Origin of the sequence: Streptomyces aurantiogriseus, assembly GCF_014649375.1 — a bacterium.
Lineage (GTDB): Bacteria > Actinomycetota > Actinomycetes > Streptomycetales > Streptomycetaceae > Streptomyces > Streptomyces aurantiogriseus.
Window position 1 is genome coordinate 1 of the sequence record NZ_BMSX01000021.1, and the last position, 55456, is coordinate 55456.

The 55456-nt window shown below is 70.5% G+C and carries 53 protein-coding genes and 3 pseudogenes (1 of these 56 cut by a window edge); 21 read left to right on the forward strand and 35 right to left on the reverse strand.

All coding sequences use genetic code 11. From position 1 onward, the window contains the following. Positions 1 to 98 precede the first annotated feature (98 nt). Together IE263_RS35135 and IE263_RS35140 are read right to left on the reverse strand one after the other, a co-directional pair. Entirely contained in the window at positions 99 to 767 is a 669-nt protein-coding gene (locus IE263_RS35135) for a response regulator (RefSeq protein ID WP_189942106.1), read from the reverse strand. Then, positions 764 to 2002, reverse strand: coding sequence for a sensor histidine kinase (locus IE263_RS35140; protein WP_189942107.1), 1239 nt, complete (start codon positions 2000 to 2002; stop codon positions 764 to 766). Before IE263_RS35140 ends, IE263_RS35135 begins: the two co-directional genes overlap by 4 nt. Positions 2003 to 2087: 85 nt before the next feature. Between IE263_RS35140 and IE263_RS35145 the strand changes: the two genes are divergently transcribed. Then, positions 2088 to 2645, forward strand: coding sequence for a GNAT family N-acetyltransferase (locus IE263_RS35145; RefSeq protein ID WP_189942108.1), 558 nt, complete (start codon positions 2088 to 2090; stop codon positions 2643 to 2645). Here the strand turns inward: IE263_RS35145 and IE263_RS35150 are convergent. From IE263_RS35150 to IE263_RS35175, 6 genes are all read right to left on the reverse strand, one after another. Further along, entirely contained in the window at positions 2642 to 4135 is a 1494-nt protein-coding gene (locus IE263_RS35150; protein ID WP_189942109.1) for a type IV secretory system conjugative DNA transfer family protein, read from the reverse strand. The two genes, IE263_RS35145 and IE263_RS35150, sit on opposite strands and share 4 nt — an antisense overlap. 13 nt (positions 4136 to 4148) lie before the next feature. After that, positions 4149 to 5573 carry an ATP-binding protein gene (locus IE263_RS35155; protein ID WP_189942110.1) on the reverse strand — a complete coding sequence of 475 codons (1425 nt, stop codon included), beginning with the start codon at positions 5571 to 5573 and terminating at the stop codon, positions 4149 to 4151. Between the two features lie 6 nt (positions 5574 to 5579). Beyond that, a complete protein-coding gene (locus IE263_RS35160) occupies positions 5580 to 7139 on the reverse strand; it encodes an SCO6880 family protein (RefSeq protein WP_189942111.1) in 1560 nt (519 codons plus the stop codon). Next, positions 7136 to 8485, reverse strand: a complete 1350-nt coding sequence (locus IE263_RS35165) for a hypothetical protein (RefSeq protein WP_189942112.1) — start codon at positions 8483 to 8485, stop codon at positions 7136 to 7138. Before IE263_RS35165 ends, IE263_RS35160 begins: the two co-directional genes overlap by 4 nt. After that, positions 8475 to 9293 (reverse strand): DUF8175 domain-containg protein, encoded by an 819-nt coding sequence (locus tag IE263_RS35170; protein ID WP_189942113.1) that lies wholly within the window; start codon positions 9291 to 9293, stop codon positions 8475 to 8477. The genes IE263_RS35165 and IE263_RS35170 overlap by 11 nt, the downstream gene beginning before the upstream one ends. A 186-nt stretch (positions 9294 to 9479) precedes the next feature. Beyond that, on the reverse strand, positions 9480 to 9788 hold the full coding sequence (locus IE263_RS35175) for a DUF8827 family protein (RefSeq protein WP_004000049.1): 309 nt from the start codon (positions 9786 to 9788) through the stop codon (positions 9480 to 9482). 395 nt (positions 9789 to 10183) lie between these two features. Here IE263_RS35175 and IE263_RS35180 point away from each other — a divergent pair, with 395 nt between their 5' ends. Next, positions 10184 to 10603 carry an SgcJ/EcaC family oxidoreductase gene (locus tag IE263_RS35180; RefSeq protein ID WP_189942114.1) on the forward strand — a complete coding sequence of 140 codons (420 nt, stop codon included), beginning with the start codon at positions 10184 to 10186 and terminating at the stop codon, positions 10601 to 10603. Positions 10604 to 10617: 14 nt separating this feature from the next. On the opposite strand, the gene IE263_RS35185 is transcribed toward IE263_RS35180, so the two are convergent. From IE263_RS35185 to IE263_RS35200, 4 genes are all read right to left on the reverse strand, one after another. Continuing rightward, positions 10618 to 11145 carry a hypothetical protein gene (locus tag IE263_RS35185; RefSeq protein ID WP_189942115.1) on the reverse strand — a complete coding sequence of 176 codons (528 nt, stop codon included), beginning with the start codon at positions 11143 to 11145 and terminating at the stop codon, positions 10618 to 10620. 455 nt (positions 11146 to 11600) lie between these two features. After that, positions 11601 to 11846, reverse strand: coding sequence for a DUF397 domain-containing protein (locus IE263_RS35190; protein WP_189942116.1), 246 nt, complete (start codon positions 11844 to 11846; stop codon positions 11601 to 11603). Beyond that, a complete protein-coding gene (locus tag IE263_RS35195) occupies positions 11839 to 12024 on the reverse strand; it encodes a DUF397 domain-containing protein (RefSeq protein WP_189942117.1) in 186 nt (61 codons plus the stop codon). The genes IE263_RS35190 and IE263_RS35195 overlap by 8 nt, the downstream gene beginning before the upstream one ends. Positions 12025 to 12035: 11 nt before the next feature. Beyond that, entirely contained in the window at positions 12036 to 12884 is an 849-nt protein-coding gene (locus IE263_RS35200; protein ID WP_189942118.1) for a helix-turn-helix domain-containing protein, read from the reverse strand. Between the two features lie 204 nt (positions 12885 to 13088). Here IE263_RS35200 and IE263_RS35205 point away from each other — a divergent pair, with 204 nt between their 5' ends. Continuing rightward, positions 13089 to 13505, forward strand: coding sequence for an ATP-binding protein (locus IE263_RS35205; RefSeq protein ID WP_189942119.1), 417 nt, complete (start codon positions 13089 to 13091; stop codon positions 13503 to 13505). A gap of 45 nt (positions 13506 to 13550) precedes the next feature. Further along, a complete protein-coding gene (locus tag IE263_RS35210) occupies positions 13551 to 14294 on the forward strand; it encodes a trypsin-like serine peptidase (RefSeq protein WP_189942120.1) in 744 nt (247 codons plus the stop codon). A 42-nt stretch (positions 14295 to 14336) separates the two neighbouring features. Here the strand turns inward: IE263_RS35210 and tnpA are convergent, their stop codons facing one another. Continuing rightward, positions 14337 to 14804, reverse strand: coding sequence for an IS200/IS605 family transposase (gene tnpA / locus IE263_RS35215; RefSeq protein WP_373312195.1), 468 nt, complete (start codon positions 14802 to 14804; stop codon positions 14337 to 14339). Between the two features lie 16 nt (positions 14805 to 14820). Here tnpA and IE263_RS35220 point away from each other — a divergent pair, with 16 nt between their 5' ends. Beyond that, positions 14821 to 16068, forward strand: a complete 1248-nt coding sequence (locus IE263_RS35220) for an RNA-guided endonuclease InsQ/TnpB family protein (protein ID WP_189942121.1) — start codon at positions 14821 to 14823, stop codon at positions 16066 to 16068. 13 nt (positions 16069 to 16081) lie between these two features. Here IE263_RS35220 and IE263_RS35225 read toward each other — a convergent pair whose 3' ends face one another. Next, the gene (locus tag IE263_RS35225; RefSeq protein ID WP_229911342.1) at positions 16082 to 16819 is read right to left on the reverse strand and encodes a carbonic anhydrase; all 738 of its coding nucleotides are present in this window, start codon (positions 16817 to 16819) and stop codon (positions 16082 to 16084) included. Between the two features lie 263 nt (positions 16820 to 17082). Here IE263_RS35225 and IE263_RS35230 point away from each other — a divergent pair, with 263 nt between their 5' ends. From IE263_RS35230 to IE263_RS35240, 3 genes are all read left to right on the forward strand, one after another. After that, positions 17083 to 19053, forward strand: a complete 1971-nt coding sequence (locus IE263_RS35230; protein WP_189942123.1) for a fibronectin type III domain-containing protein — start codon at positions 17083 to 17085, stop codon at positions 19051 to 19053. Positions 19054 to 19282: 229 nt separating this feature from the next. Beyond that, entirely contained in the window at positions 19283 to 20290 is a 1008-nt protein-coding gene (locus tag IE263_RS35235) for a C40 family peptidase (RefSeq protein WP_308430788.1), read from the forward strand. Positions 20291 to 20528: 238 nt separating this feature from the next. Continuing rightward, the gene (locus tag IE263_RS35240) at positions 20529 to 21239 is read left to right on the forward strand and encodes a phosphatase PAP2 family protein (protein WP_189942125.1); all 711 of its coding nucleotides are present in this window, start codon (positions 20529 to 20531) and stop codon (positions 21237 to 21239) included. A gap of 15 nt (positions 21240 to 21254) precedes the next feature. Here the strand turns inward: IE263_RS35240 and IE263_RS35245 are convergent, their stop codons facing one another. Both IE263_RS35245 and IE263_RS35250 read right to left on the reverse strand, forming a co-directional pair. Beyond that, positions 21255 to 22796, reverse strand: a complete 1542-nt coding sequence (locus IE263_RS35245; RefSeq protein ID WP_189942126.1) for an FAD-binding oxidoreductase — start codon at positions 22794 to 22796, stop codon at positions 21255 to 21257. 81 nt (positions 22797 to 22877) lie between these two features. Then, a complete protein-coding gene (locus IE263_RS35250; protein WP_189942127.1) occupies positions 22878 to 23051 on the reverse strand; it encodes a hypothetical protein in 174 nt (57 codons plus the stop codon). Between the two features lie 162 nt (positions 23052 to 23213). On the opposite strand from IE263_RS35250, the gene IE263_RS35255 reads away from it, so the two are divergent. Then, positions 23214 to 24047 (forward strand): SCO4651 family lipoprotein, encoded by an 834-nt coding sequence (locus IE263_RS35255; RefSeq protein ID WP_189942128.1) that lies wholly within the window; start codon positions 23214 to 23216, stop codon positions 24045 to 24047. 196 nt (positions 24048 to 24243) lie between these two features. After that, positions 24244 to 24414, forward strand: coding sequence for a hypothetical protein (locus IE263_RS35260; RefSeq protein ID WP_189942129.1), 171 nt, complete (start codon positions 24244 to 24246; stop codon positions 24412 to 24414). Between the two features lie 26 nt (positions 24415 to 24440). Here the strand turns inward: IE263_RS35260 and IE263_RS35265 are convergent, their stop codons facing one another. Further along, complete coding sequence (locus IE263_RS35265; RefSeq protein ID WP_308430789.1) at positions 24441 to 24860, reverse strand: metal-sensitive transcriptional regulator; 420 nt, start codon at positions 24858 to 24860, stop codon at positions 24441 to 24443. 225 nt (positions 24861 to 25085) lie between these two features. On the opposite strand from IE263_RS35265, the gene IE263_RS35270 reads away from it, so the two are divergent. Next, positions 25086 to 25706, forward strand: a complete 621-nt coding sequence (locus IE263_RS35270; RefSeq protein ID WP_189942130.1) for a DUF47 domain-containing protein — start codon at positions 25086 to 25088, stop codon at positions 25704 to 25706. 7 nt (positions 25707 to 25713) lie between these two features. Beyond that, positions 25714 to 26712 (forward strand): inorganic phosphate transporter, encoded by a 999-nt coding sequence (locus IE263_RS35275; RefSeq protein WP_189942131.1) that lies wholly within the window; start codon positions 25714 to 25716, stop codon positions 26710 to 26712. Positions 26713 to 27558: 846 nt separating this feature from the next. Here the strand turns inward: IE263_RS35275 and pstB are convergent. From pstB to IE263_RS35335, 12 genes and pseudogenes are all read right to left on the reverse strand, one after another. Then, positions 27559 to 28335, reverse strand: a complete 777-nt coding sequence (gene pstB, locus IE263_RS35280) for a phosphate ABC transporter ATP-binding protein PstB (protein WP_189942132.1) — start codon at positions 28333 to 28335, stop codon at positions 27559 to 27561. Between the two features lie 72 nt (positions 28336 to 28407). After that, complete coding sequence (gene pstA, locus IE263_RS35285) at positions 28408 to 29469, reverse strand: phosphate ABC transporter permease PstA (RefSeq protein ID WP_189942133.1); 1062 nt, start codon at positions 29467 to 29469, stop codon at positions 28408 to 28410. Beyond that, on the reverse strand, positions 29466 to 30485 hold the full coding sequence (gene pstC, locus IE263_RS35290; RefSeq protein ID WP_189942134.1) for a phosphate ABC transporter permease subunit PstC: 1020 nt from the start codon (positions 30483 to 30485) through the stop codon (positions 29466 to 29468). Before pstC ends, pstA begins: the two co-directional genes overlap by 4 nt. 134 nt (positions 30486 to 30619) lie before the next feature. Next, positions 30620 to 31750: a phosphate ABC transporter substrate-binding protein PstS gene (gene pstS, locus IE263_RS35295; RefSeq protein ID WP_189942135.1), complete on the reverse strand. Its 1131-nt coding sequence runs from the start codon at positions 31748 to 31750 to the stop codon at positions 30620 to 30622. Positions 31751 to 31993: 243 nt separating this feature from the next. Beyond that, entirely contained in the window at positions 31994 to 32416 is a 423-nt protein-coding gene (locus tag IE263_RS35300) for an NUDIX hydrolase (RefSeq protein ID WP_189942136.1), read from the reverse strand. 232 nt (positions 32417 to 32648) lie between these two features. Beyond that, positions 32649 to 33380: pseudogene (locus IE263_RS35305) on the reverse strand (CHAD domain-containing protein); the annotation flags it as partial. Positions 33381 to 33887: 507 nt separating this feature from the next. Beyond that, a pseudogene (locus IE263_RS50360) lies at positions 33888 to 34472 on the reverse strand (CHAD domain-containing protein); the annotation flags it as partial. Then, on the reverse strand, positions 34453 to 36810 hold the full coding sequence (locus tag IE263_RS35315; protein WP_189942137.1) for an RNA degradosome polyphosphate kinase: 2358 nt from the start codon (positions 36808 to 36810) through the stop codon (positions 34453 to 34455). The gene IE263_RS35315 and the pseudogene IE263_RS50360, both read right to left, overlap by 20 nt. A 197-nt stretch (positions 36811 to 37007) precedes the next feature. After that, positions 37008 to 38003, reverse strand: a complete 996-nt coding sequence (locus tag IE263_RS35320; RefSeq protein WP_189942138.1) for an ABC-2 membrane transporter-related protein — start codon at positions 38001 to 38003, stop codon at positions 37008 to 37010. Then, positions 38000 to 39031: an ABC-2 membrane transporter-related protein gene (locus IE263_RS35325; protein WP_189942139.1), complete on the reverse strand. Its 1032-nt coding sequence runs from the start codon at positions 39029 to 39031 to the stop codon at positions 38000 to 38002. The genes IE263_RS35320 and IE263_RS35325 overlap by 4 nt, the downstream gene beginning before the upstream one ends. Continuing rightward, positions 39028 to 39954 carry an ABC transporter ATP-binding protein gene (locus tag IE263_RS35330; protein WP_189942140.1) on the reverse strand — a complete coding sequence of 309 codons (927 nt, stop codon included), beginning with the start codon at positions 39952 to 39954 and terminating at the stop codon, positions 39028 to 39030. Before IE263_RS35330 ends, IE263_RS35325 begins: the two co-directional genes overlap by 4 nt. Further along, positions 39951 to 40358 (reverse strand): GntR family transcriptional regulator, encoded by a 408-nt coding sequence (locus IE263_RS35335; RefSeq protein WP_189942141.1) that lies wholly within the window; start codon positions 40356 to 40358, stop codon positions 39951 to 39953. Before IE263_RS35335 ends, IE263_RS35330 begins: the two co-directional genes overlap by 4 nt. Positions 40359 to 40709: 351 nt before the next feature. Here IE263_RS35335 and IE263_RS35340 point away from each other — a divergent pair, with 351 nt between their 5' ends. The 5 genes from IE263_RS35340 (at position 40710) to IE263_RS35360 (ending at position 45648) form a co-directional block, all read left to right on the forward strand. After that, positions 40710 to 41252, forward strand: a complete 543-nt coding sequence (locus IE263_RS35340) for an RNA polymerase sigma factor (RefSeq protein WP_189942142.1) — start codon at positions 40710 to 40712, stop codon at positions 41250 to 41252. A gap of 190 nt (positions 41253 to 41442) precedes the next feature. Then, positions 41443 to 42279 (forward strand): cupin domain-containing protein, encoded by an 837-nt coding sequence (locus IE263_RS35345; RefSeq protein WP_189942143.1) that lies wholly within the window; start codon positions 41443 to 41445, stop codon positions 42277 to 42279. 47 nt (positions 42280 to 42326) lie between these two features. Next, the gene (locus IE263_RS35350; RefSeq protein ID WP_189942144.1) at positions 42327 to 43196 is read left to right on the forward strand and encodes an ABC transporter ATP-binding protein; all 870 of its coding nucleotides are present in this window, start codon (positions 42327 to 42329) and stop codon (positions 43194 to 43196) included. Further along, positions 43193 to 44746 carry an ABC transporter permease gene (locus tag IE263_RS35355; protein ID WP_189942145.1) on the forward strand — a complete coding sequence of 518 codons (1554 nt, stop codon included), beginning with the start codon at positions 43193 to 43195 and terminating at the stop codon, positions 44744 to 44746. The genes IE263_RS35350 and IE263_RS35355 overlap by 4 nt, the downstream gene beginning before the upstream one ends. Positions 44747 to 44997: 251 nt before the next feature. Continuing rightward, positions 44998 to 45648 (forward strand): ABC transporter, encoded by a 651-nt coding sequence (locus IE263_RS35360; RefSeq protein WP_189942146.1) that lies wholly within the window; start codon positions 44998 to 45000, stop codon positions 45646 to 45648. Between the two features lie 279 nt (positions 45649 to 45927). Here the strand turns inward: IE263_RS35360 and mshD are convergent, their stop codons facing one another. Beyond that, the gene (gene mshD / locus IE263_RS35365) at positions 45928 to 46854 is read right to left on the reverse strand and encodes a mycothiol synthase (RefSeq protein ID WP_189942147.1); all 927 of its coding nucleotides are present in this window, start codon (positions 46852 to 46854) and stop codon (positions 45928 to 45930) included. A gap of 335 nt (positions 46855 to 47189) precedes the next feature. Here mshD and IE263_RS35370 point away from each other — a divergent pair, with 335 nt between their 5' ends. Together IE263_RS35370 and IE263_RS35375 are read left to right on the forward strand one after the other, a co-directional pair. Then, positions 47190 to 48992 carry a bifunctional metallophosphatase/5'-nucleotidase gene (locus IE263_RS35370; RefSeq protein WP_189942148.1) on the forward strand — a complete coding sequence of 601 codons (1803 nt, stop codon included), beginning with the start codon at positions 47190 to 47192 and terminating at the stop codon, positions 48990 to 48992. Between the two features lie 150 nt (positions 48993 to 49142). Next, positions 49143 to 49450: pseudogene (locus IE263_RS35375) on the forward strand (ATP-binding cassette domain-containing protein); the annotation flags it as partial. A gap of 168 nt (positions 49451 to 49618) precedes the next feature. Here the strand turns inward: IE263_RS35375 and IE263_RS35380 are convergent. The 3 genes from IE263_RS35380 to IE263_RS48990 form a co-directional block, all read right to left on the reverse strand. Continuing rightward, entirely contained in the window at positions 49619 to 51697 is a 2079-nt protein-coding gene (locus tag IE263_RS35380; protein WP_189942149.1) for a pectinesterase family protein, read from the reverse strand. 74 nt (positions 51698 to 51771) lie between these two features. After that, entirely contained in the window at positions 51772 to 52077 is a 306-nt protein-coding gene (locus IE263_RS35385; RefSeq protein ID WP_189942150.1) for a hypothetical protein, read from the reverse strand. Continuing rightward, a complete protein-coding gene (locus IE263_RS48990; RefSeq protein ID WP_229911343.1) occupies positions 52074 to 52394 on the reverse strand; it encodes a hypothetical protein in 321 nt (106 codons plus the stop codon). The genes IE263_RS35385 and IE263_RS48990 overlap by 4 nt, the downstream gene beginning before the upstream one ends. A 183-nt stretch (positions 52395 to 52577) precedes the next feature. Between IE263_RS48990 and IE263_RS35395 the strand changes: the two genes are divergently transcribed. Both IE263_RS35395 and IE263_RS35400 read left to right on the forward strand, forming a co-directional pair. Continuing rightward, the gene (locus IE263_RS35395; protein WP_189942151.1) at positions 52578 to 53411 is read left to right on the forward strand and encodes a helix-turn-helix domain-containing protein; all 834 of its coding nucleotides are present in this window, start codon (positions 52578 to 52580) and stop codon (positions 53409 to 53411) included. After that, entirely contained in the window at positions 53408 to 53629 is a 222-nt protein-coding gene (locus IE263_RS35400) for a DUF397 domain-containing protein (protein WP_189942152.1), read from the forward strand. Before IE263_RS35395 ends, IE263_RS35400 begins: the two co-directional genes overlap by 4 nt. A 19-nt stretch (positions 53630 to 53648) precedes the next feature. On the opposite strand, the gene IE263_RS35405 is transcribed toward IE263_RS35400, so the two are convergent. Beyond that, positions 53649 to 55148: a sensor histidine kinase gene (locus tag IE263_RS35405; RefSeq protein ID WP_189942153.1), complete on the reverse strand. Its 1500-nt coding sequence runs from the start codon at positions 55146 to 55148 to the stop codon at positions 53649 to 53651. After that, positions 55145 to 55456: the end of a response regulator transcription factor gene (locus IE263_RS35410; protein WP_189942154.1), read on the reverse strand. It continues 423 nt past the right edge of the window; the window shows 312 of its 735 coding nt (coding positions 424–735); the start codon falls outside the window, past its right edge — the gene reads right to left on this strand; the stop codon is at positions 55145 to 55147. The genes IE263_RS35405 and IE263_RS35410 overlap by 4 nt, the downstream gene beginning before the upstream one ends.

Consider the following 55456-nt stretch of genomic DNA (forward strand, 5'->3'; position numbering starts at 1 on the left):
GCAGGGGGGACCCTGTGGGAGAGTAGGACGCCGCCGAACAATCATTGAGAAAACCCCCGTGCCATTCGGCACGGGGGTTTTCTGCGTTTACGGCCGTTTCACGGCTGCACCAGCCTTGTCTCATACGCCAGGATCACCGCCTGGACCCGGTCCCGAGAGCCGGTCTTCGCCAGGATGCGGCCCACGTGGGTTTTCACCGTGGACTCTGCGAGGTGGAAGCGGGTGGCTATCTCCATGTTCGTCCAGCCCTTGCCGATGACCGTGAGGATTTCGCGTTCCCGGTCAGTGAGCGGGGCCAGGCGAGGGTCCGGGGCCGACGGATCGGGGGAGCGGGTGCCGGTCGGGAGGTGGTGGACGTAGGCGTCCAGGAGGCGGCGGGTCAGGCTGGGGGCGACCACCGCGTCGCCGGTGGCCACCGCGCGGATGCCGGACAGCAGGTCCTCGGGCTGAGCGTCCTTGACCAGGAAGCCGGAGGCTCCGGCGCGCAGACCGGCGTAGGCGTACTCGTCGAGGTCGAAGGTGGTGAGGATCAGGACGCGGGTGCGGTCACCGGTGGCGGTGATGCGGCGGGTGGCCTCGATGCCGTCCAGGCCGGGCATGCGGACGTCCATGAGGACGACGTCGGGGCGGAGTTCGGTCGTCAGGTGGACCGCCTCGCTGCCGTTGGTCGCCTCGGCCAGCACCGTGAGGTCGTCCTGGCTCTCCAGCAGCATGCGGAAGCCGAGGCGCTGGAGGGGCTGGTCGTCGGCGATGAGGACGGTGGTCACTGCGGGGTTTCCTCCGGTAGGTGCAGGTGGACGCGCCAGCCCTGTTCGGGGTGCACGCGGGGGCCGGCTTCGAGTGTGCCGCCGTAGAGGGCGGTGCGCTCGCGCATGCCGGGCAGGCCGCGGCCGCCGTTGTCAGGGGGTGGGCCGCCGCGGCCGGTGTCGGTGATCGTGACGGTGACGGCGCCTGTGCCGGCGTAGGCGAGGGTGATGGTGGCGGTGGCTTCGGGGCCGGCGTGTTTGAGGGTGTTGGTGAGGGCTTCCTGGATGACTCGGTAGACGGTGAGCTGGCGGCCCGGGGGGATGGCCGGAGTGCCGTGGATGGTGGTGTGGACGGGGAGGCCGGCTGCTCGGACGCCGTCGAGGAGCTGGTCGAGGTCGGTGAGGGTGGGCTGGGGGGTGAGCGCCGGGTTCGGGCTTGTCGTGTCCTCCTCGCGGAGGACGTCCAGGAGGCGGCGGAGTTCGCCGAAGGCCTGGCGGCTGGTGGTGGCGATGGCGTCGAGGGCCTGGGCGGCGCGTTCGGGGGACTTGGTGGCGGCGTAGCGGCCGCCGTCGGCGAGGCCGGTGATGACGGAGAGGTTGTGGCCGATGATGTCGTGCATCTCGCGGGCTATGCGGGTGCGTTCGGCGGCTGCGGCGAGGCGGGCCTGCTGGTCGCGCTCGATCTCCAGGCGGCGGGCGCGGTCCTCGAGGGCCTCGGTGTAGTCGCGGCGGGAGCGGACCGTCATGCCGATCGCGGCCGCCAGGACGACGGACATCAGGACCGGGACGATGTCCTGGTCCGCGCTGCCTTTCGGGTGGCGGACGGTGAGGACGACGGCGGCGGCGAAGAGGAGCGTCGTGCACCACAGGGAGCGCAGCGGGCGGCGCAGGGCGAGGTGGAAGACGAGAAGCAGTTGGAGCAGTTGGGCCTGGAGGGCGGCTCCCGTCCACGCGTTGACGAGGGCGAACGGGGCCGTGGCGAGGAGAGCGGCTCTGGGGTGGCTGCGGCGCCAGACCAGGGGGAGGGAGAAGCCGAGGCTCAGGGTGATCACCAGGGCCACCGGGGCGTCCGGGTTGCGGGCGACGTTGCGCCAGCCGCCGGCTGCGTCGATGAGGGCGGCCAGCGTCCAGAAGGCGGTGAGGTGGAGGTCCCACACCAGGGGGTGGCGCCGGTCGAAGGCGCGGATCCGGTTCGCTGCGCGTTGGACGTACCGGGTGAGGGGGTCGGGGGTCGGCTCCTGGTCCACGGGGATCATCGTGGCGGGTTCGCCGGGGGAGGGGAACAGGCCCTGGGGCTATATCAGGTGAGGGGTGTAGTACTCGGGTACTACGGTGACCTGCATGAACTACGTGATCAGGTCCGTGCGTGCCGACGAGTGGCCTGTTGCGAGGGAGTTGCGGCTCCTGGCGTTGCAGGATCCGGTCGCGCATCTCGCCTTTCTGGAGACGTATGAGGAGGCGCTGGCGAAGCCGGAGTCCTTCTGGCAGGAGCGGACGGCTCGGGTCGCCGAGGGGGCGACGGAGGCGCAGCAGGTCATTGCCGAGGGGCCGGACGGAGAGTGGGTCGGGACGGTGACCGTGCTCGTCGAGGAGGCTGGGACCAAGGACTGGGCGGGGTTCCCGGTGGAGCGGCGGCAGGGGCATGTGGTGGGGGTGTTCGTGCGGCCCGAGTGCCGGGGGGTCGGGCTGACCGAGGTGTTGTTCGACGCCGCGTTGGAGTGGGCGTGGGCGCGGGGGGTGGAGCGGGTGCGGCTGATCGTGCACGAGGACAACGGGCGGGCGCTGGCCTTCTACCGCAGGGTGGGGTTCGTGCCGAGCGGGGTGGTCGTGCCGTTGACGGCGGACCCGGATGCCCGGGAGCTGGAGTTCGTGCTCGAGCCCGCCCGCGACGGGAGTTAGACCGGGAGTTCGGCGTGGGGCCAGCGGGTGCGGGCCTGTTCGCGGGAGCGGAGGAGGGCCAGGGTGGGGAGGCCTCGGTCCGCTCCCGTCGTCAGGAGGTCCGGGAGCTGGGGGAGCGGGGCCACGGCCGCGATGTCGTCCAGGACCAGGGTGAGTGGTGGGTCGAGGCGACCGGAGGATGACCGTTCGGCCATGCGCCGGCCGCGCTCGACCACGCTGGAGACGAGGGCCGTGAGGAGGGGCATCGCGCCGGGGTGGGTCCTCGGGTCCTCGATGGATTCACCTACCACGTAAAGCGTTCCCCCTTCGTTGACGAAGGAATCCAAGGCGAGAGCATCATTTCGGTTGGGAGTGCAGGCTTCGCGGATGTTGATCGTGGAGAGGGCGGAGAGGGCTCTCGTGGTCAGTTCCTGGGCGATGTCACGGCGGTCGGGGTGGGCGGTGAGGGCGGCTTCGAGTTCGCCTGCCGCGCCGGGGGCTGCCTTGGGGTTCGTGCGGAGGGTGCGGACCGCCTCCTGGATTCCTGTGCCCTGGGACCAGCGGTGGACGTGGCGGATGGTGCGGCCGTCGATGGCGGCTGCGTGGAGGTAGCTGCGAAGGAGCGTTTCGGCGGTGTCGGTGACTGCCTGGTCCAGGCGGGCGGTTGGGCGTACAGGGGTCAGGAGGGCGGTCGCTCTCGCTGCCGCGGTCGGCTTGTCCTCGCAGCCTGTGGTGGGGGACCAGTGGAGGCGGGCCGGGGTGTCGCAGCGGTGGGTGGGGTCGTAGAGGAGGACTGGGCCGAGCTTGGCTCGGGCGTCCTTGGTGTCCTGCCAGAGGGCGGGGTTGGAGGTGAGGACCAGGGCGGGGCCTTCTGCGTCGCGTACGGCCTGGGCCGCGATGGTGTAGCGGGTCTCGGCCGGCGCGTAGAGGACGGGGCCTTCGGCGCGGTGTGGTTCCCAGGCGCCCGCCTGTTCGCCCTTCAGGGAAGTGGGTGCCGAAGGTTGCGGCTCCGGTTCGGTCCTCGGCTCCGGGGCCGGTTCGGTCCTGGGGGTGGGGACCTCGTGGTGGGCCGGGGGGACCGGTACCTCCTGCGGGGCCCTGGGGGCCGCCGTCCCCGCACGCTCCGGTGCCTGCGCCTTGCTCCTCGCCCGCACCGCCCTCCAGCGGGCCACCGTGCCCATGACGAACACCGTGAGGACGAACAGGAGCATCAGCTGGCCGATGAACAGGCCCCAGAAGAGGCCGTAGCCGGAGAGGTCGGTCGGTTGCGCGTCCGGCCAGGCACCGGCGATGTCGTGGGGTTGGGCGACGAGGTGGCGCATGGCCAGCGGGGTGCGGGTGAAGGTGACGCCGGCGGGCCAGGCGCCGTGGGAGAAGAGGGCGGCCAGGCCCGTGGCCGTCCAGACCAGGAGGGTCATGCCGAGCAGGAACGCGAGTAGGCCGACCAGGAGGCCGTCGGGGATGCCTCCCTGGCCCTCCCCGCTGTGCCCGCGGTGGTCACCCGGTCTCATGGCACCCCGCCCTCTACGCCACCGTCGACTCGGACGAGCCGTCCAAGTCGGCCATGTGCTGTTCCATGAAGGCCGCCGCCCGCTGTTCCTGTTCCAGCTCGGCGGCGCGCAGGGCGTCGTCGCCGGTCAGGTCGGCGGACGACTCGGTCATGGCGCGGTCGGTGAAGACCAGGGGGCGTTCTGTCTCGGTGACCAGGTGCTTGACCACCTGGACGTTGCCGTTGACGTCCCAGACCGCGATGCCGGGGCTGAGGGTCGGGATGATCTCCACCGCCCAGCGGGGCAGGCCCAGGACTCGGCCCGTCGCCCTCGCCTCGTCGGCCTTCTGGGCGTAGATCGTCCTTGTCGACGCCATCTTCAGGATCGCGGCCGCCTCCTTCGCCGCCGCCCCGTCCACCACGTCGGACAGGTGGTGGACGACCGCCACGAAGGACAGGCCCAGGCGGCGGCCGAACTTCAGCAGCCGCTGGAAGAGCTGGGCCACGAACGGGCTGTTGATGATGTGCCAGGCCTCCTCGACCAGGAAGATGCGCTTCTTCCGGTCGGGGCGGATCCAGGTGTGCTCCAGCCAGACGCCGACGATCGCCATGAGGATCGGCATGGCGATGGAGTTGCGGTCGATGTGGGACAGGTCGAAGACGATGAGCGGGGCGTCCAGGTCGATGCCCACCGTCGTGGGGCCGTCGAACATGCCGCGCAGGTCACCGTCGACCAGACGGTCCAGGACGAGTGCCACGTCCAGGCCCCACGCCCGGACGTCGTCTATGGCGACGTTCATCGCCTCCGCCGACTCCGGCTCGGGGTGGCGCAGTTGCTCGACGATGTCGCTCAGCACCGGCTGGCGTTCGACGATCGTCTCGTTGACGTAGGCGTGGGCGACCTTGAGGGCGAAGCCGGAGCGTTCGTCCAGGCCGTGGCCCATCGCGACCTCGATGATGGTGCGCAGCAGCGCCAGCTGGCCCGTGGTCGTGATCGCGGGGTCGAGGGGGTTCAGGCGGATCCCGTGGTCCAGTGCCGCCATGGGGTCCAGGCGGATGGGAGTTATTCCCAGCGCCTCCGCGATGAGGTTCCATTCGCCCACGCCGTCCTCGCCCTGGGCGTCCAGGACCACGACCTGGCGGTCGCGGAAGCGGAGCTGGCGCAGGACGTACGTCTTCTCCAGGGCTGACTTGCCGTTGCCGGACTCGCCGAGGACCAGCCAGTGCGGGGCCGGGAGCTGCTGGCCGTACAGCTGGAAGGGGTCGTAGATGTAGCCCTTGCCGGAGTAGACCTCACGGCCGATGATCACGCCCGAGTCGCCGAGGCCGGGGGCGGCGGTCGGGAGGTAGACCGCCTGGGCCTGGCCGGTGGAGGTGCGGACCGGCAGACGGGTCGTCTCGACCTTGCCGAAGAGGAAGGACGTGAAGGCGTCGGTGAGGACGGACAGCGGGTCCCGCATGAGGTCCTACCTCCGAATGCCGGTGGCGAAGGGGAGTGTGTTGACGAAGGCCCGATGGTGCTCGCGGTCGCACCACTCCAGTTTGAGGTACGACTTTCCCGCGGACGCCCTTATCGTCCGCTTGTCGCGGGCGAGGGCCTCGGGGTTGCGGGAGGAGACGGTGATGTAGCCGACCAGGTTGACGCCGGCGGCGCCGCTGGCCAGGTCCTCGCCTCGCTGGTCGAGGCGGGAGTGGGCGGCCACGTCACGGGGGTCCACGGTCCGGTTCATCTTGGCGGCGCGGCTCGCCTCCGCCTCGTCGTTCGTCTTCTCGGTCAGCATGCGTTCGATGGCCACCTCGGTGGGTTCGAGATCCATCGTCACGGCGACTGTTCGGATGACGTCCGGGGTGTGGACGAGGAGGGGGGCCAGGAAGTTCACGCCGACCGGGGTCATCGGCCACTCCTTGATCCAGGCGGTGGCGTGGCACCAGGGGGCGCGGGTGGAGGACTCGCGGGTCTTGGCCTGGAGGTACGTCGGCTCCATGGCGTCCAGTTCGGCCGGCCAGGCGTTGCGCCTGGTCATCGCCTGGATGTGGTCGATCGGGTGGTCCGGGTCGTACATGGAGTGGATGAGCGACGCGAGGCGGCCCTGGCCGAGCGGCTGGCGGACGCGGATGTCCGCCTCCTGCAGGCGGGAGCAGATGTCGGTCAGCTCGCGGGCCATGACGACGGCGAGGCCGGCGTCGCGGTCCAGCTTGCGGCCGTTCTGCGGGCGGGCGGCGCGGGCCATGGCGTGGGCCTCGGCGGCCAGTTCGCGCGTGTAGTGCATACAGGCGACGAGGTAGGCGCGATGCTGCTCGCTGCTGGTGGACACCATCGACTGCAGTTGGTCGTACGACGTCTGCAGCCAGGGCAGGGCCTTGTCGTCGCCGCGCTGGGTGACGTCCTTGGCGTGGGCGTCGGGGTCGGCGGGGAGGGTGCGGGCGAGCATCTGGAGGCGGGTGACGAAGCCGTCGCCGTTGGCCACGTGCTTGAGCAGCGTGCCGAAGCGGTCGACGAGGGCCTCCTGGTCCTCGCTGTCGCGCAGGCCGACGCCCGGGCCCTCGATCTCGATCGCGGCCGTCACCGTACGGCGGTCGGCGTGCAGGAGTACGGCGATCTCGTCGGGGCCGAAGGGGGCGGCCAGCCAGGTGATGCGGCCGATGCCGGGCGGCGGGCCGATCTCGATCTCCTGGCCGTCGAGCCGGGTGCCCGCCTCCATGGCGGCCGAGCGGTAGGCCGTGCCCTGGCGCAGAGTGCGCTTGTAGCTGCGGTTGATCTCGAACCACTTGTAGAACGTGCGGTGCTTGTACGGCATGTACACCACGGCCAGCGCGAGCATCGGGAAGCCGGCGAGCAGCACGATGCGCAGGGCGAGGAGGGGGACGAGGAGCCCGCACATCATGCCGAGGAACGCGCCGACGACGATGAGCGCGATCTCGCCGGTCTCGCGGTTGCGGCCGACGATCGCGTTCGGCCGGGCGCGGCCGATCAGATAGGTACGGCGGGGCGAGACCGCGTGGGACACGTGGGACTCGGTCGTCAACGCCCTTCACCTCCGGTGCGATGGGTACTGCTGTTGCGGGTGTTGCTGGCGTGCGGGGTGTTGACCGCGGTGCCCGTGCGGGGTGGCGGTGCGGCGGACGGGACAGATCCGCCGCCTCCGTTCGAGGTGCGCGAGCTGTGCGCGGCGACGCCGCCGGCGGCCTGGTTGGCCGGGCGGGGGCCGCTGGAGGACGTACCGCCGCCGTTGCTGTCGGCGCGGGTGCTGTGCGTCTTGATGCCCTGGGCGACGAGGGTCGCCGGGCTGCTGATGACGGCGGCGGCCTTGCCTTCGGCGCTCTGCATGATGCGGTTGTTGCGGGAGCCCGCGATCTCGTCGCCGAAGCCGGGGACGAAGCGGTAGATCATCGCGCTGGCGAAGATGGCGAGCAGGATGATGGACAGGCCGGAGACGACGGCGCCGAAGGCGTTCGGGCCGTCGTCGGCGGACAGTGCGCCGGCGAGGCCCAGCACGATCACGATGATCGGCTTGACCAGGATGACCGCGATCATGATGCCGGCCCAGCGGCGGACGTGGCCCCACAGGTTCTTGTCGACCAGGCCCGCGTAGACGACCGTGCCGAGCATGGCGCCGACGTAGAGCAGGGCGGCCCTGATGACCAGCTCCAGCCACAGGACGCCGGCGGCGAGGATGGAGACCAGGGAGACCACGATCAGCATGATCGGGCCGCCGCCGATGTCCTCGCCCTTCTCCAGGGCGGCGGAGAAGGTGCCGAAGAAGGTGTCGGTCTGGTTGCCGGTGGTCTTCGCGAGGACGTCCGTGAGGCCGTCGGTGGCCGATACGACCGTGTAGAGGATCAGCGGGGTGAAGGCGGAGGCGAGGACCGTGAGCCAGAGGAAGCCGACGGCTTCGCCGATGGCGGTGGTCAGGGGGACTCCGCGCACCGCCCGCTTGGCCACGGCCAGCAGCCACAGCAGGAGCGTCAGGACGGTCGAGGCCGCGAAGACGACGGCGTACTGCTGGAGGAACTTGGGGTTGGTGAAGTCGACGTTCGCCGTGTCCTTGACGGCTTCGCTGAGCTTGTCGACGGTCCAGGCGGCGGCGTCGGCACAGCCCTTGGCGAGGGAGGAGAGGGGGTCGAGGGTGTCGGAGACGCCGGGGTTGGTGGTGCCCGAGCGGTTCTCACCCCGGTTGCAGTACTCCGCGGCCGGGCCGCGGATGAGCTCGCAGGTGGCGTCACCGCTGGCGGAAGGGGAAGGGGACGCCGAGGGCGAGGGACTCGGGCTGGGTGTCGGTGCGGCGAAGGCACGGCTCGCCAGCAGCACCGCGGTGGTCTGAACGGCGGCCACAGCAGCCGTCAGCTTCAGGGGGAGGTGCTTAGCGCGCATACGTGAACCCTCCGTACTCCTCGACGGCCTTCGTCATGTCGTCGGCGGTGGAGGCCTTCTGGTCGCGCCCGACCGGAACGGGCCCGTCCTTCTGCTGGAAGTCGGTGACTTTCCAGTCGTCGTTGACCCACGTGAGCTGGTAGGTGGTGGTGTACCAGCTCTCGGACACAGGGTTGGTCGACGCTTCGCCCGAGAGGCCGAAGAGTGACGTGTACCAGACCTCGACGGTGGCCTTGCTCGCGCTGGACGCGGTGACCTTGGTGCCCACGGGGATGACCCGGGAGACGAATGCCTGGCCGTCCGGCGCCGTGCCGTCCTTGTCCAGGCCGATGTTGCTCAGGAACGTCTCGTCCGAGTACGCGGTGTCCAGGGCGGACCGCCGGGCGGCGGCGACGTCGGGCGCGTACACGGTGTCGACGATCTCGTGCCGCCGAGATCTGTTGAACATCTCCGCCGAACCCAGTGCCACGCAGTAATTGGCCGCCGCGCTCTGCGCACCCTGCGCATCATGCGCATACCCGGTCGGGATCCCCCCGCTCTTCGACTCCACCGGCTTCGTCCCGGTCGCCGCTGTCGACGCCGTTTCCGGCTTGTTGCCGCCCTCTCCTGTTGTCGAGGAGGAAGAGGATTCGTCGCCTCCACGATTCGCGAAGGCGATCGCCGCGATGAGGAGGACGACGATGCCGACGACCGTGACCAGGCTGCGTGAGGAGGAGCGGGCGGGGCGGCGGGCGCCGCCGTAGGGGTCGGTGTCGGGCAGGCGGACGCGGGTACCCGTCGGCTCGCCGTAGTCGTGTTCGTCACTCATGCCGTGTACGCCCCCTCACTGCCGTACCGGTACGCGTAGAAGTACGACGGTAGCCGTGCTGGCTCCCGCGCGGGCGCGGTGTGGTGACTCGACATCAGGGAAACGCAACCTCAGCCGGTGGGCACGACGGGTGGGTGGGGGTGGAGGGGGCCGGGCGTGCCCGGACGGGACTGGGGGAGGGGGCGGCTATACGGCCATTCCGTACACGATCGTGAACAGTGTGCCGAGTGAGCCGATGATGAAGACGCCCGTCAGTCCGGCGATGATGAGGCCCTTGCCCTGTTCCGCGCTGAAGGTGTCCCGCAGGGCCGTGGCGCCGATGCGTTGCTTGGCCGCACCCCAGATGGCGATCCCGAGGCAGATCAGGATGGCGACCGCCATCACGACCTCGATCATCACCTTCGCCTCGTTGCCCAGGCTGCCGAACGGGCCCCAGTCCGGAGCGATTCCGCCGATGATGGTGTTGATGTCTCCCTTGTCGGCCGCAAAGAGCATGTAAGTCACCGCCCCTGGTGGGTAGTTCCGCAGTCGGTCCCCTGCGGTGTGCAGAGGTCAGGCCCCATTGTCACCGACAAAGTCGCCGCCGTATGTCGACTTGGCGTCATTGACGGTCGCGATTCGTACGAACAGTCAGTTCGGTCACTCTGTGTATCACGGCAGGTCACGCCGGGCAATGAGGAGGGTACGCAACCTGTTGTGCGGTTGCGTCGTTGTCCACTTCACAGCCCTGCGCCGTTTCTGACGGCCGGTCGGGTGAGAGGCCTTCTCGATGTTCTCATGCCGACCCGCGTGCCGACTCATGGCGCAGGGGGTCGTTCAATGGCGGGGCTCGGGGACGGCGTGGGCTTGACCTTGACCTCAAGCGCGGTTGAGCTACGAGCATCGTCGGCATGACGACCGAAGAGCTGACGACGCCCCGTGAGGCCGACCTCGAGGCGATCCGGGCGGTGGTGGCCACACTCGAGCACAGCCAGCGCAACGAACTCCCCGACGAGTTCGTGGGCCTCTTCCGCGAGGACGCCCTGTGGACGACGGGCCACGGGAGACGCCTTTACGACCGCGCGGAGATCTCCGAGTTCACGCACCGGGTGCTGCCCGGGTCGATGCGGGAGGGGACGGTGACGTACGAGGTGGAGCACGTGCTGTTCATCCGGCCGGACGTCGCCGCTGTGAAGGCCCGCGCCCAGTACTGGACGGAGGAGGGCGGCGAGCCGGTCGGCAACCCGGGGAGTCCGCTGTACGTGATGGCGAAGGAGGACGGGCAGTGGGTGATGGTCGCCTGCCAGAACACGGAGGTGATTGACGGGTAAGGGCCGGCTGAGGGTCATGGGCGGGTGCGGCGGCGGTAGTAGTGGACGGTGACCGCGCCGAGCAGGGGGCCCCAGGCGACCAGGGGGAGGTAGCAGGCGTTCACGATCCACTGGCCCCAGGGGGCGATGTCCATCCCGGAGTGGAGGGTCGTCCAGACCAGGAGGACGCCGTAGACGGTGCAGGCGAGTGCGCCGAGGGCCGCGGGGATGACGGCGGCGAGTACGGGTACGGGGCGACCTCCGAGGTACGGGATCCAGTGGGGCCACACCTCGCCCCAGGGGCGGATCAACCCGTACGTCAGCCAGGCGAGGCCCTCCTGGGCGAGGGAGAGCAGCGGGAGGAGCAGCAGGCCCCAGCCGGGGAGGAGCATCGCGTCGTACTCGGACTCCCGTAAGCCGAGGGGGATGCCGAGGACGACGGCCACGCGCCATGCGGCGGAGGGGAGGTTGACCCAGAGGACCGCGGCGGCGGCTCGGCGGGCCCATGTGGGGACGCGGGGGAGGGTGGTGGTGGGCCGGGCGGCGGCGGTGAGCGTGGACATACGGGGCTCCTCGATGGGAGTACGGGTACGACACGACGCGGTACATGCTGGCGTCCGGGTTCCGGCCGGGGCGTCCTGCCGTGGGGTCGATCCCGTACGTCTTGAGGCGCAGTTCCTGGGTTGGCTTTGTCACTCCCTGGTTGCACGGGGTGCTATTTGAGGTCGCCCCTTCCGGTCTCACCAGTAGCCTCTGGCTGGACGGGACTGGACGGGACTGGACGGGACTGGACGGGACTGGACGGGCCGGACAGGGAAGGCGAGGCACATGCTCGGTGGACCGGCGAGAGCGGCTCGTATCGCTGCCGTGCTCGAAGTCGCCCGGCCGGTCTGGGAGGCGACGCGGGACACGGATGCGCTGCAGCAGTGGCGCGCCCTCCTCTTCCGGCTCGTCACGTCCAGTGAGCGGGGGGAGGTCGAAGGCGAGCGGGAGCGTCATCAGCGGGCGGCGGACGTGCTCACGGGCTTTGCTCGACGCCCTCCACGAAGTGGTCGAACTCCCCCGCCTGCACGCCCAGTACGAACGCGTCCCACTTCCGGCGGTTCGTCGTGACCACGTTCTCCGGGTCGCTGGTCTCGCGGAGGTAGACCGGGGCCTCGCCGTCGTCGCCCTCGCCGAAGGCGATCTCGATCCAGGGGCCGGGGCCGGTCGCCTCCGGCGGGGCGGCGCGGATCCAGGTGAGGTCGGCGGGGATTTCAGCCACGGGGAGTGTCCTTCTTGAGTGCCTGGAGGAGGGCGTCGAAGGCGGCCGGGGTGGCCGTGAGTATCGACTCCGTCGGGTCGCCGCTTTCGGTGAGGTGGATGGTGTGGGGGGTGGCGGCTACGTGGACGCAGGAGGCGCCCTCGGAGCAGTACGAGGACTTCTGCCAACCGGGGTTCATGGGCGTTCCTTTCACAGCTCTCGCATCACGTGGTGGATGAGGTCTCGGGTCTTCTCCGGAGGGAGCGCGACAGCCTCGATCCGGTCGAACAGTGTGCGGTACTTGTGCAACTGGGCCTCGGCGTCGAGGAACGCGAGACCGTGGGCCTGGTCGAGGTAGACGGTGTCCAACTGCGGTACCGGCCCGTGTGCGTAGTGGATCGACTGCCCGGATCCCGGGTAGGCCCCGACGTCGAAGGTGACGGCACGCAGGGTGATGTGGTCCCGGTCGCTCATGTCGAGCAGGTGCTGCAACTGCTGCCGGGCAACGGTGGAGCCGCCGACCTTCATACGCAGGGCGGCTTCGTGGATGACCGCCTCGTAGGGGGCCGGGTCGTCCTCACGGAAGAGGATCGCCTGGCGCTTGATGCGGAACGACAGGCGGTGCTCGACGTCGGGCGGTGAGAGTTCGGTGACCGCCTGGCGGAAGATCTCGAGCGCGTACTCCCGCGTCTGGAGCAGCCCGGGGACGCGAGCCGTGGTGGAGTCCCGCAACGACTGGGCGTGGTGTTCCAGTTCCGCCAGGTCGAGGAGCGGGCGGGCGAGCAGCTCGTCGTACTCCTCCCACCAGCCGCGTCTGCGGTCGCCCGTCATCCCGACCAGTGCCTCGACGAGGACCACGTCCGAGCAGTCGTAAGTGCAGGCCATCGTGCGTACCCGCTCGGCGCTGACGCCCGCTCGGCCGGCCTCCATGTTGCTGATCTGGTTCGGCTTCACGCCAAGCAGTTGACCGGCTTCTGCGGCCGTCAGGCCTGCGCGCTCTCGCAGTTTGCGCAGTTCAACGCCCAAGCGCAGTTGACGACCCGTCGGCTTGCTTCTCACGGGCTTGCCCGCCTCCTTGCCCTGACGTGTCACCCACGCGAGTGGTGTGGCAGTTATTTTAGAGGAATCGTTTAAAGGGTTACACGAGCGCCGCTAGCTTTTAACTCAGGCGCCTGGCCTCAGAAGCGCACCACCCGACGGGGCGACGAGCCACTGGGCAACCGTACGCATGCTCCCAACTCCCCACAGTGATCGAAGATTTCCATGCCCACCGTAACTCCGCCCTGGGCCTACTCCCTCCAACTCCCCCGCGATCCACGCGCACCGGGGATCGCCCGCACCACCCTCCGTGCCGTCCTCGCCGCGCACTCCCTCGCCGAACTCACCCCCAACGCCGAACTGCTGGCCGCCGAACTCCTCGCCAACGCCCACCTCCACACCACCGGCGACTACGGCCTGCGCCTGCGCGCCGTGGACGGCGGTGGGCTGCGGGTCGGGGTGTGGGACGCCGACCCTCGCGTCCCGCCGGGGTTCGTCCCGGCCGACGGCGTCTCCCTCGCCGTACCGCCGGACTGCGACGCCGAGAACGGGCGTGGACTGCATCTCGTGCGTGCGTGTGCGCAGAGATGGGGGGTCGCCGAGCTGGGCGGGGGAAAGCTGCTGTGGGCCGAGAGCCGATGAGCGTGTCTGACCGGACTCTCACCTTCGTCGGACACAGTGGGGCCGATGAAGCGCAGCAACCGCCTCCTCGTCGCCGTCGTGCTGCTGGGCGTCACCGCCGCCTCCGAGGCGGCGGCCGACGGCGGTCCCGGACCCTTCGGGGTGACCGTCGTGGCGGCGGCGACGGCGCGGTCCGTGCGGGTGGGGGCGCTGTTCGACGCCGACGAACCCGCCGACGGCCACTTCTGCACCGCTTCCGTCGTCCACAGCCCGCACCACAACCTCGTCGTCACCGCCGCGCACTGCCTCAGCGGGGAGGACCACCTCGTGTTCGCACCCGGATACCGGGACGGGAAGGCCCCCTACGGAGTGTGGAAGGTCAAACGGTCCTTCCTGCCCGACGGGTGGGCCAAGGGGCAGGACGAGGACAGTGACGTGGCGTTCGCCGTTCTCGACGGGCGGGGCAGTAAGTACGACACGGGTGTCGAGGACGTCCTCGGGGCCAACCGCTTCGTCACCGGCACCAGCACCGGCGCCACCGCCGTGACCGTCACCGGCTACCCGAACTCCCGCGACACCCCGATCAGCTGCACCGGCAAACCCACCGCCCACAGCTCCACCCAGCAGCGGATCGACTGCCCCGACTTCGCCGGGGGGACCAGTGGCAGCCCCTGGGTGAACGGGGACGGGGAGGTCGTGGGGGTGCTGGGCGGGCACGAGCAGGGTGGGGCCACGGCTGACATCTCGTACAGCGTGGTGTTCGGGTCGGAGGCCGCGGCGCTGTACCGGGACGCGGCCTCCGACCCGTAGGGGCCCGTCGCTTACCGGGGCTTTTGCAGAGAGCCCCGGCGTTCACGCCGGGGATGAATACATCTCAAGGCTGCTCAGACGTGCACCGTAAAACGGACGCTTCTGCTGCTTGATGTACTGGCGGACGATCGCCAACGGTGCTCCGCCGCGCGATGCGGAGAAGTACAAGGGCGACCACAGGTGCCCGTGCATGACGGCGTGATCGATGCCGCCCGTGAACTCCTGGCGTATCCGGCGAGCGGAGACACCTTTGAGGCTGTTGACCAGCTTGGAGACGGCGGCCTTGGGCGGGTAGTGCACCAGCAGGTGGACGTGATCGCCATAGCCGTTGAACTCCTTCAGCTCCGCTTCGATGTCCTCGCGGACCTTGCGCATGATCTCTTCGCGGCCCGTCAGCATCTCGTCGTTGAAAACCCCGCGCTGGTGCGAATGTCGACTCGAACACACTTGCTCACATCGTGTGCAATTCCCATTGAATATGATCTTTCGCCGCGAGCGCCCACGAAGCATCAATACGGTGATCGCCATGCAGCTCCGCTACAACTACCGGGCCTACCCGGACGCCTCCCAGCGCCGAGCGCTGGCGAGTGCGTTCGGCTGCGCCCGCGTGGTGTGGAACGACTGCCTGCGCGACCGGAAACAAGCGCACGCGGCCGGGCTGCCGTATGTGAAGTCGGCCGAGCTGTCCCGGCTTCGCATCACCCAGGCCAAGCGCACCGAGGAACGCGCCTGGCTCGCCGAGGTGTCGGCGGTTGTCCTGCAACAGTCCCTGCGGGATCTGGACACCGCCTACAAGAACTTCTTCGACTCGATCAAGGGCAAGCGACAGGGCCGGAAGGTCGGCCCTCCCCGCTACAAGTCGAAGAAGGACACCCGGCAGTCGATCCGCCTCAACACCAACGCCTTCTGGCTTCAGGACGACGGCACGGTGTACGTGGCCAAGGTCGGCAACCTCAAGGTGAAGTGGTCCCGTCGGCTTCCGGCCGCACCCACGTCCCTGACCGTCACCAAGGACAGCTGTGGCCGGTACTTCCTCAGCTTCGTCGTGGACACCGAGCCGGACGTCCTGCCCGAGGTGGAAGCGGAGTGCGGTATCGACCTCGGCCTGTCCGCCTTCGCGGTCCTGTTCGACGGCCGGAAAATCGACAGTCCCCGCTTCCTGCGCCGGGCGGAGAAGAAACTCAGGCGCCTTCAGCGCGAGCTGTCCCGCAAGGCCAAGGGATCCAAGAACCGGGCCAAGGCCCGCATCAGGGTCGCACGCCAGCACGCCAAGGTGGCCGACCGGCGCCGGGACTGGCACCACAAGGCATCCACACAGATCATTCGCGACAACCAAGCGGTGTACGTGGAAGACCTCGCGGTGTCCGGCCTTGGGCGCACCCGGCTCGCCAAGTCCGTGCACGACGCGGGATGGTCCGCGTTCGTCGGCATGCTGGAGTACAAGGCGGTCAAGCACGGCCGCACCTTCGCCAAGGTGGACCGCGCTTTCCCGTCCTCGCAGGTCTGCTCGGCCTGCGGATACCGGGGCGGCCCCAAGCCCCTGCACATCCGCCAGTGGACGTGCGGCGAATGCCACAGCGTGCACGACCGAGACCACAACGCCGCCCGCAACGTCCTCTTCGAAGGACGCCGAATCGTCGCCGCCGGACGGGCGGAGACGCTAAACGCCTCGTGGAGCGCCGGTAAGACCAGGACGAAAGTCCCGGCACAGCGCGGTGAAGCAGGAAGCTTCCGGAAGGGTCAGCCGACCCAGGCCGGAATCCCTGGCCGTTAGGCCAGGGATCACGTCAAGCGATGCGGTGGACCAGCTGGGTGTTCAGCTCGTAGCGCGCCCCTACGACGGCCAGCTCGCCGGCGGAGATCTTCGCGGCCAGGTCGGGCTCGGCGGCGAGGCGGGAGTGGACGGCTCGGATGTTGGCGTCGATGGTCGAGTCGACGCGGGCGTCGCCTTCCTTCGTGCGGTCGATGAACGGGCTGATCTGGTCGGCCAGGTACTGGATGTGGGCGGGGAGCTCCTCGCCGGACAGGTCCGCCTGGACGGCCGCCTTCACGGCGCCGCAGGACTGGTGGCCCAGTACCACGACCAGCGGGATGCCCAGCTCGAGCACGCCGTAGGCGACGCTGCCCAGTACGGCCTCGTCCAGGACCTCGCCGGCCGTCCGGACGGTCATCAGATCGCCGAGGCCCTGGTCGAAGACCAGCTCCGGGGGGACGCGGGAGTCGATGCAGCCGAGGACCACGGCGAAGGGGTGCTGGCCGGAGACCAGGCTCTGGCGTACGGCCGGGGTCTCGTCCGGGTGCCGCTCGCGGTAGGCGCGCCAGCGCTGGTTGCCCGCCGCCAGCTCCCGCAGGGCCGCTGCGGCCGTCGTGGGACGGGTGGCGGTCCGGCGCGGGGTGGCGGAGGCGGGGGCCGCTCCGAGGGCCGCGCCGCCGAGGGCCGCGGCCCCGGCGAAGCCGCCGCGCAGAAGCGAGCGGCGGGCGAGGGCGCGGCGTATGGATCTGAGGGGGGTGTCTTCAGAGTTCACGGAGGGGAACGTATGCCCGAGTCCCGGCTCTGGCGCCCGGGTTGTCGAATCATGGAAGTGGATGGTGAATCCGGGGGCGAACAATGGGGAGTGCTTGACGTATTCCATGACCGTCTTTGACGCGTTCGGGTCGGCAGAGGACCGGACTTGAGGGAAAGTCAGGGTTGCCGTGAGCTGCCGTTGGGGCGCATGATCCGGTGCGGCAGGGTGCCGCGGCCGGGGGCGAGCGTCGCCCTGGGCCCCACCGAAAGGGCCTGTCTCTCGTGTCCCCTTCCCACCGGCTGAAACCGGCGGCCGCCGGTGTCGTCGTCCTCGCCGCCGCGGGCGGCCTGCTCACCGCCGTCCCCGCCGCCGCGGCCGTCACCTGTGCCTCGCCCACCTGGAAGGCGCAGTTCTACGCCAACACGTCCTTCAGCGGTACGCCCAAGCGCACCGCCTGCGACAGCGCGATCAACGAGAACTGGGGCACCGGCGATCCGCCGAACGTCACCCTGCCCAAGGACAACTTCTCCGTCCGCTGGAGCGTCACCCGCGACTTCGGCTCCGGCGGCCCCTTCACGCTGACCGCCGAGGCTCGCGACGGCATCCGCGTCTACCTGGACGGCAGCCGGAAGATCAGCCTCTGGAAGAACGTCTCCACCACCCAGAAGCAGACCCTCAACCTCACCATCCCCGCGGGCAAGCACAGCCTCCGCGTCGACTTCGTCGCCTGGACCGGCGCGGCCAACGTCAAGTTCGGCTACGCACCCCGCACCAGCGCCACCGTCGACAAGGTCAAGCCCCTCGCCCCGACGGGCGTCGCCGCGACGTACACCGCCGCCACCGCCAAGGCCGCGGTCTCCTGGGCCGGGAACAAGGAGATGGACCTCGCCGGCTACCGCGTCTACCGGCGGGCCGCCGACAGCACCGCCTGGAGCAGGATCGCCGTCACCACAGCACGCTCCTACACCGACGCCCCGCCCGCCACCGGCGCCGCCTACGTCTACGAGGTCCGCGCCTACGACAAGGCCGGCAACGAGTCCGCCGGCAGTGCCGACAAGAGCGTCACCAGCGCCGACCGTACGGCCCCGGCCGCGCCGAAGTCCGTCACCGCCACGGTGGCCGCATCGGCCGTACAGGTCGGCTGGCCGGCGGTGGCCGGCGCGCAGGACTACCGCGTGCTGCGCTCGGCCACCGCGGACGGCGCGTACACGGCCGTCTCCGGCTGGCTGTCCGACACCTCCTACAAGGACCTCGCGGCCGACCTCCGGCAGGAGTGGTTCTACAAGGTCACCGCCCGGGACGCGGCCGGCAACGTGTCCGTGCCGTCGGCCGCGGGTACCACGGGTACCCCCGACACCACCCCGCCCGCCGCCGTCACCAACCTGAAGGCCGTCGGCGGAAGCTGGGGCAACCTCATCACCTGGGACGCCTCCGCCTCACCCGACGTGGAGCGCTACGAGATCATCTCGTCGGTCGTCGGTGAACCGGACCCGGACGGCCCCGAGATCGTCACCGGTACGTCCTTCAACGACTGGAACGCCTCGCCGTACTACCAGTACGGGTACACCGTGCGGGCCGTGGACGTCTACGGGAACCTCTCCCCGGCGGCCGGCACCGTCGTCACCCGGCCCCGTCCGGCCGCCAACCTGCCGGTCCCGCAGCTCACCACGGGCGAACCCTGGGACGACCGCACCGTCGTGAGGTTCACCCTCCCCGAGGGGAGCAGCGAGGAGTACGTCTACGGCTACCGCCTCTACCGGAGCGCGGATCCCCGGACCGGCTGGACGGCCGTGGGGACCCTGGCTCAGCTCGGCGCCAGGGGCGTCGTCGACGGGACCGCCCCGGCCGGCCGCTCGTACTACTACGTGGTGGCAGTGAGCCGCGTGGGCGACTACGGCGAAGGCGCGCCCTCCGGGGTGATCAGCGTCGACCGCGACACCGACTCCTACACCACCCCCCTCAGCCCGCCCCAGCTCACCGTCGTCCGTCAGGGCGCCCCGGGCACAGGCGACTTCGTGGTGGACGTCAAGCCCGCCGAGGCCGACAAGGACCGCCGGATCAGCGGTTACCGCTGGCAGGCCTCCGGCACCGCCTGCGGCTCCACCGGCTGGAAGGAGACCGCCGGCGAGACCGGCACCCTCACCTGGCGCGTGTACAGCGGCGGCTCCTGCAGGCTCGAGGTGATGGCCCTCGGCCACTACGGCATCGGCGCCAACAGCAGCCCCGCCGTGCTGGACTTCACCGTCTCCTGACCCCGTCCCGAACCGCGCGGGCCGCTCCCACACCGCTGGGGACGGCCCGTTCGTCTGGTCCGCCCCGTCGGCCCGGGCGTGCCCAACTGATCTCGGTGGCACGGTCGTTCGGGGGACGTACCGCACGGCAAGGGAAGTCCCACCGACTACGAGACCAATCGGTTGCACCGGGTTCCGCGCGGGAAGCTCGTAAACTGACGCGGGCGGACTCCCTTTGGGTGATGGGTGGTTGACGGTGCGTAAGGCGTGGGTCGTGGCGGGTGCCGTCGGTGCGGCGGGGCTCAGCTTCGTGATGCTGCTCGTCGTCGGCGTGTACGTCGTGGCCGGCAACCTCGTCAACGGCGTGGGTGGCAAGAGCGTCGGGCTGGCCAAGGGGGCGGTGCCGGCCGCGTATCAGGCGCTCGTGCAGAAGTGGGGCAACCTCTGCTCCGCGATCAACCCCGCGCTGCTCGCCGCCCAGTTGTATCAGGAGAGCGGATTCAACCCGAACGCGAAGAGTCCGGCGAAGGCGCAGGGAATAGCGCAATTCATTCCGGGGACGTGGGCCACGCACGGGCTCGACGGCGACGGAGACGGCGACCGCGACGTATGGGACCCGAATGACGCGATTCCGTCGGCCGCGTCGTACGACTGCAAGCTCGCCTCGTACGTGAAGGACGTGCCGGGTGACCCGACGAAGAACATGCTCGCGTCCTACAACGCGGGGGCGTACGCGGTCATCAAGTACGGGGGTGTACCGCCGTACAAGGAGACCCAGAACTACGTGCGGATCATCACGACCCTGGAGAAGAGTTTCGCCGCCCCCGTCACCCGGGTCGATCCCTCCGAGCAGGCTGCCGGGGCCATCTACTACGCGCAGAAGAAGCTCGGGACGCCGTATCTGTGGGGTGGGAACGGTACGCCTGAGCAGGGCGGACGGTTTGACTGTTCGGGGTTGACCAAGGCGGCGTACGAGAGTGTCGGGATCACCTTGCCCCGGGTGGCGAACGATCAGTACAACGCGGGGCCGCACCCGTCGCGGGACGAGTTGCTGCCGGGGGATCTGGTGTTCTTCTCGCCCGACCCCACCAACTCCCGGGCCATCGACCACGTGGGGATCTACGTGGGGGGTGGGTACATGATCGACGCCCCGTACACGGGGGCCGTCATCCGGTTCGACCCGATCGACACCCGCAAGTACTTCGGTGCCACCCGGGTGACCGAAGATGGCGCGAAAGCGCTCCCGACGACCGTCTGAACCAGTCGGTGAGCCACCTTCTGAGCTGCAGCGATGTATCTCTCTTCGATAACGTCTGGGTGATCATTCAGTGGAGAGTGGAACGTATCAACCGGGGCCGTGCGTTCCTGTTGACGTAGCCGAGCAATGCCTGTGACCGACTGGACCGGCGGAAGCGGATCTACGACCCACGGGGGTGGGCACGAGCGGCGTGCGTGAGGCGCGCCGGGCAGAAACACGACGAAGGGGCCGCAGCACCATGGCTGGACTCGCCGCATCCGGGTCGAACCCCGACGTCGACCTTCTCTACGACATCAACGGCCTCGCCAAGGACGCCCCGCACTGGTTGGACCGGGTCGTCGAGTTCGTCGGCGAGTACGGGCTGCTGCTGGGCATGGTGCTGCTGGTGCTGTGGTGCTGGTGGACCGTGCGGCGGCGGCCCGGTTCGGCGGAGGAGGCCGCCTCGTCCGTGGCCGCGCTGGTGTGGGCGCCGTTGGCCGCGGGGATCGCGGTGCTGGTCAACGTGCCGATACGCGGGTTCGTGGAGCGGCCGCGGCCGTTCCTCGATCATCAGGGGCTGGAGGTGCTGGTCTCCGGCAAGACCGACTACTCCTTCGTGAGCGACCACGCGACGATCACCATGGCGATGGGTGTCGCGCTGTTCGTCGCCCACCGGAAGTTCGGGCTGGTGGGTCTCGGACTCGGGCTGTTGGAAGGGTTCTGCCGGGTGTACATGGGCGTGCACTATCCGACGGACGTCGTCGGAGGGTTCGCGCTCGGTACGGCTGTGGCGCTGTTGCTGTCTCCGGTCGCTTCGATGCTGCTCACTCCCGTGTTGAAGGCGGTGGACCGGTCGCCTCGGGTCGGGTGGGTCGTGCGGAGCCGCTCCGCCCGGAGGGCCGGGACGGACGCGTTGATTCCGGGGGCCCGGGTGGAGACGGCCGCTGAGCAGCGGGATCTGGCCGCGTAGCCGGCAGTCGGCCGGCTACAGACCCTGGGGGTACGTGAAGAAGCCCTTCGGGTCGTACTGCTTCTTCAGCTGGGTCAGGCGGGGGAGGGCGTCGCCGTAGTACGCCTTCTTCCAGGTGGTCAGGGTGGGGTCCGCGTAGTTCTGGTACGCGGCGCCCGAGGCGTGGGGCCTCATGGACTTGTGGGCCGAGGCCAGCCAGGACTGGGCTGTCGTGCCGGTCGTACCCGCGCGCCAGGAGGCTATGTACTGGGCCAGCATGCGGGAGCGGCGGTGGACGAAGGCCGTGGCGGTGGGGGAGACGCGGTTGACGGCGCCGCCGAGAGCCGTGAGGGCGATACTGCCCGAGCCGCCCCGGACGGTCTTCATCTGGTTGAGGAGCGTCTGGATGCCGGCCGTCGACAGCGAGCGGTCGAAGAAGTCCGAGCGGGCCGCGTACGTCTCGCGGCCCAGCTTGCCCTGCGGGGAGCGGCCCGGGGTCGAGCCCGGCAGATGGCACTGGGCGTCGGTGGAGAAGGAGGAGCAGCCGGCGTAGATCTCCATGGCCTCCTCGTAGGAGCGGCGGCGCAACGACACGCTGCTCGCCGGGGCGCCCACGCGGTCCGCCAGGCGGTCGACCGCGTTCTGGAGCTGGCCGTAGGTGCCGATGCAGAAGGCGGAGACGGAGATCCTGGGGGTGCCGCCGGGCGTGCTCGCCAGGTGGAGGGAGGACCAGATCTCGTCGGGCTGGGCCGGGCCCCACTCCTGCCAGGCCTTCACCACCGCGGCCGCCCTGGACCAGGGCCAGGAGAGGTAGCCGGTCACCGCTTGCGGGGCCGCGTGGGTCTTGAAGTGAAGTTCCGTCACCACGCCGAAGTTGGCGTTGCCCGCGCCGCGCAGGGCCCAGAAGAGGTCCTTGTTCGTCGTCGCGTTGGCGGTGAGCTGCTTGCCGTCCGCCGTGACCAGCGTCGCCTGCGTCAGGCTGTCGCAGGTCAGACCGTACGCGCGGGAGACCACGCCGTGGCCGCCGCCGAGGACCAGGCCGGAGACGCCGACCGTGGGGCAGGAGCCCGCCGGGATCGTCACGCCCTTCGCGGCCAGCGCGCGGTAGACGTCGATCAGCTTGGCTCCGGCGCCGACGACGGCGGAGTTGCCGCTCGCGCGGACCCGGTTCAGCTTGGAGACGTCGAGAATCAGCTGCCCGTTGCCCGAGGACCAGCCGCCGTAGGAGTGGCCGCCGTTGCGGATGGAGACCTTGGTGCCGTGGGCGCGGGCGTACGCCAGGACCGTACGGATGTCGTCGGTGTGGGCGACATAGGCGACGGCGGCCGGCTTGAGCGCGTCGAAGCGCGTGTTGTACAGCTGCCGGGCCGCGGACCAGGAGGCGTCGCCGGGGCGGATCAGGGAGCCGTCCAGGTCACGGGCGAGGGCCGCCCAGTCGGCGGCGGCCACGGCGCTCGTGGTCGTGAGGGAGGTCTCGCGGGCGGAGCCGCTGTCGCCGTCGTCCGCCGCCCTGCACGCGGCCGTCGCCACCGCCGCTACCGCGGCCGTGCCACCTGCGATGAACGTACGCCGTTCCATGTGTCGTCCTGTGCCTTCCGTCGGCTTCATGGAGCGAGACGGCACCGGACAGCCACGGGTTCCACAGGGCGCTGGAGGGATTCAGTCATGGGCGTGGTCCGCCGCGTCCGCTCTGGCCAGGCTTCTCGCCCGGCGCGCCGGACCGTGCCAGCCGCAGGTGCAGCGGGCCAGACAGAAGGGACCGCGTTCGACGGTCGAGGTGCGGTGGGCTTCCCCGTCGGCGGGGGTCGGGGCCGAGCGGTCCTGCTGCGTCACGTCGACAACGTTACCCACCCCCGGTAAAGGGCTCACATGGCGAGCGCAAGCCTTCGGCCACGCGCGCAAGCCTTCGGCCAGGCGTGACGCGCCCCGCCTGCCCGTCGTTGACCGGAACGACGTGGTGCCCGTGACGGACGTACCGGCTGGGGGTAGACAGCGATGGCGGATCGGCAGCAGCGGTGGGGAACGGCGGTCCTCGCGGGACTCGTGGCCGGGATCTGTGCCGGTGCCGCCGGATGCTCCGGCAGCGGGGCCGCCGCCGAGGACGCGCACGCGGCCGACCCTGTCGAGACGCTGCGCCGCGCCGCCGACACGCTCCTGGAGGCGGGCAGCTCCAAGGCCCGGACGTCGATGGAGATGGCCACCGGCGGGACCCGGGTGACCATCCGGGGCGAGGGCGTCTACGACTTCCGCCGGCAGCTTGGGCGGTTGAAGGTGGTGCTGCCGCAGGATCCGGCCGGGGCCAGCGAACACCGGCCCATCACCGAACTCCTCGCACCGGGCGCCCTCTTCATGAAGAACCGTGGCGCCGGGGTGCCCGCGGAGAAATGGGTCCGGGTGGAGACGGCGACGCTGTCCGACGGCAACCTTGTCACCGGCGGGGCGACGGATCCGTACGCCGCCGCCGAGGTGCTGCGCGGGACGCGGACGGCGACGTACCTCGGGACGACCGAGCTCGCCGGGACCGAGGTGCGGCACTACCGCGGGACCGCCGACCTGGCCGCGGCCGCCGAGGACGCCTCCGAGGGCGGCCGGGGTTCGCTGAGCGCGGCGGCGAAAGGGTTCGCCACGGCTCGGGTGCCCTTCGACGTCTACCTCGACGAGCAGGGCCGTATCCGCAAGGTCCGCCACCGCTTCAGCTTCGTCAACGGCCGCCAGAAGGACGCCGTCGCGGTCGCCTCGACGACGCTGCTGTACGACTTCGGGGCCCCCGCCGACGTACGGCTCCCGGCCGACCGGGACATCTACACCGGGCGGATCGCGGAGGAATGAGGGGGATGGGGAGGGATGAGGAGGGATGAGGGGGGAATCGGGGGTGTGGTGTTCGGGGGTAATGAAGCGGGTCGTCCAGGGCAGGCGACGGTCGGATTCGGTCACGGGGCGGGCGTGAGGACTAGCCCGTCCGTGCCATGCGCGGTGTGTGCGCCGCTCCCTACTCTAGGAAGTCGGTGACGGCAGAGATGAGGTGATGCGCGTGGCTCCGGTCGGCGGTACGGCGGTTCAGGACCACGTGGCCCTCGCCGAGATCGAGCTGTGCGGAGAGCTGATCATCGCGGCCTCGGCGGCCGAGGAGCGGCTCAGTCTGGAGAGCATCGACGAGGTGCTGCGCGTGGGGGAGGAACGGGACGCCTCCGGCTGAGGCTCCGGTGCGTCTCCGGCTGGGGTTCAGGTTCGCAGCAGGCGGCCGATCGCCTTCGTCGCCTCCTCCACCTTCGCGTCGATCTCGTCGCCGCCCTTGAGGGCCGCGTCGGCGACGCAGTGGCGCAGGTGCTCCTCCAGCAGTTGCAGCGCGAAGGACTGCAGGGCCTTGGTGGAGGCGGACACCTGGGTGAGTATGTCGATGCAGTAGGTGTCCTCGTCGACCATGCGCTGCAGGCCGCGGATCTGGCCCTCGATGCGGCGCAGGCGCTTGAGGTGTTCGTCCTTCTGTTTGTGGTACCCGTGCACGGTCGCGGCTGTGGGTGTGGCTGTGGTTGCCGCCGCGCTTGCGGTTTCCGGTTCCGCGGTGACCGCCGGTGCGGCTTCTGCCTGTACGGCCTCGGGTGCGGCGGAGGGCGCTCCCGCGCCGGCCTCGGTGGTCGTCATCGTGTCCTCCAGACATATACCCCTACTGGGTATATCGTACCGAACTTTGGCGGGTATAGGGCCTGTGGCCACCGCTGTGGGGAGGTCTGTGGACTGGACCACCTCGCGGCCCCGCTGCCGGTCGCCGCACCTCATGGGCGACACTGGGGGACGGCCCATTAGCCGTGGCCGGATGATGCGCCTAGCATCAGCCTGACCGAAACCGATGCATTTTGAGGACCCCACGTGCGCTTTCGTCTGACCCCCAGGGAGACGAGCTTCTATGACATGTTCGCCGCGTCCGCGGACAACATCGTCACTGGCTCGAAACTCCTGATGGAACTGCTCGGGGCGGACACCGCCGGCCGGGCCGAGATCGCAGAGCGTATGCGGGCCGCGGAACACGCCGGTGACGACGCCACGCATGCGATCTTCCACCAGTTGAACTCCTCGTTCATCACGCCGTTCGACCGTGAGGACATCTACTCCCTGGCCTCGTCCCTCGACGACATCATGGACTTCATGGAGGAGGCCGTCGACCTGGTGGTCCTCTACAACGTCGAGGAACTGCCCAAGGGCGTCGAGCAGCAGATCGAGGTGCTGGCGCGGGCGGCGGAGCTCACGGCCGAGGCCATGCCGAATCTGCGGACGATGCAGAACCTCACCGAGTACTGGATCGAGGTCAACCGGCTGGAGAACCAGGCCGACCAGATTCACCGGAAGCTGCTCGCCCACCTCTTCAACGGGAAGTACGACGCGATCGAGGTGCTGAAGCTCAAGCAGATCGTGGATGTGCTGGAGGAGGCGGCGGACGCGTTCGAGCACGTGGCGAACACGGTGGAGACCATCGCCGTCAAGGAGTCCTGACCTCTCCATGGACACCTTCGCGCTGGTCGTGACCATCCTGGTCGCGCTCTTCTTTACTTACACGAACGGCTTCCACGACTCGGCGAACGCGATCGCCACGTCCGTCTCGACGCGGGCGTTGACGCCTCGGGCCGCGCTGCTGATGGCGGCGGTGATGAACCTCGGCGGTGCCTTTCTGGGGTCCGGGGTCGCCAAGACCGTCAGTGAGGGGCTGATCCAGACGCCCGAGGGGTCGAAGGGGATGGGGATCCTCTTCGCGGCGCTGGTCGGGGCGATCACGTGGAACCTCATCACGTGGTACTTCGGGCTGCCGTCGTCGTCTTCGCATGCCTTGTTCGGTGGCATGGTGGGGGCGGCGCTGGCCGGTGGGACGACCGTGTACTGGCATGGCGTTCTCGAGAAGATCGTCATTCCGATGTTCGTGTCGCCGGTGGTGGGGCTGGTCGTCGGGTACCTGGTGATGACCGCGATTCTGTGGATCTTCCGGCGGGCCAATCCGCACAAGGCCAAGCGGGGGTTCCGGATCGCGCAGACCGTGTCCGCGGCCGGTATGGCTCTGGGGCATGGTCTTCAGGACGCGCAGAAAACCATGGGCATCGTGGTGATGGCGCTGGTCATCGCCGATGTGGAGGACTACGGGGATCCGATCCCGGTGTGGGTGAAGATCGTCTGCGCGGTGATGCTGTCGCTGGGGACGTATGCGGGTGGCTGGCGCATCATGCGGACGTTGGGGCGGAAGATCATTGAGTTGGATCCGCCGCAGGGGTTCGCGGCGGAGACGACCGGGGCGTCGATCATGTTCACCACCGCGTTTCTCTTCAAGGCGCCGATCTCCACGACGCATGTGATCACGTCGGCGATCATGGGTGTGGGGGCGACCAAGCGGATCAATGCTGTGCGGTGGGGGGTTGCCAAGAACATCGTTCTTGGCTGGTTCATTACGATGCCGGCGGCGGCGGTGGTTGCGGCGTGTGCGTTCTGGATCGTGAACCTGGCGTTTCTGTAGGCGGGTGCTTTGCCCACCCGCCCGCCCGTCTCGCTTGGCTGAGAAGCCCCCACCTCGGGGCTCCGCCCCGGACCCCGGCGGGGCTTCGCCCCTGCGCCCCGGGTGTTTGCCCACCCGTCCGCCCGTCTCGGTTGGCTGAGAAGTCCCCCACCTCGGGGCTCCGCCCCGGGCCCCGGCGGGGCTTCGCCCCTGAGCCCCGGGTGTTTGCCTACCGGCCCGCCCGTCTCGGTTGGCTGGGAAGTCCCCCGCCTCGGGGCTCCGCCCCGGACCCCGGCGGGGCTTCGCCCCTGAGCCCCGGGTGTTTGCCTACCGGCCCGCCCGTCTCGGTTGGCTGGGAAGTCCCCCGCCTCGGGGCTTCGCCCCGGACCCCGACGGGGCTCCCCGCCCCGGGCCCCGGCGGGGCTTCGCCCCAGCACCCCCGGTGAGCCTTCGGCCCATCCACGGGCAGCAGGCGTCGTAGGTTCGCCCACCCCGGGAGCACAACGCCGTAGGTCCGCCCGCTGCGGCGCCGCAGCCTACGGGTGGGCCCCGGCAGCACAACGCCGTTGGTCCGCTTGCCCCGGGCGGCACGGCGCAGTGGGCCCGCCCACCCTCAGGCGGCCCGGCATCGTAGGCCTGCCCACGCCCAGCCGCCCGGCGTCGTAGCCCGCTCACCCCCCGAGCGGCACAACGCCGTTGGCCCGCTGGCCCCGTGCGGCACAACGCAGTAGGCCCGCCCACGCCCGGGCGGCAAGGCGCAGCCGGCCCCCCACGAACGCCGCGGGCCCGCCCCCCGGGAGCCGGGGGGCGGGCCCTTTTGCGTCCTCGCGGTGGCACCGCCATGCAGCACCGCGAGGGGAATGGGGGTCAGCCGAAGCGGCCGGAGATGTAGTCCTCGGTGGCCTGGACCGACGGGTTGGAGAAGATGCGCTCCGTGTCGTCGATCTCGATGAGCTTGCCGGGCTGGCCCACTGCCGCGAGGTTGAAGAAGGCCGTGCGGTCGGAGACGCGGGCCGCCTGCTGCATGTTGTGCGTCACGATGACGATCGTGAAGCGTTCCTTCAGCTCGCCGATCAGGTCCTCGATGGCGAGGGTCGAGATCGGGTCCAGGGCGGAGCAGGGCTCGTCCATGAGGAGGACCTTCGGCTCCACGGCGATCGCTCGCGCGATGCACAGACGCTGCTGCTGGCCGCCCGACAGGCCGGAACCCGGCTTGTTCAGGCGGTCCTTCACCTCGTTCCAGAGGTTCGCGCCCTTCAGGGACTTCTCCACGATGTCCTGCAGTTCGGACTTCTTGAAGTTGCCGTTCAGCCGCAGGCCCGCCGCCACGTTGTCGAAGATCGACATCGTGGGGAACGGGTTCGGGCGCTGGAAGACCATGCCGACCTCACGGCGGACGGACACCGGGTCGATGCCGTGGCCGTAGAGGTCTTCGTCGTCCAGCAGTACCTTGCCCTCGACGCGGCCGCCGGGGGTCACCTCGTGCATGCGGTTCAGGGTGCGCAGGAACGTCGACTTGCCGCAGCCGGACGGGCCGATGAACGCCGTCACCGAGCGCGGCTCGACCGTCATCGAGATGTCCTCGATCGCCTTGTGGGAGCCGTAGTAGGCGGTCAGTCCGCTTACGTCGATTCGCTTGGCCATGTCTCTACTTCACTTCCAGGAGTCTGGGGGTCGCTGTCAGGCCCCGCGCGGCGGTAGCCGCAGATTGATGCTTCAGCGACCGGTCTTCGGGGCCTTCCAGCGGGCGATGCCGCGGGCCACCAGGTTGAGGATCATCACGAAGGCGATCAGCGTGAGCGACGCCGCCCAGGCACGGTCGTAGGCCGCCTGCGAACCCGCGCTCTGCGAGTACTGCTGGTAGATGTACAGCGGCAGCGATGCCTGCGCACCCTCGAAGGGGTTGGCATTGATGAACGGGTTGCCGAAGACCAGGAGCAGGACGGGTGCCGTTTCGCCGGCGATGCGGGCCACCGAGAGCATGACGCCGGTGATGATGCCGCCGATCGACGTCGGGACGACGATCTTCAGGATTGTGCGCCACTTCGGGACGCCGAGTGCCAGGGAGGCCTCGCGCAGCTCGTTCGGGACGAGCTTGAGCATTTCCTCCGTGGAGCGCACGACCACCGGCATCATCAGGATCGCCAGGGCCAGCGAGCCCGCGAAGCCGAAGGGCTGCATGTCGAACATCAGCATGAGGCTGAGGATGAACAGGCCGGCCACGATGGAGGGGATGCCTGTCATGACGTCCACGAAGAAGGTGACCGCCCGGGCCAGGTTGCCCCGGCCGTACTCCACCAGGTAGATCGCCGTCAGGATGCCGATCGGGGCGCCGATCAGGGTGGCGAGGCCGACCTGCTCCAGGCTGCCGAGGATGGCGTGGTAGATGCCGCCGCCCGGCTCGGAGTCGGCGACGACGCCCATGGAGTGGGTCAGGAAGTAGACGTCGAGGACCTTGACGCCTCGCTCGACGGTCGCCCAGATGAGGGAGGCGAGCGGGATCACGGCCAGGACGAAGGCGACCCAGACCAGGGCCGTGGCGATGCGGTCCTTGGCCTGGCGGCGGCCCTCGACGCGGGCGGCGACGCCGTACGTGGCCAGGAGGAAGAGGAGACCGGCGATCAGGCCCCACTGGATGCGGCTGTCGAGGCCCGTGCCGAGGCCGATGGCGACGGCGACGGCGATCGAACCGGCCGCGATGGCCCAGGGGGTCCACTTGGGCAGGCTGGCGCCGCGCAGGGTGCTGGGGCGCTTGTCGGTGACGGCTGCGGTGCTCATGCGTTGGCCCCCGAGTACTCCTTGCGGCGGGCGATGATCGCGCGGGCCGCGCCGTTGACCAGCAGGGTGATGACGAACAGGACCAGACCGGAGGCGATGAGCGCGTCGCGGCCGAACTCCGTCGCCTCGTTGAACTTGCTGGCGATGTTCTGGGCGAAGGTGCCGCCGCCCGGGTTCAGGAGGCTGGCGTGGATGTCGAAGTCGGGAGACAACACCGTGGCCACCGCCATCGTCTCGCCGAGCGCTCGGCCGAGGCCCAGCATCGAGGCCGAGATCACGCCGGAGCGGCCGAAGGGCAGGACCGCCATGCGGACCACTTCCCAGCGGGTGGCGCCCAGCGCCAGGGCCGCCTCCTCGTGCGTCTGCGGGACCTGGCGGAAGACCTCACGGCTGACGTTGGTGATGATCGGAAGGATCATGATGGCGAGGAGGACGCCGACCGTGAGCATCGAGCGCGGGGCGCCCTCGTCCCAGGAGAAGATCCCGGTCCAGCCGAGGTAGTTGTTCAGCCAGCCGAACAGGCCGTCCATCTGCGGTACGAGGATCAGGGCGCCCCAGAGGCCGTACACGATGGACGGTACGGCGGCGAGCAGGTCGATCACGTACGCGATGGGGCCGCTGAGGCGGCGCGGGGCGTAGTGCGTGAGGAACAGGGCGATGGCGACGGCGATCGGGACCGCGATGGCCATGGCGATGATCGAGGAGACCACCGTGCCGAAGGCGAGGACGGCGATGCCGAACTTCGGCGGAATCAGGTTGGTGTTCCACTCGAAGGCGGTGAGGAAGTTCGCCTCGTCCTTGCTGATGGCGAGGGTCGCGCGGTAGGTGAGAAAGACCGCGATCGCGGCCATGATCACCAGCAGCAGGATGCCCGACCCGCGGGAGAGACCGAGGAAGATCCGGTCACCGGGTCGGGTGGCGCCTCGGGCGGCGCGCTTCTGCTCGGCCTGGGTCGGCGGAGCCGCGGGGGGAGGTGCTTCGTCTGTGTTCTGTGACTTCTTCGTCGATATGTCCATGGGTTCTCCGGTCTGCGGAGCCGCTCGTGGGTGGGCGGCTCGGGCGGGGCCGGATGTGCGGCGGCCCCTGGCGGCGGTGCACCGGACGGTGCGGTCCGGGCCGGGTTCCCCCGGTGCCGGACCGCACCTTCAGATCAGCTCAGGCCCTCGATGGTGGTGCGGACCTTGGCGATGATGGCCTCGGGGATCGGCGCGTAGTCGATGCCCGAGAGGACGTTCTGGCCCTCCTCGCTGGCGACGTAGCGCAGGAACGCCTTGGTGGCGGGCAGGGTGTCGGCCTTGTTGCCCTTGTCGCAGACGATCTCGTACGTGACCAGGGTGATCGGGTAGGCGCCGTCGGCCTTGGTCGCGTAGTTGATCTTCAGCGCGAGGTCACTGCCGGTGCCGACGACCTTGGCGTCCGCGATGGCCTTGGTGGCACCGTCGGTGGAGGCCTTGACCGGGGCGGCGGCGCCCGTGTCGATGGAGACGGTGTTCACGCCGTCCTTGGCGTACGACAGCTCCATGTAGCCGATCGAGCCGGGGGTCTGCTTCACGCCCTGGGCGACACCGGAGGAGCCGGCCGCGGCCTGGCCGCCCTTGGCCTGCCAGGCCTTGCCACCCTCGTACTTCCAGTTCTCGGGGGTGGTGGCGATCAGGTACTTGGTGAAGTTGTCCGTGGTGCCGGACTCGTCCGAGCGGTGGTACGGCTGGATCTTCTGGTCGGGCAGCTTCGCCTCGGGGTTGAGCTTCTTGATGGCCTCGTCGTTCCACTTGGTGATCTTGCCGTCGAAGATCTTGGCGATCGTCGGGGCGTCGAGGACCAGGTTGTCCACGCCGGAGAGGTTGTAGGCGATCGCGATCGGGCCGCCGACCATCGGCAGGTCGATGCCCTGGCCGCCGGAGCAGACCTGCTTGGAGGCGGTGACCTCTTCCGGCTTCAGCGCCGAGTCGGAGCCCGCGAAGGCGACCTGGCCCTGGGTGAACGCGGTGACACCGGCACCGGAGCCGGAGCCCTTGTAGTTGACCTGGACGCCCTTGCAGGCCTGCGTGAAGTTCTTGACCCAGGCGTCGATCGCGTTCTTCTGCGCGGAGGAGCCGTCGGCGAGGAGCTGGCCCTTGGCGTCGTCGCACTTGATGGAGCCGGCCGCGGCGGTAGCGGAGGACGTGCTGTCGCCGCTGCCCGAACCGGTGTCGTCGGAGCCGCACGCCGTGAGGGCCAGGGCGCCGGAGACGGCGAGAGCACCGAGGGTGAGGGCCCGCCGGTTCATGCGCTGAAGCTTCACTTGAGGGAGATCCTTCCAGGAGCCGCCGTCCTGAATTCGGCGGCGTGCGAAGACTGGTCGGCGCGGATACGTCCATCAGGTCGCGCCCCGCACCGGGTAAGGCCGAAATTAGGCAGATGAGGTGAAGCCGCCTACGGGCACAAATGAACGAGAGGTGAACCCCTGTAGACGGTGCGGTTAGGTCACGGAACGCTTACATCGAGGACACGGCACGATTCCGGACCGATGCCGACTATGTCCGGACTATGTCAGGTGCAGCGCGGCCAGCAGGGCGTCCACCAACGTGCGGTCCCTCGGCTGGGTGAGGCGGTTGCGGGCGGCCGTGGGGGGCAGCCACAGGATGCGGTCCACCTCGTCGTTCGAGGTGAATGCGCCCGAGACGGCCTCAGCCGCCCAGTAGTGGACCTCCTTGGGGCGGCCCTGCGCGGGGTAACGGAGCGTGGGCAGCCGTGCGCCCAGGCGGGCGGTGTAGCCCGTCTCCTCCGCCACCTCGCGCACCGCGCAGGTCCGCGCGTCCTCGTCGCGCTTCAGCTTGCCCTTCGGGTGGGACCAGTCGTCGTACTTGGGGCGATGGACCAGGCACAGCTCCAGCTCACCGTCCATCGGTGAACGGCGCCACAGGACGCAGCCTGCCGCCTGGACGGGGATGTCGTTCGAAGAGCTCACCGGTCACCGCCTCCTGGGTCGTCTACGAGGGCTGGTGGTCTGCTGGTCTGCGTACGACGTGCTGGTTCTTTCGACGGGTGGGGGCTTGCAACGGCTGGGGCCTCTCCTGGGGCGGTCGGGCCCTCCGACGGCCGGGCCTTGTGGCGGCTGGAACTGTGGCGGCTGGGTCTTATGGCGGCTGGACCTTGTGGCGGTTGGACCTTGTGGCGGTTGGGTCGTACGACGGCCGACGCTAGGGCGTGCCGGTGCCGACGGTCTGCTTCAGCCACGAGCGCTGGAAGGCGTACCGGGCCGCCTCCACCTCGTGCCGCTGGTCCGCGTGCAGCACGCCGAGGGCGTACGCCGTCGCCGGGGCGATGCGCGGCGTACGGGCTGCCTGGGCCGCGGCGGCCGCCGCCTCCGAGGCGTCCCGGTGCCGGTCGAGGGCCTGCCCGGCGGAGATCAGCCGTACGTCGAGCGGGGCGTCGCCGCCGTACAGGACCTCCAGGGCGTAGCGGTGCAGGCGCAGCAGGAGACGGACCTGGTGCCAGGGCGCGTCCTGCGGGTGCGGGGATGGGTCCGGGGACAGGCCGTGGACCAACGCCTCCGCGTTGTACGGGTGGCCCGCGGTGACCAGGGGCAGTGCGGCCACGGCGTCCGTGAGGCGCTCCTCGGCCGCGGCCGCGAGGGGGCGGAGGTCGGTGGTGGTGGCGGTGGGGGTCAGGGGGACTTCGCTGGCCAGTACGGCGACCTTGTCCGCGACGGCGTGGAAGCGGGAGGAGCCCAGCGCCTGCAGGGCGGTCGAGTGGGCTCGGGTACGGGCGAGGGTGAGCTGGCGGTCGAGCAGCGCGCCCGCCTTCGCCGCGCCCACGGTGAGGTTGCCGCGGTCCGGGGTGGCCGGGCGGGCGGGGCCTCCGGCGTGGCCCGGTGCCGCCTTCTTCGGGACGGAAGCCGCCCCGGTGGCACGACCGCCCGCAGCTACGGAGGCACTGGTGCGCGCGGCGGGGCTGGTGCTCGCGGCGGCGGAGGTGCGGGGGCGCGTGGCGGAGCCGGTGCGCCCGCCTGCGGCGGCGCCCGCGCCCGCGGGAGCGTTAGCGCCGTCCGGGCTTGCGGAGTGGCCGCTTCCCGCGCCTGCGGCGGTGCCGCCTCCCGCGCCTGCGGACGCGCCGGTGCCCGGGCTCGCGGAGGTGCTGCTGTCCATGCCGTTTGTGGAGTCGGCGCGCATGACTGCTGCGGTGTCGGCTCCAGCGCCGGCGGAAGCATCGGCCCTCGGGTCTGTGGCGTGGCCGTTGCCTGCGCCTGGTGCGGAGCCGGTGTGCCCGTCTGGGGCGGTGTCGGCTCCCGTGTTCGCGGGTGCGTCGGTGTGCGTGCTGGTGGGGGTGTTGCTGCCCGTGCCCGTTGCGGCTCCGTCGAGCGTGGCTGCGGCGGTACTTGCGCCCGTGTTCGCGGGTGCGTCGGTGTGCGTGCTGGTGGGGGTGTTGCTGCCCGTGCCCGTTGCGGCTCCGTCGAGCGTGGCTGCGGCGGCGCTTGCTCCCGTGTGCGCGGAGGGACCGGCCCCGGCGCCCGCCGAGGCGCCGGTGGCCGTGCTCGCTGAAGTGCCGCCCGCCGCGGAGCCGCCGCGCGCGGCTGTGGTCGTACCGGCGTTCTTGCCTGTGGCGCCCCCCGCCCCTGCCGTCTGGGGCGGTACCGCCGTCGCGCCCGACAGGCGGTGCAGAGCCAGGAGGAGGCGTTCCAGACGGGCCTCGCAGGCGTGTTCGAGGGCGAGGGTGCCGGAGAGCCAGGCCAGTTCGGGGCGGATCTCCTCCGACCAGTCGGGGTCGAGGAGGGGGCGGAAGGTGTGCAGGCTGCCGCTGATGCGGCGGGCCGAGCGGCGCAGGGCACGCGCCGCGTCGACGGACTCCACGGCGCCGTGGGCCGAACCGTTCGGCGTACCTCCGCCCGTTTCCCGGTGCAGGCGCAGGGCGCGGAGAAACTCCGTGGCCTGCGCCCGGAGGTAGGCCGCGAGGGCCTCCCCGGTCACCGGCAGGGCGGCGGGCCCGGCCGCGGTGTCCGTCAGGTCATGGTGTCGCTGTGCCACGCCGGCGCCTCCGGGCGTCTATGAGCATCTCCTGGACGTTGCGCAGGGGTTGGCCGTCCCCGTCGGTCGCGTGCCGGGTCCACTCGCCGTCCGGGCCGAGGTGCCAGGAGGCGGTGGTGTCCGACATGCCGGTCTCCAGCAGCCGGTTCAGGGCTGCGCGGTGGGCCGGGTCGGTGACCCTGACCAGGGCCTCGATACGGCGGTCGAGGTTGCGGTGCATCATGTCCGCGCTGCCGATCCACACCTCGGGCTCGCCGCCGTTGCCGAAGGCGAACACACGGGAGTGCTCGAGGAAGCGGCCGAGGATCGAGCGGACGCTGATGTTCTCCGACAGTCCGGGCACGCCCGGGCGCACCGCGCAGATGCCGCGCACCCAGACGTCGACGGGCACGCCGGCCTGGGACGCCCCGTAGAGGGCGTCGATGACGGCCTCGTCCACCATCGAGTTGACCTTGACGCGGACATAGGCGGGACGTCCGGCACGGTGGTGCTGGACCTCCTTGTTGATCCGTGAGACCAGGCCGTCGCGCAGGGACTTGGGGGCGACCAGCAGCCGGCGGTAGGTCTCGCGGCGGGAGTAGCCGGAGAGCCGGTTGAAGAGGTCGGAGAGGTCCGCGCCGACCTGCGGGTCGGCCGTCAGCAGGCCGATGTCCTCGTACAGCCGCGCCGTCTTCGGGTGGTAGTTGCCGGTGCCGACGTGGCAGTAACGCCGGAGCGTCTCGCCCTCCTGCCGAACCACCAGGGACAACTTGCAGTGGGTCTTCAGGCCGACGAGGCCGTAGACCACGTGGCAGCCGGCCTCCTCCAGCTTGCGGGCCCACTTGATGTTGGCGTGCTCGTCGAAGCGGGCCTTGATCTCGACCAGGACGAGGACCTGCTTGCCGGACTCGGCGGCGTCGATGAGCGCGTCGACGATCGGGGAGTCGCCAGAGGTCCGGTACAGGGTCTGCTTGATCGCGAGGACGTCCGGGTCGGCGGCCGCCTGCTCCAGGAACGCCTGGACGGAGGTGGAGAAGCTGTCGTACGGGTGGTGCAGCAGCACGTCCCGGTTGCGCAGCGCGCCGAAGATGTCCGGCGGGCTCGCGGACTCGACCTCGGCGAGGTCGCGGTGGGTACCGGCGATGAACTTCGGGTACTTCAGTTCGGGCCGGTCGAGGCTGTGGATGCGGAAGAGGCCCGTGAGGTCCAGCGGACCGGGGAGCGGGTAGACCTCCGCCTCGCTGATCTTCAGCTCACGGACCAGCAGGTCCAGCACCTTGCGGTCGATGGACTCCTCGACCTCCAGGCGCACCGGCGGCCCGAAGCGGCGCCGCATGAGCTCCTTCTCCAGGGCCTGGAGCAGGTTCTCGGCGTCGTCCTCCTCGACCTCCAGGTCCTCGTTGCGGGTGAGGCGGAAGGCGTGGTGCCCCAGCACCTCCATGCCCGGGAACAGCTCTTCCAGGTGGGCGGCGATGACGTCCTCGACGGGGACGTAGCGGCCCGGGGAGCTCTCCAGGAAGCGGGACAGCAGCGGCGGCACCTTGACGCGCGCGAAGTGCTCGTGGCCGCTGACCGGGTTGCGGACGACGACCGCGAGGTTGAGCGAGAGACCCGAGATGTACGGGAAGGGGTGCGCCGGGTCGACCGCGAGCGGGGTCAGGACCGGGAAGATCTGGTGCCGGAACAGCGTGAAGAGACGGGCCTGCTCCTTCTCCGTCAGCTCGCTCCAGCGGACCAGGTGGATGCCCTCCTCCGCGAGTGCGGGGGCGACGTCCTCGTAGTAGCAGGCGGCGTGCCGGGCCATCAGCTCGCGGGAGCGGGCCCAGATCATCTCCAGCACCTCGCGGGGCTGGAGACCGGAGGCGGAGCGGGTGGCGACCCCGGTGGCGATACGGCGCTTCAGACCGGCCACCCGGACCATGAAGAACTCGTCGAGGTTGCTGGCGAAGATCGCGAGGAAGTTCGCCCGCTCCAGGAGGGGCGTGTTCGGGTCCTCGGCCAGCTCCAGGACGCGTTCGTTGAACGCGAGCCAGCTGCGCTCCCGGTCGAGGAAACGACCCTGCGGCAGTTGTACCCCGTCGACGAGCGACTCCTCGTACGCGTCGAGGTCGGCGTCGAGGTCGGGTTCCAGGTCGGAGACCGCGGCGGCCACGGTGTGCGGGCGGTGCGCGGCTATGGAGCCCACGGAGGGCTGCGGGTGCTGGACCTTTTCCTGGGTGTCTTGCTGGCTCATGAACCCATTGTTCCGCGTCGTCAGCGTTACGGGCGCGTCGGAAAGCGCGGGCGGGAGCACGGCGGCGATCCCGTCGGGGTGCTTCCCCTCGGGAGGTGGCGAAGGCTCGGGCACGGCGGGGTTCATTGGCCGAGCGTCGCAAGTTCGTCTGAACCGATGGTTACGGAGACATGGCGTGTGGGATATCGGGGGGCGGCTCGCGGGGGTACGGGGCGCTCGCGGGGGCGCGGGGGCGTGTCCGGATCGTACGTCCCTCCGCGGGCGGAGGGACGTACGAGGTGCAGGAGATGCGAGGTGACGGGACGCAGGGCGTGGGCCCGTGCTCAGGCCGTGCGCTGGCGGAGCACGCGGAACGCGGCCGCGGTGGCGAGGGCGGCGACGGCGAGGACGATTCCGGCCTCCACCAGCTGGAGGGGCCAGAAATGGGACTCCGGGTGGTAGGTCGCGTAGTAGCCGGTGACACCCAGGTCGTCCAGGCAGCGCTGCAGCGCGGCGGGCGTGCCCTCGCACTGCCAGTAGGTGACGTCGGGGGCGGGGCGGCCGTGGACCAGGGCGCCGTTCTCCAGCAGCCAGGCGCGGCGGGGCTCGGCGACCTCTCCGGAGCCCGACGTACGGGTCACCGTGGGCCACAGGGAGTCCCGGTGGCGTGCCAGGACGGAGCCGAGCGGCCAGGTCACGGCGACGGAGACGCCGAGGGCGGGCAGCGCGCGGCGCAGCAGGAGCGCGGTGAGGGCGCCGACGGCGAGGGCGCACAGAACGTACGCGATCATGACTGGACCGCGGGTCACGAAGACGTCGCCCTCCCACCACTCGGTGCCGATCAGGTCCCGGTTGGGCCCCCAGGCCCAGCGGAACACCAGCACCAGGACGGTGGCGCCGAGGGTCACGCCGAGCGCGGGGACGGCGAGCTTGGCGGTCAGCCAGCGGGCCGGGGAGACGCCCTGGGTCCAGGCCAGGTGCACGGTGCCGTTCTCCAGCTCGCGGCCGATCAGCGCCCCGCCCGCGAAGGCGGCGACGGCGAGGAAGGCGTGGGCGGTCAGCAGGCAGATCCAGCCGACGGGTTCGCTGTAGCCGGCGGTGCCGACGGTCAGGTCGCACCAGTCCTGGGTGGCCCGGTCACAGGCCTCCTGCTGCGCGCGCGCCTCGTCCGCGGTGACCTCGGTGAGCCACACCAGCCATCCCGTCAGGCCCAGTACGGCGGCCCCCCACACGAGGAGGGCGGCGCGGTGCAGCCGCAGGACGGTACGGGTGGTCCCCCAGCGGGACACCGGCCTCGCGGCACCCCTGTCCTGGGTGCCGGTGGCGACGACGGCGGTCATACGGCGGCCTCCCGGCGGCCGTGCGAGGTGGCCGTCGACCGCCTGAGCAGCACGAACGCGGCCGCGGTGACGGCGACCGTGACGGCTAGGAGGAGCGCGGTGGTGGTGAGCTGCAGGGGCCAGTAATGGGACTCGGGGTGGTAGTCGACGTAGAAGCCGGTGGCGTCGAGCTTGGTGTAGAGCTCCGCACAGCCGTCGGTCGTCGTCGTGCCGCAGCCGGGGTCGTCGATGTGCGCGCCGCTGGAGGTGACCAGCCCCGAGTCGACCTCGATGCCCTCGTAGGCATAGCCGGTGTCGAGGCCGGTGACGTTGCTGACCGTGGGCCACAGGTGGGGCAGGGCCAGGCCGGCCAGGAGGTAGAGGCCGAAGGCGAGGCCCAGCCCGAGGAGCAGTGCGGGCAGTGTACGGCGGATCAGCAGGCCCGCGAGGGCGCCGGCGGCGAGGCCGGCCAGGGCGAGGGCGACCGCGGTGGGGCCGTTGGCGTGCAGGGTCGGGTCGTCGTACCAGCTCTTCGCGGTGTCGACGCGGCCCTGGCTCGCTTCCCACGCCAGGCGGTGCAGCAGCACCAGCAGGCTCGTGCCGGCGGCGATCAGCACGGCGGGGACGGTGAGCTTGACGGCCAGCCAGCGGGTCGGGGAGAGGCCCAGGGTCCAGGCGAGGCGCGCGGTGCCGTTCTCCAGCTCGCGGCCGACGAGGGCGGCGCCGGACCAGGCGGCGACGAGGAAGGGGAGGGCGTTCATGGTGAAGGTCGTGTACGTGTACACGTCCCTGTAGCGGATGATCGCGTTCTGGTCGTACCGGCAGTGTTCGCTTCCCGGGGCACAGGAGGCGTTGTAGTCCCGCCAGGCCGCGGCGGACGAGTCCAGGAGCGGACCCCACAGTGCCAGCAGGACGAGGACGAGGACGGCGACGAGGGCGCCCCAGGCGTAGAGGGCGGGGCGGTGCAGACGGAGGAGCCAGCGCAGGTGGCGGCGGGTGGGACCGGCCTGCGGGGCTGATGCGGCGACCGGAGTGGCGAGCGCGGTCATACGGCGGACTCCTCGGACGTCGCGGGGGTCAGGGGGGCCGCCTGGGGGTTGCGGAGGTAGGCGAGGACGAGTTCCTCCAGGGACGGGCGCGTGGGGCGCCAGTCGTCGGGGAGCCGGCCGGCCGGGCGCAGGAGCGCGGTGAGCTGGCGGCCGGTGACACGGGACTCGACGACCGTGTGCGGCTCGAGGTCCGCGGCCTCCGACAGTGCGCTCACGCGCGCGTGGGCGGCGAGCAGGTCGTCGATCTCGCCGGCCAGCCGGACCCGGCCGCCGCCGACGAGAAGGAGGTGGTCGCAGGAGTCCTCCAGCTCGGCGACGACGTGCGAGGACATCACGATCGTGGTGCCGTGCTGCGCCGCCTGGGACATCAGGGTGCCCATCAGCTCGTGCCGGGCCAGCGGGTCGAGGTCGGCCATCGGCTCGTCCAGAAGCAGCAGTTCCGGCTGCTTGGCGAGGGCCAGGGCGAGGGCGACGCGGGTGCGCTGACCGCCGGAGAGCGTGCGGATCCTCGCCTTGGGGTTCAGATCGCCTGCGGAAACGATCCGCTCGGCGGCTTCGGCGTTCCAGCGGGCCGGGTTGAGATCGGCGCCCACGAGCAGCGTCTCGGCGACCGTGAGCTGCGGGTACAGCGGCTTGTCCTGGGCGACGTAGCCGACACGCGCACGTGCCGACGCCGGGTCCGTGCCGAGAACGGTGACCCTGCCCTCGGAGGGGGCCAGCAGGCCGGCGGCGAGGGCGAGCAGCGTGGACTTGCCCGCTCCGTTGGGCCCGACGACGGCACAGACGCGTCCGGCGGGCAGCCGGAACGTGCAGTCGCGCAGCGCCCAGCCTCCCCCGGTCCCGGCTTCGCCCGACCGGGGCAACCCCCATCGCCGGCCGAAGCGCTTGCCGAGGGCGGTTGCCGCCATGGCGGTGTCGGTCATGAGGGGTCCCCCTGGGAGTGCTGGTCGTGATCGGCGAAATGTGTGTCCAGTACGGCGATGAAGAGCGCGGCCACGTCGTCGTGGTCCAGGCCGGCCTTCCTGGCCCGGACCGCCCACCCGTCCAGCTCGGCCCGCAGGGGCGAGTCGGCCGGGGCGGTGCTCAGTCCGCGCCGTACGAAGGTGCCGAGGCCGCGGCGGGCCTCGACGAGCCCGTCGCGCTCCAGCTCGCGGTAGGCCTTCAGCACGGTGTTCGGGTTGATGGCGGTCGCCTCGACGACCTCGCGGGCGGTGGGCAACTTGTCGCCGGGCCGCAGCAGGCCCAGGCGCAGGGCCTGTTTCGTCTGCTGGACGATCTGGACGTAGGTGGCCACGCCGCTGTGCCGGTCGATGCGGTATTCGACCACTTCGACAACACCCTTTCACTAATTGAGTAGTGAAAGGGTGTTGGAAGAGGGGTGGGTACGTCAAGCGGGCCGGAGGCCGGAGAGTGGGTGGGCCGAGCGTCGGGGAACCGGTGACCGGTGACCGGTGCTGGAGGGCCGGTGGGTTGGGGCTCGGGGAACCGAATCGGGTCCGGACCTGGCGAACCGATGGGTCAGGACCTGGCGAACCGATGGGGCCGGGCTCGGCGAACCGATGGGGCCGGGCTCGGCGAACCGATGGGTCGGGGGCCGCGCAAGCCAGTGGGCTCGGACTCGAGAAAAATCGTGGGCGGAATCGTGAACCGATCGGCTGGGCCCGTCCGATGAGGGGATGTGAGCGAAACGAGAAGCGACGGGGAGCTGCTGCGGGCCATCGCGGCAGACGGGGACCGTCATGCCTTCGAGGAGCTGTACCGGCGATACGCGCCGTGGCTGACCGCGCGCATGCGCAGCCGCTGCGCCGACGCCGGGATAGTCGACGACGTCGTCCAGGAGACGTTCCTCGCGGTGTGGCGGGGCAGCGCCCGCTACCGCGAGGAGGGCGACGTGGCCGGCTGGCTGTGGCGCATCGGCGCGCGACGGCTGGTCGACGCCGTGCGCGGTGACGGCGCGCGCGGTCGCCTGCGCCAGGCGCTGGCCCGACTGCGCCATCGCGACGAGGCCTCGGCGGAGGACCGCGTGCTCGCGGGGGTGGAGCACGGGGACCTCGCCGGGGCCCTCACCCGCCTCTCCCCGGAGCTGCGGGCGGTCCTCCAGGCCACCGTCATCGACGGGCTCACGACCCGGGAGGCGGCCGCCCTGCTCGGCATCCCCCCGGGCACGGTCAAGACGCGGGCCCAACGCGCCCGCAAGCAACTGCGGGAGGCGCTGGCATGAGGCGGTATGTGGGGGAGGGGCGCGTGTTCGGCCCTGCCGTTGAGGGGTGCCGGTTCCACGGGCGGCTGTGTGCCGGCGGAGAGCGCCTGCGTGACGGGGCGGATGCAGGAGGCGCCGGCGTGACGCGGCTCGGCGACGGACAGGGTCTGCGCGTGTGTGCGGAGGCCGGGCGGCTGAAGGAGGCGCTGGCATGACGTGGCACGTGGCAGAAGAGGACCTGCGGGCGTATGCGCAGGGCGAGTTGGCGCCGCCGTTGCTGTGGTCCGCCGACACACATCTCACGGGATGCGCGCAGTGCCGGGACAGGCTCGCGGGCGCGGTCGACCCGGTCGCGCTGGACGCGGGCTGGGAGCGGCTGGACGCCGAGCTGGACGCGCCGCGGCCGGGTGTGTCCGAGCGGCTGCTGGTGCGGCTCGGCGTGGCCGACCACACCGCGCGGCTGCTGACGGCGACTCCGGTGCTGCGCCGCTCCTGGCTGCTGGCCGTGGTCTCCCTGCTGGTCACGACGGTCCTGGCGGTCCATCTGGCGGACCGGCCCGTCCTGTTCCTCGCCCTCGCCCCGCTGCTCCCGCTCGCCGGAGTCGCCCTCTCCTACGGGCCGGCCCTGGACCCGACGTACGAAATGGCCGTCGTCGCCCCGATGCACGGCTTCCGGCTGCTGATGATCCGCACGGTCGCGGTGCTGACCGCGGGCCTGGCGTTCAACGGCCTGGCGACCCTCGCCCTGCCCGGGTACGGGCTGCTGGCCCTGACCTGGCTGCTGCCCGCGCTCGCCCTCACCGCGACCGGCCTCGCACTGACCCCCCGGCTGGGCTCGACCCTCGCGCCCGCCCTGGTCGGCGGCGCCTGGCTGACGCTGCTGGCGGTGGCGCACGCGCACACCCACGGCACGCTCGCCCCGTTCACGGCGGCCGGCCAGTCGGCCTCGGCGGCGGTCGCCGCCCTCGCCGCCGTGCTGCTCTACCAGACCCGTGACCGCTTCGACGCCCGTCCCGTGGGCGGCTTCGCGGACGGAGGCGCCGTATGACACCGCCTCCCGCCCCCGCCCGCCAACCGGACTTCCAGGAGCTCCGTATGACCACCGCGCCCTCCACCGTGACGGCCACCGATCTGTCCCTGCGCTACGGCGGCACCCATGCCCTCGACGGCGTCTCGCTGCGGCTGAGCCGGGGCGTCACCGGCCTGCTCGGCCCCAACGGCGCCGGAAAGACCACGCTGTTGCGGGTTCTGGCCACGGCCGCGCCGCCCGACCGGGGCGAGTTCACGGTCCTGGGCCACGACCCCGGCACGGCAGCCGGCCGCCTGGCCGTGCGCCGCAGCCTCGGCTACCTGCCCCAGACCCCCGGCTTCCACCCGGACTTCACGGCCTTCGACTTCGTCGACTACGTGGCGATCCTGAAGGAGCTGACCGACCGCGGCGCCCGGCGCCGCGAGGTGCGGCGCGTGCTCGAGGCCGTCGACCTCTCGGACGTGCGCGGCAAGCGCATCAAGCGGCTGTCCGGCGGTATGCGGCAGCGCGTCGCTCTGGCCGCCGCCCTCGTCGGCGACCCCGGCTTCCTCGTCCTGGACGAGCCGACGGTCGGCCTGGATCCGGAACAGCGCATGCGCTTCCGGGAGTTGATCGCCCAGGCCGGCGAGGGGCGGACGGTGCTGCTGTCGACCCATCAGACGGAGGACGTGGCGATGCTCTGCCACCGGGTCGTCGTCCTCGCCCGTGGCCGTGTCCGCTTCGAGGGCACCCCCGCCGAACTGACCGCCCGCGCGGCCGGCCGGGTCTGGAGCAGCACGGAACGCGACCCGAACGCGCTCGCCGGCTGGCGCACCGGCTTGGGCACCTTCCGCAACATCGGCGACCCCCCGAAGGGCGCCGACCTCCTCGAACCCACCCTGGAGGACGGCTATCTGCTCGCCCTCGACAGCGAGAGCAGGACGGTGACGGCATGACCACCACGATCACGCCCCCCAGCGATCCGCCCGCCACGCTTCCCGGGTCCCCACCCCCCGCGCGCCGCACCGGCGCCGTCCTCGCCCTGGCCCGCTTCGAGGCCCGCGAACTCCTGCTCCAGATCCCGGTGCTGGTCTTCTTCGCCCTCTACGTCGGCCTCGTCGCCGTGCGGCTGACGCGCCAGGAGGGCATGGACGACTACCCCATCCTCCACATGGTCGACCGCGACACCCAGACATCGCCCATGCTGCTCGCCATCGCCCTGCTCATCTGCACCAACGCGGCCGCACTGCGCTCGCGCAAGCACGGCACGGTCCAGCAGTTCGACGTCCTCGCCCTGGAGCCCTGGCGGCGCACCCTCGCCCATCTCCTCTCCGTGGTGCCGTTCGCGGCGCTCACGGCGGTCGTCGCCGGGGCCGCCTTCACCCGGGAGGCGCTCAAGCCCGGCGCGATCGGCCACGGCTCCCTCGGCGAACTGGCCGTGGGACCCCTGACCGTCCTGCTGGCCGGCATCACGGGAGTCCTGCTGGCCCGGCTGCTGCCCTCCTCCTTCGCCCCCATGCTGTTCGTCGTGGCCATGTACCTGGTCATCATGATCGCCTCGGCGGTCGCGGACGAGGGCCGGTGGGTGGGCTGGCTCTCCCCGATCCAGTACTCCGACATCTCCGGCGGCGACGAGCCGGTCCCCTCCGACCTGCTCGGCCGCCCCGCCGCCTGGCACGCGCTCTACCTGGTGGGCCTGTGCGCCCTGCTGTCCTGCGCGGCCATACTGCTCTCCCGCGGCCGCACCCGGCTGCTCAAGGCAGCGACCGCCGTCTCTCTCGCGGCCACCGTGGCCGGCGTGATCGGCCAGGTCCCACGCGACACGGAGTCTCTGGAGGCGGCCCGGAACACGGCCTCCACGACACCCCAGAAGGTCCAGTCGTGCAGGACGTACGGCGGTTCGACGTACTGCGCCTTCCCCGAGTGGAACGGCGTGCGCGACGACTGGGCCCGGGTCGTCGACCGCGTCCAGTCCGCGGCCGGGGGCACCGCCGCGGAGACCCGACTGACAGTGCGTCAGCGCGTCGACCTCAGCGGCGGCGTGGAGGTCGACACCTCGCTGACCCCCTCCAGCACCCCCGGCGAGGTGACCGTCGGCACCCGCTGGGGCGGCAACCGGGTCCCCGAGTTCGCGGTGGGTGTCGCCACGGTCCTGGTGGCGGGCACGGAGGAAGAAACCCTGAACCTGTGCGACGACGCCAGGCCGGTGACGATCATGTGGCTGGTCCTGGGCACCGACCCCACTCCGATGTCCACCTTCCGCACCCTGCGCCTGGACGACAGCGTCAGCGGCTCCGCCGTGATCCTGGCCCCGACCAACGGCCTGTCCCTGACAGCCCAGCAGACGACGGTGATCCGTGAGCTCCTGACCCGACCGCGCACGGAGGTCGCCGCGCAGGTCAAGGCCCACTGGACGGAGCTGACGTCTTCGGAGACGTCGACTGCGGAGGCAGCGAAGCTGCTGGGGGTCGCGGTGCCGAAGGGGGCGGAATCGTGCGAGGAGTAGAGGGGGGCGTGTTTGAGGGAGGCGTGTTGCGGCAGGGGGTTGGTCGGTTGGGTCGGTGGGGTGGGGGCGGTGAGCTGGGCGGGGGGTCCGGCCGAGACGGCGATGTCGGCTGGGTCGGTGGATCGGGCGGAGATGGTGGAGTCGGCAAGGGTGGAGGGGCCGTCGGAAACGGCGGTGCCGGCCGAGGTGGTGGGGCTGGCCGAGGTGGTGGGGCCGGCGAGCCCGCCAAGTCGGGCCGTCCCGACAGGCGGGTGCCTCTCACCCCCGCCCTGCTCCGGTCGCTCGTCGTGCCGGTCTGGCAGTCGCTCCCCTGGCGGGCGTTGGCCGTGGCGGGTGGGCTGGGGCTGCTGTTCGCTGCGGCGGCACGGTTGCCCGAGCAGGGGCCGGGTGAGGATCCGGGGCTGTTCCTCCTACGGCTCGTCGCGCTGACCGGTGCGCTGGGACTGGCCTTTCTCCTCGACGACCCTGCCCGGAACACGACCGAGACGACCCCGCTCGGCCGCCCGCTCCGAGCCGGCCTGCGTGTGGTGCTCGTCGCTCCGCTCGCGGTGCTGTGGTGGACGACGGCCCTCCTGCTCATACCCGGGCCGACCCGCCCGCCCCTGGGCCCGGTCACCCTGGAGGCCGCGGCCATGGCTGCCTCCGCCCTGGCCCTCGCGACCGCCGCCGTCCGCTTCACGGACGCGGGGGAAGTGGGGAAGGCGACGGCGGTCTGGCTCGGGATCACGGCGGCGGTGGCGGTGCTGGTTCCGGAGCGGTGGGGGTTGTCGGCGGTGCCGGGAGAGCCGTGGTGGGAGGCGACGCAGGTGAGATGGGCGGTGGTACTGGGGGTGACGGTGGCGGCGACGGCGCTGTGCACACCGGAGCCGTTGCGACGCCGGTCGGTGAAACTCGGCTCGTAGGGCGTGGCGAGAAGGCGACCGCCCCGAACCCCACCCACCCCAAGGGGCCCAGCCTTCCGGCGCCGGTCAGGGTGATTCAGCCTGCCTTAGGTGCCCTCTCTGGGGAGTTCGAGGACGAGGCCCGTTCAGGGCAGACGGCGGGGGTCGGGGGGCAGCCATCAGGGCGAGGGGCACTCCTCGGACGGGCGAGCCGGGCGGTGGAGTGGGCACAGGCCCGGGGGGTGGGGGCGGAGCCCCGAGGGACGGTCACGGCGACCCCGGTCACCGTACGAGCAACGGTCAGGTCTCCGTCCGGTACATCAAGTCCGTCTCATGCGTGACGAACCCCAACCGCTCGTACACCGACACCGCCGCCTTGTTGTCGGCATCGACATACAGCATCGCCGTAGGCACCCCCTGCCCGGCGAGATGCCGAAGGCCGATCGTGGTGAGGGACTTGCCGAGGCCGCTCCCCTGGGCGCCGGGGGCGACGCCGAGGACGTACACCTCGCCGAGCCCTTCCTCGGCGTGGACCTTGGTCCAGTGGAAGCCGACGAGTTCGTCGCCGCGGAAGGCGAGGAAGAAGCCGGCGGGGTCGAACCAGGGCTCGGCCTTGCGGTCGTCGAGGTCGCGCTGGGTGAGGGAGCCCTGTTCCGGGTGGTGGGCGAAGGCGGCGGCGTTGACGGCGAGCCAGGCTCCGTCGTCCTGGCCGGGGACGAAGGTCCGGACGGTCAAGCCTGCGGGCAACACCGGCTGGGGCAGCTCGAGGTCGGTCAACGACCGCCGCATCTGCCGCAGTTCACGGAACAGCGTCAGCCCCAGGACCTGCGCCAGATGCCGGGCCGCGGGGTGGCCGCCGTGGGCCCAGACCCGCAGCCGCTTGCCGGAGACGGCGAGCAGGGCGGAGCCGAGCGCACGGCCGTGCCCGTGCCCGCGCTGCACGGGGCGGACGACGAGTTCCGCGGCCGGCGCCTCGACGGGGTCGGTGTCCTCCAGCTGGGCGTAGCCGACGAGTTCGCCGTCCACGGTGAGCAGGAGATGGGAGACGCCCTCGCGGGGGCCACCGCGCAACTGCAGCCGGCCCTGTTCGGACACCGCCTGCTGGCCGTCGTTCCGGGCGGCGTCCGCGAGCAGTTCGAGGACGGCCTCGGTCTGTTCGGTGGAGAGCGCGGAGTAGGTCTCGATGGATCGGGAGCCGTGGGTCCGTGCGGTGTCGTCGCTGGTCATGCGTACGAGGGTAAGGGGCGGGCCGCGCAAAGTGGCGGCACGGAAAGCCGGTCGGGGAGGCCGCCGGAAAGCTCGCCGACGAGCCTGCCCCGGTAGGCCGCCGTACAGGCCACCCGCAGGGGAGGCGAAAGACAAAGGTGAGGACGAGGTGAGGGCAGAGGTGGGGGCAAGGACGAGGGCAAAGGGAAACCAGGATGTAACCATGAACCCCCTGTCGCGCTACGCGCGTTGACTCTAGGCTGCGGCCCGACGGGGCCACTTGTCTCACACGCGCCTCTCAGGGCCGGCCACGGCCCGGAGGACGCCGACACCACTGCCGACACACAGGGGGGCGCATGCCAGCCACTTCCCAGCCGTATCCGAGCCGCAGACGCCGCACCTACGGAGTGCTCGCGGCGGCCGCCGGTCTGGCCACCGCCGGCGCTCTGGTCGCCGCGCTGCCGGCCGGCGCGCACGACGCCAAGCACGGCAAGCCGCTGCCCAGCCGCTACCAGGACGTGCAGCTGCTGTCCTTCAACGACCTGCACGGCAACCTCGAGCCGCCGTCCGGTTCCTCCGGCCGGGTCACCGAGGTGCATGAGGACGGCACCACGACAACCATCGACGCGGGCGGTGTGGAGTACCTCGCCACCCACCTGCGCCAGGCCCGCGAGGGCAACAAGTACTCCATCACCGCGGCCGGCGGTGACATGGTCGGCGCCTCCCCGCTGATCTCGGGCCTGTTCCACGACGAGCCCACCATCGAGGCGCTGAACAAGCTGGAGCTGGACGTCACGTCCGTCGGCAACCACGAGTTCGACGAGGGTGCCAAGGAGCTGGCCCGTCTGCAGAACGGCGGTTGTCACCCGACCGACGGCTGCTACACCGACGAGGGCTTCGCGGGCGCCGACTTCCCGTACCTCGCGGCGAACGTCCTGAACGAGAAGACCGGCAAGCCGATCCTGAAGCCGTACTGGGTCTGGAAGAAGAAGGACGTCAAGATCGGCTTCATCGGCGTGACCCTGGAGGACACTCCGGGCGTCGTCTCCGCCGAGGGCGTCAAGGGCCTGAAGTTCAAGGACGAGGTCGAGACGATCAACAAGTACGCCAAGGTGCTGCAGCGCCAGGGCGTGAAGTCGATCGTGGCGCTGATCCACGAGGGCGGCCTGCCGGCCTCGACGGCGTACAACTACAACTGCGACTCGCCGGGCGCCGGTGACGGCATCTCCGGTCCGATCGTCGACATCGCGAAGAACATCACGCCGTCGGTGGACGCGCTGGTGACGGGTCACACCCACGCCGCGTACGCGTGCACGATCAACGACCCGTCGGGCAAGCCCCGTACGGTCACCTCGGCCGCGTCGTTCGGCCGCCTGTACACGGACACCACGCTGACGTACGACCGCTTCACCGGTGACATCGCCCGTACGGCGGTGAAGTCGGCGAACCACGTCGTCACCCGGACCGTGCCCAAGGCGCCGGACATGACCGAGCTGATCAGCAAGTGGAACACCCTGGCCGCACCCATCGGCAACCGCCCGATCGGTTACATCTCCGCCGACATCAACAACGCGGGCACCGAGTCCCCGATGGGCGACCTGATCGCGGACGCGCAGCTGGCGTACGGCAAGGAGCTGGACCCGGAGACCGACCTCGCGCTGATGAACCCGGGCGGCGTCCGGGCCGGCCTGACCTACGCGGCCAAGGGCACTGAGGGCGACGGTGTGGTGACCTACGCCGAGGGCTTCACCGTGCAGCCGTTCTCCAACACGGTGAACCTGCAGGACTTCACCGGCGCCCAGCTCATCCAGGTCCTCAAGGACCAGGTGAGCGGCTCCAACGCGGCGTCGCCGAAGATCCTCCAGCCCTCCGCCGGTCTGACGTACACGCTGGACCTGACGAAGACCGGCGCCGACCGGATCGTCACGGACTCCATCAAGCTGAACGGCGCGGCCATCGACCCGGCCGCCACCTACCGCGTCGCGACGAACAGCTTCCTCGCGGGCGGCGGCGACGGCATCACCACGCTGGGCCAGGGCACGAACGACCTCGTCGGCACCGACGACCTGGCCGCCCTGGCGAAGTACCTGACGGCCAACTCCTCGGCCACCAGCCCGATCGCGCCTCCGGCGGCGAACCGGATCACGATCGTGAAGTAACCGGACCTCCGGTCCCTACGAGGGGCCCGGGAAGCACACCCGTGCTTCCCGGGCCCCTCGCGCTTTTCCCGCCCGCGAAGAAGAAGGCCGTCAAGAAGGCCGCCCCCAAGCGCCGCCCGGTCGCGCACAAGGGCTGAGGCACGCCACGAGGCGGGGCCGCCGGACTACGACACCCCCCTCGCTCCCGGCACCGCCACCCTCTCCGGCGGCCAGCTCCAACGCATCGCCATCGCCCGCGCCATGCTCCGCGCGGCCCCGGTCCTCATCCTCGACGAACCCACCACCGGCCTCGACTCGGTAGCCGCCCGCCAGGTCGTCCAGCCCCTGCGCCGCCTCATGACCGGCCGCACCACCATCATGATCACCCACGACCTCAGCCTCGCCCCGACCGCCGACCGCCGACCGCCGACCGCGTCCTCGTCATCGACAACGGCCGCTTGACGGACGCGGGCACCCACGACTGAGGACACGTTGGTGCTGCGGGTATGAAGGGGCGGGGCACGGCGAGGTGCCCAGTCCCGCCCCGAGCGTGTCCAACTCTGCCGTCCTGAACGACGGAAGCGGCCCCAAGCCAAGGGACCGCTTCACAGTGTCGATGCGGGACCTGCGCCCGCGAGGTGCCGAGGTCAGGAAGCCGAGGGCGTCCAGTCCCCCAGCCAGTCCGCGACCTCCTGGTCCGCGGCCTGGGCGGCGGTCAGGTGGGGGCGGTTGGTGCTTGCCGCGCCCGCGCCTGCGCCGGTGTTCTGGTACTCGGCGAAGCGGTCGTCCTTCCAGGAGAAGCCGCCCATGTCGGACCAGGGGGTCGACTTGATGGCGGCGCTCAGGGTGGTGTTGCGGACGGTGGTCTGCGGGTCGACGGTGGTGTCGCCGCCGGGGTGCCAGTTGCGGCCGAGGAAGAAGGAGGCAGCCGTCACGTCGCCGTTGATGGCGGAGCGGTTGATGAGGATGCCCTTGCGGTTGGCGGGGGTGCTGGGGGCCGTCACATAGCCTGCCGAGGTGCCGTTCCAGCGCTTCTTCAGCGTGATGACGGACTTGTCCACGACGACCGTCGCCCTGCCGAAGATGAAGTCGACGTTGCCGGTGATGTAGGAGTTGGCGATGTAGACCCGGCCGAGCTTGTCCTTGGCGGCGGTCTCCAGCTCCAGGGTGTCCTGGTCGCCGTTGACGATGACGCCGTCGAGGACGATCTTGTCGGCCTGCGTCAGCAGCGCCACGGCCTGGTTGGCGATGTCCTGGTGCTTGGCCTCGTCGAAGTCGTTGGTGACGGTGAGGTTGCGCAGCTGGGAGTCGTCCGACTGGACGGAGACGGTCGCGCTGCCCGGGGTGCCGTACGTACCCGACCCGTCCGGCTTCTGCATGCCGGCCGCGTTGCCGTAGACGATGACGGTGTCCTTGCGGCTGGCGCCCGCACCCTGGATGGTGACGTGCGGCTTGTTCGCCGGCACCTTGACGACCTCGCGGTACGTGCCCGGCTTGACGGAGATGACCACGCGGGAGGGGTTGTTGGCCGGTACGGCGTTCACCGCGGCCTGCACCGTCCTGTACTGCCCGCTGCCGTCCTGCGCGACGGTGAGGGTCGTGGCCGCGGCCGCCTTGGTGGTCGCCGTCGTCGTACTCGTACCGATGGTGGAACGGGGGCCGGCACCGGACTTCAGGAGTGACGGCACGTCGGCGGTCTTGTCGAGCGTGTAGCTGTAGTAGGCCTTCGGGTCGAAGGCGCTCCCACCGCTCTCGTTGCGCCCGGTCGTCCCGACGAAGGTGTTGCCCTTCTGGACGATGGTCGCGGTGCTGTCCTTGATGACGGGGTTGTTGACGCCCTGGAAGTAGGAGTTCTCCAGGACCATCTTCGTCTTGCCGCGCGAGTAGTTGCCGTACGAGGACTTGATGGTGGTGCCCGCCACGTCCTCCAGGAAGTTGTTGTAGAGGTGGGCGTGGGCGGCGTTGTCCGTCGACGGGTTGCGCTGCTCGGTCTCCCGGATCCAGTTGTGGTGGATCGTGATGTCGGTGACGACGTTCGTGGTCCAGCCGATACCGAAGGCCTTGTTGTCGTCGCTGAGCTTGTTCCAGGACACGGTCACGTACGTGCTGTCCTTGCGGACGTCGATCAGCCCGTCGGCCATGTGCCGCAGATCGTTGTGGTCGATCCACACGTGGTGGGCGCCGTCCATCTGGATGGCGTCGAAGTCGTGGTCCTTGTCGTTCCACACGCCCTGGTACGCGTCCCGGATCGTCAGGTTCCGGATGATGACGTTGTGGACGCCCTGGCCGAGGAAGAAGCCACCCCCGACGATGTGCCCGGAGGTGCCGGACCCGACGATCGTCTTGTCGGAGGCGACCTTGATCTCCTTGCCCACCGGGTTCATGTTGATCGTGGCCGCGACGACGATGACGTACGGCTCGGAGGCCGTCGCGTACTTCTCCAGGTCGGCGAGGGTCTTCACGGTGACGGTCTTGCCGTCCCGCCCGCCGTACGTCCCGTTCTGACCGAGGGCGTTGACGGAGGCGAACCCGTCGGCGGTGGCGGTGGCCCAGGCGGGGGCGGCGGTGGTGGCCGCGGACGCGTTCTCCTGGGCGCCGAGTCCGAACACCGTCCCGTACGCCAGCGTGCCGGCCGCGGTCAGTGCCAGCGGCACCCCGACCGCGAGAGCCTTCTTGCGCCTGCGGTGGCGGGGCCTGCCGGTTTCTGCGACGCGTTGCTCGCTCATACGACCTTTCCGTTCCGTGCGGGGACTGGGACCGCTGCTGAGTCGCCGCACGGAACGGAAAGGTTGCCGGGCTTCTACGGTGCCGGTGTCTCCAGTGGAATGCGTTCGCCCCGGCTGGCCGCGACCCGGAGGGCGTCCGCCAGACACTCCGTCGCCCTGCGGAGCGCGAAGCGCACGGCCCGTTCCCCCGCGTGGGGATCGGCGAGGACGGCTCGGGCCCCGGCCAGTACCTGTTCGCCTGAGTCGAGTTGGGCCGCCTCCACGTCGTCGGCGAGCAGGGAGAGCCTGCTGGTGTCGCTGTCGGTGCTGAGGTAGCAGGGTTTGCCGTCGGGGGTCGTCCATGGCAGAAGGCGGAGCTTGTCGGCGGGCGCGGTCCTCACGCGGACACCTCCACTCCGTGAATGCGGCACGGCCCGACGTCGATGCCGTGGGCGGCGAGCCAGAGGGCGCGGCGGAGCTGCCGTTGCAGTTTCCGTTCGTGGCGTTCGGTGGGGGTGAGGAGGTAGGGGCGTACGAGGGGGGTGTCGTACTCGAAGGGGTCGGCTGCGCGGTACGAGCGGCGTGGGTCTGGGGCCAGTGGCTGGTTGCTGACGGCTGGTTGAGCCAAGGCCGCGCGGTGGCGTCCTCGGGCGGGCAGCAGGGCCCGCACGAGCAGAAGCAGTAGCGATTCGATGAATCCGGCGGTACGTTCGCGCATGTCGGCGCTCCTTCGAAGCGACGGCCACGCCCCCGGGCCGAGCAGCATCGGTCGCGGGGGTTTGTCGTGGAATGGGTGTGACGAGCGGTGATTACCGTTCGTGTCTCGATCGTCACAGCTGCGGCGTACGCTGCGGAAGAGGTTCGGTGTTGTCTGGAATGCCAGGCAACGGGGAGGGGTGACGTGAGCGAATCGGTTGACGGGGAGCGGGAGTCAGGGCGGGCTGTACTGGGCCGAACACTCAAGTTGCTCAGGGAGAAGACGGGGAAGTCGCTGGGGCAGCTCGCCGACGACACCGGGTACGACAAGAGCTATCTGAGCCGACTGGAGTCGGGTGAGCGGCTGTCCAAGGTGACGGTCATGGAGGACCTGGACAGTTATCACGGCTCCGATGACCTGCTGGTTCGCCTGTGGCGCGACGCGCGGAAGGAGGTCGTCAAGGACAAGTACAAGGAGTTCATGGAGCGGGAGGCGACGGCACGGGTCATGTGGATGTTTCAGCTGCGCGTGCCGGGCCTGTTGCAGACCGAGGACTATGCGCGTGCGGTGTTGTCGGGGTTGTCTGGAGCGCAGACAACGGCTGGCAACGGCGAGGAAGTCGAAGAGCAGGTGGCGTTGTGCATGGGACGGCAGGAGCTGCTGTACCGCGAACCGGCGCCGAGTGTCCGCGTGATCCTTGACGAGGGGGCACTGCGGCGTCCGGTCCCCAACGCCAAGGTATGGGCAGACCAGTTGTCCCACCTGGTGGAGGCGGCGGAACTGCCGTCGGTGGCAATCCAGGTGCTGCCGTTCGCCGCCGGAGTACACGACCTCATGGACAGCCATCTCTGGCTGTTGTGGCAGCGAGCTGGAGACCCCGTTGCCTACGTGGAAGGTAACGGCATCGGTGAGCTGTTCGACGATCCGGACAGGGTTTTGGCCTTCCGCCTGTCCTACGATCTGGTCAGGGACGCGGCTCTGACTCCAGCGGAGTCGACGGCGTTCATCAAACGCCTTCTGGAGGAGCACAGATCATGAACCGAACCTCTGACCTGACCTCCGCTGTGTGGCGCAAGTCGTCCTACAGCGACGGGGGCGGCACGAACTGCGTCGAGGTCGCCGACGGCTACCCCGGCATAGTCCCCGTCCGGGACAGCAAGACCCCGGCGGCCCGCCCGCTGTTCTTCTCGGCCGCGTCCTGGGCCGTGTTCGTGGGCGGGGTCAAGGGAGGGGCGGCTCGGCGCACATTCGGGTGACATATGCCGGCAGCCCCTCTTACCCCGCCTCCGGCGGAGCCGTAGGCGCCCCCGGCAGCCGCACCGTCGCCACCGTGCCGCCGCCCTCCGCGCGTGCCAGGGTGACCTGCCCGCCCGCCTGCTCGACGGTGCGGGCCACGATCGACAGACCCAGCCCCGACCCTGGCAGGGCACGCGCGCTCGGCGAGCGCCAGAAGCGGTCGAAGACGTACGGGAGTTCGTCCTCCGGAATACCGGGGCCGTGGTCCCGGACGCTCAGGACACCCCCGCTGAGCTGCACGTCGATCGTGCCGCCCTCCGGGCTGAACTTCACCGCGTTGTCCAGGATGTTCACCACCGCCCGCTCCAACGCGGCCGGCTCCGCCCGGGTGTACCAGGGGTCGAGGGACGCCGTGATGGTCAACTCGGGCCCGCGCAGACGGGCCCGGCGCAGGGCCGCCTCCACGGTGTCCTCCAGGGACACCACCTGCACCCGCTCACCCCGCTGCCCCTCCGAACGAGACAGCTCCTGCAGGTCGCCTATCAGCGAGGCCAGTTCCGTCATCTGCGCCTTCACCGACGCGAGCAGCGCCTTGCGGTCGGCGGCGGGGAGGGGACGGCCGGTCTCCTCGCTGCGGGTGAGGAGCTCGATGTTCGTGCGCAGGGAGGTCAGGGGGGTGCGGAGCTCGTGCCCGGCGTCGGCGATGAGCTGCTGCTGCAGCTCGCGGGAGCTGGCGAGGGAGGCGGTCATCGAGTTGAAGGAGCGGGACAGGCGGGCCACCTCGTCCTCGCTGTCGTCCTCGACCGGGATGCGGATGCCCAGGTCCTCGGTGCGGGCTACGTGTTCGACGGCCTCGGTGAGCTTGTCGACGGGGCGGAGGCCGGCACGGGCGACCGCCAGACCGGCGGCTCCGGCGCCGACGACTCCGATGCCGGAGACGAGGAGGAGGATGAGGGCGAGGTCGTTGAGGGTGGACTGGGTGTTCTTGAGGGGGACCGCGATGAGGAGGGCGGTGTCGGGGTACAGCTGGGGCGGGCTGCCCATGCTCTGGGTGACGAGCAGGGGCGAGGTCAGCACGCGTACAGCGTTGCCCTCCGAGTCGGTGCCGTTGCGGATGAACCCGTCGTGAATGATCTCGTCGCTGCTGCTCGCGTCCTCGATCACCTTCTTGTCGGAGCCGGTGACCTTGACGGTGCCCGCCGAGTTCGGGGAGACACAGGACGTCCCGTCCGCCTTGACCAGCTGGATGTAGGTGCTCTGCGTCCGCAGGCCGCCGAAGTCGTTCTGGTCGTTCTGGGCGGCCTGGTCGGTCGGGACGGCCTCGGGGCAGGCCGCGAGGAGGCCCTCGACCATGCTGAGCCGCTGCGGCTGCGACATCTTGTTGAGGTCCTCGTTCACCTGCTGGTACAGCTTCCCCTGCACGATGAACCAGCACGTCACCGAAACCGCCGCCACCGCGAACGCCACTGCCGCGGCGACGAGCATCGACAGCCGGGCCCGAATGGGAAGGGTCCGGAACCGTCGTACGAGCCTGTTCACTCCGCTCCGCCCTGTCGCAACACGTACCCCACACCCCGCACGGTGTGCACGAGCCGCGGCTCGCCGCCCGCCTCGGTCTTGCGGCGGAGGTACATCACATACACGTCCAGCGAGTTGGACGACGGCTCGAAGTCGAAGCCCCAGACGGCCTTGAGGATCTGCTCCCGGGTGAGGACCTGGCGCGGGTGCGCCATGAACATCTCCAGGAGCGTGAACTCGGTCCGGGTCAGCTCCACCGGCCGCCCGCCCCGGGTGACCTCGCGTGTCGCGAGGTCCATGCGCAGGTCGGCGAAGGTGAGGGCCTCGTC

Bases quoted from the DNA above. Each gene is read 5' to 3' on its own strand.
- IE263_RS35400 (WP_189942152.1), top strand. From the start codon at position 53,408: ATGAACCGAACCTCTGACCTGACCTCCGCTGTGTGGCGCAAGTCGTCC.
- IE263_RS35205 (WP_189942119.1), top strand. From the start codon at position 13,089: ATGCCCACCGTAACTCCGCCCTGGGCCTACTCCCTCCAACTCCCCCGC.
- IE263_RS35195 (WP_189942117.1), bottom strand. From the start codon at position 12,024: ATGAACCCCGGTTGGCAGAAGTCCTCGTACTGCTCCGAGGGCGCCTCC.
- tnpA (WP_373312195.1), bottom strand. From the start codon at position 14,804: ATGCTTCGTGGGCGCTCGCGGCGAAAGATCATATTCAATGGGAATTGC.
- pstB (WP_189942132.1), bottom strand. From the start codon at position 28,335: ATGGCCAAGCGAATCGACGTAAGCGGACTGACCGCCTACTACGGCTCC.
- IE263_RS35330 (WP_189942140.1), bottom strand. From the start codon at position 39,954: ATGACCGACACCGCCATGGCGGCAACCGCCCTCGGCAAGCGCTTCGGC.
- IE263_RS35245 (WP_189942126.1), bottom strand. From the start codon at position 22,796: ATGGAACGGCGTACGTTCATCGCAGGTGGCACGGCCGCGGTAGCGGCG.
- IE263_RS35325 (WP_189942139.1), bottom strand. From the start codon at position 39,031: ATGACCGCGCTCGCCACTCCGGTCGCCGCATCAGCCCCGCAGGCCGGT.
- pstC (WP_189942134.1), bottom strand. From the start codon at position 30,485: ATGGACATATCGACGAAGAAGTCACAGAACACAGACGAAGCACCTCCC.
- IE263_RS35150 (WP_189942109.1), bottom strand. From the start codon at position 4,135: ATGAGACCGGGTGACCACCGCGGGCACAGCGGGGAGGGCCAGGGAGGC.
- mshD (WP_189942147.1), bottom strand. From the start codon at position 46,854: ATGACCAGCGACGACACCGCACGGACCCACGGCTCCCGATCCATCGAG.
- IE263_RS35180 (WP_189942114.1), top strand. From the start codon at position 10,184: ATGACGACCGAAGAGCTGACGACGCCCCGTGAGGCCGACCTCGAGGCG.
- IE263_RS35145 (WP_189942108.1), top strand. From the start codon at position 2,088: ATGAACTACGTGATCAGGTCCGTGCGTGCCGACGAGTGGCCTGTTGCG.
- IE263_RS35240 (WP_189942125.1), top strand. From the start codon at position 20,529: ATGGCTGGACTCGCCGCATCCGGGTCGAACCCCGACGTCGACCTTCTC.
- IE263_RS35350 (WP_189942144.1), top strand. From the start codon at position 42,327: ATGACCACCGCGCCCTCCACCGTGACGGCCACCGATCTGTCCCTGCGC.
- IE263_RS35355 (WP_189942145.1), top strand. From the start codon at position 43,193: ATGACCACCACGATCACGCCCCCCAGCGATCCGCCCGCCACGCTTCCC.
- IE263_RS35210 (WP_189942120.1), top strand. From the start codon at position 13,551: ATGAAGCGCAGCAACCGCCTCCTCGTCGCCGTCGTGCTGCTGGGCGTC.
- IE263_RS35370 (WP_189942148.1), top strand. From the start codon at position 47,190: ATGCCAGCCACTTCCCAGCCGTATCCGAGCCGCAGACGCCGCACCTAC.
- IE263_RS35185 (WP_189942115.1), bottom strand. From the start codon at position 11,145: ATGTCCACGCTCACCGCCGCCGCCCGGCCCACCACCACCCTCCCCCGC.
- IE263_RS35320 (WP_189942138.1), bottom strand. From the start codon at position 38,003: ATGACCGCCGTCGTCGCCACCGGCACCCAGGACAGGGGTGCCGCGAGG.
- IE263_RS35275 (WP_189942131.1), top strand. From the start codon at position 25,714: ATGGACACCTTCGCGCTGGTCGTGACCATCCTGGTCGCGCTCTTCTTT.
- IE263_RS35345 (WP_189942143.1), top strand. From the start codon at position 41,443: ATGACGTGGCACGTGGCAGAAGAGGACCTGCGGGCGTATGCGCAGGGC.
- IE263_RS35165 (WP_189942112.1), bottom strand. From the start codon at position 8,485: ATGCGCGCTAAGCACCTCCCCCTGAAGCTGACGGCTGCTGTGGCCGCC.
- IE263_RS35380 (WP_189942149.1), bottom strand. From the start codon at position 51,697: ATGAGCGAGCAACGCGTCGCAGAAACCGGCAGGCCCCGCCACCGCAGG.
- pstA (WP_189942133.1), bottom strand. From the start codon at position 29,469: ATGAGCACCGCAGCCGTCACCGACAAGCGCCCCAGCACCCTGCGCGGC.
- IE263_RS35140 (WP_189942107.1), bottom strand. From the start codon at position 2,002: ATGATCCCCGTGGACCAGGAGCCGACCCCCGACCCCCTCACCCGGTAC.
- IE263_RS35260 (WP_189942129.1), top strand. From the start codon at position 24,244: ATGCGCGTGGCTCCGGTCGGCGGTACGGCGGTTCAGGACCACGTGGCC.
- IE263_RS35265 (WP_308430789.1), bottom strand. From the start codon at position 24,860: ATGACGACCACCGAGGCCGGCGCGGGAGCGCCCTCCGCCGCACCCGAG.
- IE263_RS35220 (WP_189942121.1), top strand. From the start codon at position 14,821: ATGCAGCTCCGCTACAACTACCGGGCCTACCCGGACGCCTCCCAGCGC.
- IE263_RS48990 (WP_229911343.1), bottom strand. From the start codon at position 52,394: ATGCGCGAACGTACCGCCGGATTCATCGAATCGCTACTGCTTCTGCTC.
- IE263_RS35175 (WP_004000049.1), bottom strand. From the start codon at position 9,788: ATGCTCTTTGCGGCCGACAAGGGAGACATCAACACCATCATCGGCGGA.
- IE263_RS35255 (WP_189942128.1), top strand. From the start codon at position 23,214: ATGGCGGATCGGCAGCAGCGGTGGGGAACGGCGGTCCTCGCGGGACTC.
- IE263_RS35315 (WP_189942137.1), bottom strand. From the start codon at position 36,810: ATGAACCCCGCCGTGCCCGAGCCTTCGCCACCTCCCGAGGGGAAGCAC.
- IE263_RS35170 (WP_189942113.1), bottom strand. From the start codon at position 9,293: ATGAGTGACGAACACGACTACGGCGAGCCGACGGGTACCCGCGTCCGC.
- IE263_RS35155 (WP_189942110.1), bottom strand. From the start codon at position 5,573: ATGCGGGACCCGCTGTCCGTCCTCACCGACGCCTTCACGTCCTTCCTC.